Here is a 56555-nt window from a genome sequence, read left to right on the forward strand (position 1 = left end):
AAACCCAAAATCGTCGCCATCGTTGCGACAATGCGCAAGCTTCTCACCATTCTCAATGCCATCATCCGGGACAATAAACCATGGCAAAACGCTTGACGAACAAGACAGTCGCTCTCCCCGCTGGGGAGAAGGGAGCATGCCGCATCTGACAACCATGATGATTTCCAAAGAGTTCTGCCTATGAGCAAGCATATCACCCCGGCTGAGGCAGCCGCTCTGATCCCCGATGGCGCGATCGTTTCGGTGTCGTCGTCGAGCGGACTTGGCTGCCCGGATTTGATGCTGAAGGCGATCGGCGAGCGTTTTGATGCCTCCGGCCATCCGCGTGACCTGACGACGCTGCATCCGATTGCCGCCGGCGACATGAGTGGCATCAAGGGCATCGACCACATCGCCAAGAAGGGGCTTCTGAAAACGATCATTGGCGGTTCCTACCCGTCCGGGCCTTCGACATCCGAGCCGCCGCTGATCTGGCAGATGATCGGCAATAACGAGGTTGCCGCCTACAACATGCCGTCCGGCGTGCTGTTCGACATGCACCGCGAAGCCGCCGCCAAGCGTCCGGGCGTGTTGACCAAGATCGGCCTCGATACATTCGTCGATCCCGAGCGGCAGGGCTGCGCCATGAACGCGTCGGCTGCGGCCGAGCCGGTCGTCAAGAAGTTGGAGTTCGAGGGCGAGGAATGGCTCTATTTCAAGGCCATCGTACCGCAGGTGGCGATCATCCGGGCGACAACCGCTGATGAGCGCGGCAACCTGACCTATGAGCACGAGGGCGCCACTCTTGGTGGTCTCGATCAGGCACTGGCTGCCCGAAACAATGGCGGTATCGTCATTGCGCAGGTCAAGCGCATCACCAAATCCGGCTCGATGAAGCCGCATGATGTGCGCGTTCCCGGCATGCTGGTCGATTATGTTGTCGTCGATCCCGACCAGAAGCAGACTACGCTGACGGATTACGATCCGGCGATCTCCGGCGAAATCTTCCGGCCGCTCGACAGCTTTCGCGTACCCGAATTCAATATCCAGAAGGTCATTGCGCGCCGTGTCGCGCAGGAGCTTCAGGGCGGTTCTTGCGTCAATCTCGGCTTCGGCATATCGGCCAATGTGCCGCGTATCCTGTTGGAAGAAGGCCTGCACGGCTCGGTCACCTGGGTGATCGAACAGGGGGCTGTCGGTGGCGTGCCGCTGCTCGATTTCGCCTTCGGCTGCGCCTCGAATGCCGATGCCTTCATGCCATCGCCCTATCAGTTCACTTACTTTCAAGGCGCCGGTTTCGACGCCTCGCTGCTGTCCTTCCTCGAGATCGACAAGTCCGGCTCGGTCAATGTCTCGAAGCTTTCCTTCCGGCCGCATGTGACGGCGGGAGCGGGTGGGTTCGTCGATATCACCGCGCGGGCAAGGAAGATCGTGTTTTCCGGCATGTTCAATGCCGGGGCCAAGCTCTCGATGGCCGATAGCAAGCTGGTGATCGAGAAAGAGGGCAAGCTGAAGAAACTGGTCAACGAGGTCGAGCACGTCACCTTCTCCGGCCGCCGCGCCGTCGAGCAGGGGCAGGACATTACCTATGTCACCGAGCGCTGCGTAATGAAGCTGACGCCTGATGGCATCATGCTGACCGAGATCGCGCCGGGCGTCGATCTGCAGACGCATATTCTCGACCAGTCGGAATTTCCTCTGATCGTCTCCGATCAGCTGAAGGTCATGGACGCAGCGCTGTTCCATGAAGCGCCGATCGGGCTGACGCTGCCGCAAAAGCCGGTCCGCACGCTGGAGGGAGCGTCGCATGGCTGACGAGCGAATCCGCAACGAAATCGAGGGCCCGGTTGCCATCTTGACGGTTGCGCGGCCGGACAAACTGAATGCTTTCGATATCGACATGCTCAAGGCGCTGTCGGCGGCCTGCGATACGGTGGAAGCGGATGCCGGTATCCGTGTGGTTATCCTGACGGGGGAGGGCAAGGCCTTTTCCGCCGGTGGCGACATCAAAGCCTGGGGGGCGATGAGCCCGAACGAGTTCGGCCATCAATGGGTGCGCTTCGGCCACCGCGTGTTCGAACGGCTGGCGACGTTGCGCATGCCGGTGATTGCAGCGATCAATGGCCACACACTTGGCGGCGGGCTGGAACTGGCGGCAGCAGTGGATATCCGCATTGCAGAAACCCAGGTGAAGATCGGCCTGCCGGAAACGAGCCTTGGCATGGTGCCCGGCTGGTCGGGCACGCAGCGTCTGGTCAAGCGGTTTGGCGCGCAGACCGTGCGCCGGATGGTGCTGGGCGGCGAGATGTTTACGGCCGATGAGGCGCACGCGTTGGGTCTGGTCGATGCGGTTGTGGCGACCGGAACGGTGCTGGACGCGGCAAAAGATTATGCAAATCGCATCGCCAAGCGCGGTCCGGCGGCGCTGGAAATCTGCAAGCTGATGATCGCATCTGCCAATGGCGAAGACAATGGAACCGCCGTCGAGGCGCTGGGTTCGATCCTGGCCGCCAAGACCGGCGACATGAAAGAGGGCGTTGCGGCTTTTGCCGGCAAGCGCCCCGCGGAATTCAAGGGAGAATGGTAATGACGGTTCTGGTGAAGCCCAAGGCTTTGGTCGATGTGAAAGTGCGCGACTTCCAGATGCTGATCGACGGCAAATGGGTAAATGCGGCCGAGGGCAGGACGCTGGAGCGCGTGGCGCCCGGCCATGGCGTCACCGTCTGCCGCTATCAAGCCGCGACGAAGGCCGATGCCGAGCGGGCAATTGCCGCTGCACGCAAGGCTTTTGACGATGGCCCGTGGCCGCGGATGACGGCGTCGGAGCGTTCGCTGGTCCTCTTGAGGGCCGCCGACATGATCGCGGCGCGGGCCGATGAGCTGGCCTATCTTGATTGCATCGAGAGCGGCAAGCCGATCAGCCAGGCCAAGGCCGAACTCGGCGGTGCCGCCGATATCTGGCGCTATGCCGCAGCCCTTGCCCGGGACCTGCACGGCGAAAGCTACAATACTCTGGGTGACGGCACGCTCGGCGTTGTGCTGCGTGAGGCGATCGGCGTCGTCTCGATCATCACGCCGTGGAATTTTCCGTTCCTGATCGTCAGCCAGAAACTGCCGTTTGCGCTAGCCGCCGGCTGCACCACGGTGGTCAAGCCGTCCGAGCTGACCTCCGGTTCGACGCTGGTTCTCGGCGAAATCCTTGAGGCTGCCGGTGTTCCGGCAGGTGTCGTCAACATCATCACCGGTACCGGTCCAGACGTTGGCGCGATCATGACCTCGCATCCTGATGTCGACATGATCTCCTTCACCGGCTCGACCGGTATCGGCAAGCTGACGATGACCAATGCGGCGCAGACGCTGAAGAAAGTCTCGCTGGAACTCGGCGGCAAGAACCCGCAGATCGTCTTTCCGGATGCCAATCTCGATGACTTCATCGATGCGGCAGTGTTCGGCGCCTATTTCAATGCCGGCGAATGCTGCAATGCCGGTTCGCGGCTGATCGTCCACAAGGATATCGCTGAGGACGTGATTGCCCGCATCGCCGCGATGTCGGCGAAGGTCAAGGTCGGCGATCCGCTTGATCCGGAAACCCAGGTCGGCGCGATCATCACGCCGCAGCATCTGGAAAAGATCGTTGGCTACGTCTCGGCCGCCTCCGGCAACGGCGCGACGGTTTCGCATGGCGGCACAGCGCTTGATCTCGGTTCCGGTCAGTTCATGTCGCCGACCATTCTTTCAGCTGTAACACCCGATATGGCCGTGGCCCGCGAGGAGGTTTTCGGGCCGGTCCTGTCCGTGCTGACTTTCGAAACGACGGATGAGGCGATCAAGATCGCCAACTCTATCGATTACGGCCTGTCGGCTGGCGTCTGGAGCCGCGATTTCGATACCTGCCTGACCGTTGGCAGAAAAGTGCGGGCCGGCACGGTCTGGATGAACACCTTCATGGACGGTGCCTCGGAACTGCCGTTTGGCGGCTACCGCCAGTCCGGCCTCGGCCGCGAACTCGGCCGCCATGCGGTTGAAGACTACACCGAAACCAAGACGCTCAACATGCATATCGGCGGCCGCACCGGCTGGTGGATGCCACGTTCGTAAGGGCGAGTTGAACAGAGGCGATGAGAGGAAGGGAGGGCGTGATGCAGAGACTGAGTTTTGTGGAGCAGGGCGTTTCCTCCTCCGTCAGTGACGGCCAAAATCGAACCGAGATCGGGGACACTTGCCCCCCTCTGTCCCTTCGGGACATCTCCCCCACAAGGGGGGAGATTGTTCTTTTTCCTTATGCCGACAGGGCCAGCGGTCAATCTCCCCCCTTGTGGGGGAGATGTCGGCGTCGCCGACAGAGGGGGGTATTCAATACGGGCACCTCAGCCGACCTCTCACACCGCCGGAAAATTAACCGCCGGCTTCAGCAGGACCTGCATGCCAGCCGTATCCTTGCCCGCGATCCTGGCCAAAAGCACGTGGCCCATCTGCTCGCCGGTATCGGTCAGATCTTCGTAGATCGTCTCGACCTTTGGCTGGATGTTGACCAGCAGTTTCGACGTCTGCTTGGCGACGATGTCATACTCAAGCCCGAGCGTCAGGCCGCGGTCGCTCATGCCGGTAATGGTTGCCAGCGCCGAGACTTCGCCGCCGCAGGTGAAGCCATCCGGAGCGCCGGGCTCGCCCGCGCGCCGGCTGATGAAGTCGCGAATATGGTCGATCGGACTGTCGAGATGGATCTCGTCGGGGATTTCGTAGGCGACGCCGGCCTCGCGGACAGCGGTCATGAAGCCGTGCAGCAGGTGCTGGGAAAATGTCATGCGCTTGGGCGGCAGGATGATCATCGGCTTATGGCGCCCACGCACGATCAGCCGCTTGGTTGCCTCGTAGGCGAAGGAAAAGTTGTCGTAGTCGACATAGGGGTGCGGGGTGGAGAGCTCCGTTCTCCCGTGACAGACGAACGGAAAGTCGTTCTCGATCAGGAAGCGCACGCGCGGGTCGAACGGTTCGGTGCGCGAGAAGATCAGCCCGTCGGCCATGCTGTTGCGGACAATGTGGCGCACGGCGTCGAGATTGCTGTCGTTCATGAAATTCGGCGTGACGATGATGTGGTACGGCGTGTCGGTCAGCGCCTTGGCAAGCCCCAGCATCAGCGAGGTTCCGTAGCCGAGGATTTCCTCGTGCGGGTCGAGAAGCACGCTGATGACATTGGTGCGGCCGGTCTTCAGGCGCTGGGCCGCGCGGTCGGGCAGGTAGCCGATCTCGGCCGCCACCTCATGCACGCGCCGGCGGGTCTCGGCCGAGATCTGTGGGGCGTTGCTGAGTGCGCGCGACACGGTGGTGACCGCAAATCCGGTGAGATCGGCGATCGTGCGCAGGGTTGGCCTGACATGCCGGGCAGTGGTTTGGTCCGGCGCTGGGGATTTGGGAGTGTCTGCCAATGACCATCTTTCTCTACGCGGGCAGGAACCGCTTTGTAACGCGGCACAAACGGATGCGCAATGCAGGCTGTGCAAACGTTATAAATGAGTTTCAACGTTCAGATCTTGCTGCGACGCAGCATGAAATTTATGCTTATAAAACAGCAAATTCAATGTGTTCTTCTTCCGTCGTTCAAAACGCATGCGACGGCTTGACTTGAGGGTATTTATAACGTTTTAAATTATCCAGCGGCGTGTGCCGCAGATATATCGCACCCCCGTTTGGGAACGGGTGGGCACTCAACGGCGGGAGGAGATTCCGCCACGATGACTTGCAACCGGGAGGAATACGATGCGCAAGTTTATGACGACGACGGCAATGGCGGCTTTGATGGTGGCAGGCTGCGGGCTTGCTGCCCATGCCGAGGATGTCAAGGAAGTTCAGATGCTTCATTGGTGGACGTCGGGCGGCGAAGCGGCTGCTCTGAACGTTCTCAAGGGTGATCTTGCCAAGGAAGGCTTTGCCTGGAAGGACGTGCCGGTCGCCGGCGGTGGCGGCGATGCTGCGATGACCGCGCTGAAGGCCATGGTTGCCGCTGGCACCTATCCGACAGCCTCGCAGATGCTCGGCTATACCGTGCTCGACTATGCGGCTGCGGGCGTGATGGGCGACCTCACCGCAACGGCCGTCAAGGAAGGCTGGGACAAGTCGGTTCCGGCAGCGCTGCAGAAGTTCTCGGTCTATGACGGCAAGTGGGTTGCCGCTCCGGTCAACGTCCACTCGGTCAACTGGCTGTGGATCAACAAGTCTGTGATGGACAAGATCGGCGGTACCGAGCCGAAGACGTTCGAAGACCTGGTTGCCCTGCTCGACAAGGCCAAGGCTGCCGGCGTCATCCCGCTCGCGCTGGGCGGCCAGAACTGGCAGGAAGCCACGATGTTTGACTCAATCGTGCTCTCCACGGGTGGGCCTGAGTTCTACAAGAAGGCATTCAACGATCTCGACGAAGAATCGCTGAAGTCCGACACGATGAAGAAGTCGTTCGATAACCTCGCAACGATCATCAAATATGTCGATCCGAACTTCTCGGGCCGTGACTGGAACCTGGCAACCGCCATGGTCATCAAGGGCGACGCGCTCGTGCAGGTCATGGGCGACTGGGCAAAGGGCGAATTCGTCGCTGCCAAGAAGACCCCGGATACGGATTTCCTGTGCTACCGCTTCCCCGGCACCGACGGCAGCGTGATCTATAACTCCGACATGTTCGGCATGTTCAACGTTCCGGACGACCAGAAGGCCGCGCAGGTCGCACTGGCGACTGCAACGCTGTCGAAGAGCTTCCAGTCGGCGTTCAACGTCGTCAAGGGCTCGGTTCCAGCCCGGACCGACGTTCCGGACACGGATTTCGACGCTTGCGGCAAGAAGGGCATCGCCGACCTGAAGGCTGCCAATGACGGCGGCACGCTGTTCGGCTCGCTGGCCCAGGGTTACGGTGCACCTCCGGCCATCGCCAATGCCTACAAGGACGTGGTGTCCAAGTTCGTGCACGGCCAGATCAAGACCTCCGACGAAGCCGTGACGGAACTCGTCAAGGCGATCGACGACGCACGCTGATCTCCACCTGAACAGGACCCTTCCCCGCCAAGGCGGGGGAGGTCTCCAGACAAATGCCGATGACGGCCCTGGGAGGGGACGATTTCCATGAGCACTGTGACTACCCCCGAAATCAGCCTGACGCCGGAGCGCTCGACGCGGATCTCCGTGCGCTCGCGCCTGCAGGATGCGCTGCCGAAGATCGTGCTGGCACCGAGCTTCGTCATCACGCTGGTCTTCGTCTATGGCTTCATCATCTGGACGGGCTATCTGTCCTTTACCAATTCCAAGACGTTTCCCTCGTATGCGATCACCGGTGCGCGCGCCTATCAAAGGCTGTGGCGCTGGACCTTCGAGAGCGACCCGCCATCAAGCTGGTACACGTCGATCACCAATATGGGCATTTTCGGTTTTCTTTATATCGGCATCTGCCTCGGCCTCGGCCTGTTTCTGGCCATCCTGCTTGATCAGAAGATCCGCGGCGAGGGCCTGCTGCGGCCGATCTATCTCTATCCGATGGCGCTGTCCTTCATCGTCACCGGCGTCGCCTGGAAATGGTTCCTCGATCCGGGGCTCGGCCTCGAGCAGACCCTGCATCAATGGGGCTGGACCAGCTTTCACTTCGACTGGATCAAGAACAAGGATTTCGTCATCTACACGGTGGTCATCGCCGGTGTCTGGCAGGCTTCCGGCTTCGTCATGGCGATGTTCCTGGCCGGTCTGCGCGGTATCGACGGCGAGATCATGAAGGCAGCCCAGATCGATGGCGCGACGACGGTCCAGCTCTATCGCCGCATCATCATTCCGCTGCTGCGTCCGGTCTTCCTCTCCGCCTTCATCGTGCTCGCCCATATGGCGATCAAGTCTTATGACCTTGTCGTGGCGCTGACATCCGGCGGTCCCGGAGGTTCTGCCTGGCTGCCGTCCAATTTCATGTACGAATACACGTTCAAGCGCAACGAAATGGCCGTCGGCTCGGCCAGCGCCATCATCATGCTGATGACGATCTCGGCGATCATCGTTCCCTATCTCTATTCCGAACTCAGGGAGAAATCACGATGAGCGCGATCGTCTCCTCGGGCACGGCGGCACGCCGCAGCAATGGCGCACGGGTGTTTCACCGCGTCGTCATCTATGGACTGCTGGCCTTCTTCGCCATCGTTTACCTCATGCCGCTGTTCGTCATGCTGGTCACATCCTTCAAGACGATGGACGAGATCCAGAACGGCAACATGCTCGCGCTGCCGAGTGCTCCGACCTTCGAACCATGGGTAAAAGCCTGGGGCGAGACCTGCGTCGGCCTCACCTGCGCCGGCATCAAGGGTTATTTCTGGAATTCGTTGAAAATGGTCATTCCGGCCGTGCTGATCTCGACCATCCTTGGTGCGTTGAACGGTTACGTTCTGACCAAATGGCGGTTTCGCGGCCATACGCTGGTCTTCGGCATGATGCTGTTTGCCTGCTTCATTCCCTTCCAATCCGTGCTTCTGCCGATGGCGACCATTCTCGGCAGCCTCGGGCGCTTCGGCATCACGTTGCAAAACGCCACCGGCTTCCGCTTCGGTTTCGGCAATCCGACGGTCAACCTGGTGCTGGTCCACGTCATCTACGGTCTCGGCTTCACGACGCTGTTCTTCCGTAATTTCTACGAGGCTTTCCCGACCGAACTGGTGAAGGCTGCGCAGGTCGATGGTGCCGGTTTCTTCCAGATCTTCCGGCGGATCATGCTGCCGAATTCGCTGCCGATCATCGTCGTCACGGTGATCTACCAGTTCACCAATATCTGGAACGACTTCCTGTTCGCCTCGGCTTACGCAGGCACCGGTGAATCGATGCCGATGACGGTGGCCCTGAACAACGTCGTCAACACTTCCACCGGGGTGGTCGAATATAACGTCAACATGGCCGCCGCGATGATCGCCGCCATGCCCACGCTTCTCGTTTACATTCTCGCCGGCCGCTATTTCGTACGCGGACTGATGGCGGGCGCCGTCAAAGGATAACACATGGCTTTCCTCGAAATATCCGGTCTCAGAAAGCGTTTCGGCTCTCTGGAAATCCTCAAGGGCATCGATTTTGAGCTCGAGAAGGGCGGCTTCCTGGTTCTCGTCGGTCCGTCCGGCTGCGGCAAGTCCACGCTGCTCAACACGATTGCCGGGCTTGAATCGATCACCGAAGGTTCGATCCGCGTCGATGGACGCGCGATCGACGACCTGCATCCGTCCAAGCGCGATATCGCCATGGTGTTCCAGTCTTACGCGCTCTACCCGAACATGACCGTTGCCGGGAATATTTCCTTCGGCATGGAGATGCGCGGCGTGCCCGTTGAGGAACGCAGACTAGCGATCGACAAGGTCGCCAAGGTTTTGCAGATCACCCATCTGCTCGATCGCAAGCCGAGCCAGCTATCCGGCGGCCAGCGCCAGCGCGTCGCCATGGGCCGGGCGCTGGTGCGCGATCCAAAACTGTTCCTGTTCGACGAACCGCTGTCCAACCTCGATGCCAAGCTGCGCGTCGATATGCGCATCGAAATCAAACGATTGCATCAGGCGACCGGCACGTCGATCGTCTATGTCACCCATGACCAGATCGAGGCGATGACGCTGGCGACCAAGATTGCCGTGATGCGCGATGGCGAGGTGCAGCAGTTTGGCACCCCCGCCGAGATCTACAACAATCCGAAAAACCTTTTCGTCGCCGATTTCATGGGATCACCGGCGATGAACCTTCTGACCGCGACGATCGAAGGCGGCGGCAACGACCTGCATGTTTCGCTGCTTCGCCCCGAGGCCGAACCCTTGCGCGTGCCGGTGCCGCAGATCGGTGGCCTAGCCGCCTATTCGGGCAAACAGGTGATTTTCGGCATCCGTCCGGAAGCCTTGACCGACCCGGACGGTGCGGACCGCAATGCGAAGTCGCTGTTTGAGGGTGAATGCCTGATCGATGTTGTGGAGCCGGCCGGTTCCGACACGTTCGCGGTGACCAAGCTTGGCGGCAAGGAAGTCGTCGCCCGCCTGCGTGCCGATGCGCGCATCGCGCCCGGCGAAACCGCCCGGCTTGCCTTCAATCTGGACAAGGCGGTGTTCTTCGATCCGCAAAGCCAGCAGCGCATCGGCTAAGTTCTGTCATGATGAAGCAACCCGATATCGTCATCATCGGCTCCGGTATTGGCGGAGCAACGGTCGCGTCGGCTCTGGCGGGGTCCGGCGCGGATATTCTCATTCTCGAAGCTGGCGGTCATATCGAAGACCGGCCGGAAAACCGCGACCAGCGGGCGATCTTCCAGCGCGGTCATTTCCGGCCGAAGGAACTTTGGTACGAGACGGACGGCACGGGCTTCAATCCCGGCAACTACTACAATGTCGGCGGCAATTCGAAATTCTTCGGTGCGGTGCTGGTGCGCTACCGCCGGGAGGATTTTGCCGAGATGGCGCATTTGGAAGGTGTCTCGCCAGCCTGGCCGTTTGCCTATGAAGAGCTTGAGCCGTGGTACAGCCGGGCCGAGCAACTCTATCAGGTGCGCGGGGCTCTTGGGCAGGACCCGACGGAGCCTGTGCATTCGCAAGATTATGCTTTCCCGCCTGTGCCCGACGAGCCGCCGATCGCTTCGGTGCGCGGCAAGCTGAAGCGCAACGGGCTCAATCCCTATTCTCTGCCGCTGGGTATCGATATCGAAAAATGGCTCGCCAAGGCAAGGACGCCCTGGGACGCGCATCCCAACAGTTTCGACGGCAAGATGGATGCCGAAACGGCGGCGCTGACGGTGGCGTTGCAGCACTCAAACGTGCGGCTGCAGACAGGATCGCGGGTGACGCGGCTGGAGACGGCGGCGGACGGCAAGCGCATCGAAACGGTGCGCTACATCAAGGACGGCGTCGAGCATACGGTCTCGCCAAAGCTGGTGATCCTGTCGGCCGGTGCCGTGCAGTCGTCCGTCCTGCTGCTGCGCTCCGCCAATGCCCTGCATCCAAATGGGCTGGCCAACAGCTCGGATCAGGTCGGCCGCAATTTCATGAACCACAATTCGAGTGCCGTCCTGGCAATCTCGCCATTCTTCAAGAATACCTCGGTCTACCAGAAAACTTTCGGCTTCAACGACTATTACCTCTCGGACGGCGAGGGCGGACCGCCGCTCGGCAATGTCCAGCTTCTCGGCCGCATCTCCGGGCCGATCCTGAAGGCGAACATTCCCTCCATGCCGGAATGGCTGCTCAACCAAGTGTCGGCGCATGCGATCGATTTCTACGCGATGAGCGAGGATATTCCGCATCCGGAAAGTCGCATCATGGTCGATGGCGAGCGGATCGTCCTGCAGTGGGTTCGCACCAACTGGGATGCACACCTGATGCTGGTGAAGAAGCTGAAGCAGGCGCTGAGGGGCGCAGGTTTTCCGATCGTGCTGTCGCGGCCGTTCGACAAGCGCACGCCGTCGCATCAATGCGGCACGGTGCGCATGGGCAACGATCCGGCGTCGGCGCCGCTGGATGTCTACTGCCGCTCTTTCGATCACCAGAACCTCTTTGTCGTCGATGCCAGCTGCCTGCCGACTTCGGCTGCGGTCAATCCTGCCCTGACGGTTGCGGCGCAGGCGCTGCGGGTTGCCGATCATATCGTCGCGAAGGATTTGGCGGCATGAGCGATCGCAAGCGCCCTGTTGCCATTGTGACAGGCGGCCGTCGCGGAATCGGGCTGGGCATTGCCAGGGCGCTGGCGAAAGACGGGTTCGATATTGCCATCACCGGTATCGGCGATGCCGATCAGGTCTCGGGCGTGCTGGAAAATCTGGCGGCGCTCGGCGCCAAGGCAATCTTCCTGAAAGCGGATCTTTCCGACCTTTCCGGCCATCAGGCAACGGTCGATGCGGTTCTGGCTGAGTTCGGCAGGGTTGATTGCCTCGTCAACAATGCCGGCATGGCATCGGTGGTGCGCGGCGATTTCCTCGATCTTGCGCCTGACAATTTCGATACGATCATCGGTACCAATCTGCGTGGCACGGTGTTTTTCACGCAGGCCGTGGTGAAGTCCATGCTGGCAGGTGGTGCCAGCGGGCCTCGCTCGGTGATCAATATCACCTCTGTTTCGGCGGCGATGAGTTCGCCGGAGCGGCTGGACTACTGCATGAGCAAGGCCGGGCTTGCCGCCTTTTCGCAAGGGCTGGCGCTACGGCTCGCCGACACCGGTATCTCGGTGTTCGAGGTTCGGCCCGGCATCATCCGCTCCGACATGACAGCCGGTGTTTCCGCCAAATACGATGCGCTGATCGGCGGCGGGCTGGTGCCGATGAAGCGCTGGGGCGAGGCTGACGATATTGGCCGGATGGTTGCATCACTGGCAAACGGCAGCTTCGGCTTTGCCACCGGGACAGTGATCAACGCCGATGGTGGGCTGTCGATCGGACGGTTGTGAACTTTACCTCCCCCTTGAGGGGGGAGGTCGCGCGGAACGCGCGGGTGGGGGTGATCCAATGGGACCGCAACAGGTCACCCCACCCCGGAGCGTTGCTCCGACCCTCCCCCTCAAGGGGAGGGTGAAGATAGATTTTTAAAGGACGACGAGATGACCTACGATTACATCATCACAGGTGCCGGACCGGCTGGTTGCGTGCTTGCCAATCGCCTGACCGAAGACGCCGATGTGAAGGTGCTGCTGCTCGAAGCGGGTGGCAGCGACTGGAATCCGCTGTTCCATATGCCGGCCGGTTTTGCCAAGATGACCAAGGGCGTCGCCAGCTGGGGCTGGGAGACCGTTCCGCAGAAGCACATGAAGAACCGGGTGCTGCGCTACACGCAGGCCAAGGTGATCGGCGGCGGCTCGTCGATCAATGCGCAGCTTTACACGCGCGGCAACGCGGCGGATTACGATCTCTGGGCCAGCGAAGACGGCTGCACCGGCTGGGATTACCGCAATGTGCTGCCCTATTTCAAACGATCGGAGGACAACCAGCGTTTCGCCGACGACTACCATTCCTACGGTGGGCCGCTCGGTGTTTCCATGCCGGTGTCAGGCCTGCCGATCTGCGATGCCTATATTCGCGCGGGCCAGGAGCTTGGCATTCCCTACAACCACGATTTCAATGGCAGGCAGCAGGCGGGCGTCGGTTTCTATCAGCTGACCCAGCGCAACCGCCGCCGCTCGTCCGCTTCGCTTGCCTATCTCAATCCGATCAGGGATCGCAAAAACCTGACGGTGCGGCTCGGCGCGCGGGTGACGCGGATCGTTTTGGAGGGAACACGCGCCGTCGGCGTCGAGGTCGCGACCGCAAAGGGACTGGAAATCATCCGGGCGGAGCGTGAGGTTCTGGTCTCGTCCGGCGCCATCGGATCGCCAAAGCTGCTGCAGCAGTCGGGCATTGGCCCCGCCGATCACCTGCGCTCCGTCGGCGTCGATGTGAAACATGACCTGCCGGGTGTCGGCAGCAATCTTCAGGACCATCTCGACCTGTTCGTCATTTCCGAATGCACCGGCGACCACACCTATGACGGCGTCGCAAAGCTTCACCGCACCCTTTGGGCGGGGCTGCAATATGTTCTGTTCCGGTCCGGCCCGGTCGCCTCGTCGCTGTTTGAGACCGGCGGCTTCTGGTATGCCGATCCGAATGCGCGCTCGCCGGATATCCAATTCCATCTGGGGCTGGGCTCCGGCATCGAGGCCGGTGTCGAGAAGCTGAAGAATGCCGGGGTGACGCTGAATTCCGCTTACTTGCATCCGCGCTCGCGCGGCACCGTGCGGCTGTCGTCTGCCGATCCGGCGGCAGCACCGCTGATCGACCCGAACTACTGGAGCGATCCGCATGATCGCAAGATGTCGCTGGAAGGCTTGAAGATCGCCCGCGAAATCTTCCAGCAGCAAGCGCTGAAACCCTATATCATGGCCGAGCGGTTGCCGGGGCCGAAGGTGATGACCGATGACGAGCTGTTCGAGTATGGCTGCGCTAACGCCAAGACCGATCACCATCCGGTCGGCACCTGCAAGATGGGCACCGGCGCCGATGCGGTGGTCGGGCTGGATCTGAGGGTGCACGGACTGGAAGGCCTGCGCGTCTGCGATAGTTCGGTCATGCCGCGTGTTCCCTCTTGCAATACCAACGGGCCGACGATCATGATGGGCGAAAAGGGTTCCGACATCATCCGCGAACGGCAACCGCTGCCGGCCACCATCTTCAGCCATGAGCGCAACGACCAGCGGCCGCGTGCGCGCGCCGATATCCGATAGGAACCTGCCATGATCCGCCATTGTGTTTTCATCCGCTTCCAGACAACCGTCGCCGATACCGAGCGGCAGTCCATCCTGGCCGATATCGCCGCGCTGCAGGGGCTGGTTCCCGGTTTTATGACCTTCACCGCCGGTGCCAATGTCAGCCCGGAGGGTCTTGGCAAGGGCTACAACAGTGGCTTCATCATCGATTTCGCCGATGTGGCGGCGCGCGATGCCTATCTCGCGCACCCCGCGCATGAAAAGGCCGGTGGCCGGATCGTGGCGGCGACCGAAGGCGGCATCGACGGGGTCTTCGTCTATGATTTCGAGATTGCGGGCTGATTTTTGATGGTCGTTGAACCACGCGCCTTTCTGACGAGCCTGTTTGAGGCTGCCGTTGAAGCTGCCGATCCATTGGCGGCGATCCGCGCTCATTTGCCGGAGCGGCCCAAAGGCCGGACGATCGTCGTCGGCGCGGGCAAGGCGGCTAGCCAGATGGCGGCGGCGTTCGAAAGCCTGTGGGATGGGCCTTTGGAAGGCGCCGTGGTGGCGCGGCATGGCCCGATCGCGGCCTGCAAACGCATCCGCGTTCTGCAGTCTGCCCATCCGGTGCCGGACGAGGCAGGGCTTGCAGGATCGGCGGAATTGCTGCGGCTGGTGGAGGGGCTGACGCCGGACGATCTGGTGATGGCGTTGATATCCGGTGGCGGGTCGTCGCTATTGCCGGCGCCGCCCGACGGCCTGACATTGGCTGACGAAATCGCCGTCAACAAGGCGCTGCTTGCCTCCGGCGCGCCGATCTCGGCGATGAACGTGGTGCGCAAGCATGTCTCGCGGATCAAGGGTGGCCGGCTTGCCTTTGCGGCTGCACCGGCGCGGGTCGTCAGCCTGATCGTTTCCGATGTGCCCGGCGACAATCCAGCCTTCGTTGCCTCCGGCCCGACAATTGCCGATCTCTCCACGCCTGCGGATGCTCTGGCGATCGTCAGCCGTTACGGAATGACATTGCCGGAAGCGGTGATGCGGCATCTGGGATCGAAGCATTCGGCAGCACCAAAGCCGGATCATCCTGCGTTCGCCAATCAGCAGCACCACATTATTGCATCGGCCAGCGTTTCGCTGGAGGCTGCGGCGGCCAAAGCGCGGGCACTTGGCGTCGAAGCGGTGATCCTATCGGATGCGATCGAAGGGGAGGCCCGCGATATCGGCAGGATGCACGCGGCGATCGCCCGGGAAACGGCGCTGCGCAATCGTCCATTCGTAAAGCCCGTCATCATTCTCTCGGGTGGCGAGACGACGGTGACGATTTCGGGCGATACCTATGGCAAGGGCGGCCGCAACAGCGAGTTCCTGCTCTCGTTCGCGCTGGATATCGATGGTGTCGAGGGCATTCACGCGCTGGCTGCCGATACCGACGGCATCGATGGGTCAGAGGACAATGCCGGTGCCTTTGCCGATGGTTCCACCGCAAGCCGCATGCGGGCGGCCGGCGCCGATCCACGCGATCATCTCGTCCGCCACGATGCCTGGAGCGCGTTTAATGCCAGCGGCGATTTGTTCGCACCGGGTCCGACGGGCACCAATGTCAACGATCTGCGGGCGATACTGGTTTTTTAGCGCATCGCTAAAACGGTTTCCCCGGCGATCCGGCCAATCTGCCGCCCGGTTACGCGGTAAACTGTGGATATTGCAAATATTACGCATATGGACTGGAACAATCGGGGCAGGGGGGCGTTGGCTGGCTTCGAAGGGTTGATATTCCTGACTTCGGCGGATGCCGCGAGTTCAGGACTATTTGTCATACACGACGATCATGGGGCTGGTTGGTTGACGAAAATGTCCCATATTTCTTCGACTGTCCGGCCCGCCGGACAAGCCGCGCGGACCAAGGGCCATAGCAGATGACATTCCCTACTCCGCAGAACGCACATAATGGACGAGAGTGTTGGAATGAGCTGTAAAATCCTGGTGGTCGAAGACGAAATCTTCGTTGCGACTGAAATCGAATATCTGGTCGCCGAGCTTGGGCATAGCCCGATCGGTATCGCGGCAGACAAGGCGTCGGCGTTTAATCTTGCGCATTTTGCCGATATCGCCCTGGTCGACCTCAATCTTCGCGATGGACCGACGGGTACGGAAATCGGCCGCACGCTGGCCGAACAGCATGGCGTCACGGTTCTGTTCATGACTGCAAATCCGTCGCAGCTGGCCGATGGCGTGCCGGGAACTGTCGGTGTGATTTCAAAACCCGTCGGTGAAGATGAGCTTCGTCAGGTCGTCAGCTATGCCGTCGCAAAGCGCAATTCGCTGGCTGCCGACGTGCCGCCGCGTTTGCGGGTCTTTCAGTAATCACCCATGAAGCGTGGCATTACGGCCGCGCCGCCAGCTTGCTGCTGCGCAAAATCGAAGCCAGCGGCACCGATACACGCACGCGGACTCCGTCCTCGTCCCACGTCCGCTGGAATTGCCCGCCGAGCTGGCCTTCCACACTGATCTTCATCAGCCGCGACCCGAACCCTTCCTGCTCTGGCTGGTGGACGATGGCCGGGTTGCCACTTTCCTTCCATTCGAGCACGTAGTTTTCCTGATCGTGATGACCGGCAATGGTCAGGCGGCCGTTGGGGTGCGAAAACGCGCCATATTTGGCCGAATTCGTCGCCAGCTCATGCAGTAGCAGCGCCAGTGGCGTCGCGGCGCTGTCGCCGATGACGGTATCGTCGCCGGCAAAGACGATGCGATTGTCCATCTCCTCCAGGCCAAAGGGTTCGAGCAGCCGCTGCGAGAGGCCGAAAATGCTGGTTTCGAGATCGACCGGTCTTGAGGTCCTGCTGTGCGGACGCACGAAATCATGGGCGCGTCCCATCGCTTCAATGCGCTTGCGCAGCAGATCGGCAAAATTTCGCGATTCGGGCGCCGAGCGGGCGGACAGACTGATGATGCCGCTGAGCACGGAGAATATATTCTTGATCCGGTGGCTGAGTTCATGGGCAACGATCTCGCGCTCGGCCTGAACCATCTTGGCATCGTGGATGTCGGTGCAGGTACCATACCAGCGGATGATGTCGCCGTTGTCATCGCGAATGGGCAGCGCACGTCCGAGCACCCAGCGATAGACGCCGCTATGGTGGCGGAGGCGATACTCAACCTGATAGGCGTCTCCCGTCTGCAGCGAATGGCGCCATACCGCCCAAGCGCGTTCCCGATCCTCCTCGTGGAACATGCCATTCCAACCCTCGCCGTCCGTCGATCCCTCCGGAACACCGGTGAATTCGTACCAGCGGGCATTGTAATAGTCGTGGAATCCATCCGGTAGGGTCGACCAAACCATTTGCGGCATGGCGTTGGCGAGTGTGCGGAAGCCTATTTCCGAGCGGGCATGTGCCTCGACGGCGTCCTTTTGCGCGGTGATATCGACCGATATGCCGGGGAACCGGATGCACTGTCGATTTTGATCAATCAACGGCTGCCCTTCGGCAAGGACCCAATTGATGCTGCCATCCTCCTGAACGAGGCGGTACTCCTTGGAAAAACGGCTGCCGGTTTGCATCGCGCTCTGCATGGCGCTGCCAACCGATTGGACATCGTCGGGATGGATCGCCCTGATGAAATCAGCGATGGGCGCGCCGTGGCTGGCAACCTGCGGATCGACACCGTAAAGGCGTGCGAATTTCTCGTCGGAATAAACCCGGTCCTCCGGCACATGCCAGTCCCAGGTGCCGACGATGGCGGAGCTGCCCAATGCCAGCGAGAGTTGTTCGCGGCTTTGGGCCAGCTCCTGTTCGGCCATCACCCGCTTGGTGGTCTCGACCACGAGGGCGAGGACCGCGACGGTGCTGCCGTCATCGCCAAGGATGGGGCTATAATCGAGATCGAGCCAGACGTTTTCGGCAACGCCGTTGCGGTGGAAGGTGAAGTTCTGGTCCTTGAAGGAAAGACTGTCCCCCTCGAAGATGCGGCCGATAATATCGGTATTGAACTCTGCAACCTCCGGCCATGCGGACAGGACGGACGCGCCGAAACATTGCGGATGCCGCCCGCCCGCGATGGCGATATAACCGTCATTGTAGAGCATGATGCCTTCGCGCCCGGCCAGCAACGCCATAGGGATGGGCGATGTCAAAATCATCCGGCAGGCAGCCTTCAGCGCATCGGGCCAGCTTTCGGCCGCGCCAAGCCCCGTCGTCTTCCAGTTGGTACCATTGAAACGGCCCAGCATTTCGCTGGCGGCGAGTTTGGCCGGGATACGTCCCACACGGGAAAACAAAGGCGAGTAACTATCCATACGCTCTCAGATGCTATGACATGCGGCTCAACAGGAAGGCAGAATATAGGGAGGGGCTGCCGGAAGTCATCCAGCCTCTTGTTATTTTATTTTACCGGCGGCCAGCCAACAACAGACGCATATGGTGTTCATCCCCCTGCGGAGATGTTGCTGGATGTGGCAATTTCGCCTAGTATATTGATGTTGCGCGCATGCCCGAACAGCGTGACGCCAAGGCCCTGGTTAGGCCCCCCGTACCCTTTCGCCGTTGCATCCGCCCGTTGAATTGACTGCTCTCTTATACGTCCTGCCTGACGGAAATACCCCTATGGCCGGGGTTCGTCGGGCTGTGTTTTCCAGAACTGGAAACTGGAACAAATCCGCAGGATGTCCGTTCCTGCCGAGTAATGGAGGTGGCACATGTTCATTCGGTTGGGTTACGAAATAGGCATCAACTGCGGTCAGCCGACCCCGATGATGACGTTTCTTTCCGTTGATCGTGCCAGGCGCCACGATATCGTCAGCGAGCACGGTCCAATTTCAGATCCGGTGGTGAAAATGGGCGAAGTGACCGATCCCTTCGGCAATGTCTGCATGCGGATGGTTGTGCCTGCCGGCGGCCTGCGCCTCACCTACGATGCCGTCATCAAGGACAGTGGACGCCCGGATACGGTAAGCTGCAGCGCTCAGGCGGTGCCTGTCGAAAAACTGCCGCCCGAATGCCTGCCATATCTTTCCGCCAGCCGTTACTGCGAAACCGACCGCTTCGGCGCTCTTGCGTGGCGTCTGTTCGGCGAGATCGAGCCGGGCTGGGCTCGTGTGCAGGCGATCTGCGATTATGTCCATCAGCGCCTGACCTTCAGCTATGGTTACACGGCGACCCTGCGCACCGCGATGGAGGCGCATGAGGAGAGATCGGGGGTATGCCGGGACTATGCGCACCTTGCCGTGACGCTCTGCCGCTGCATGAATATGCCGGCGCGATATGTCAACGGCTACATGGGCGATCTCAGCGAGGCGGACAATCCGGCACCGATGGATTTCAACGCCTGGTTCGAAGTTTTTCTGGATGACCGCTGGTACACGTTCGACGCGCGCCACAACATGCCGCGTATCGGTCGCATTGCAGTTGCGCGGGGCCGCGACGCTGCCGATATCCCGTTGATCCAGACATTCGGAAAGCATGACCTGACGACATTCAAGGTGTGGACTTCGATCGGGACGGACAGTGGTTTGCCCAAGCGGCATAGCCAGGCGGATGTCTCTCTTTTGACGCCGTGGTTCAGCGAGCGCTGGTCCCGGCTGGTCCAGCAGAGGGAACTCGAGCGGTAACGTTGAGGGGTTGAGGATGTTTCGTCGAGTGGAAATGAGTCCCCAGGTTGGTTTTTCCACGCAGGCCGGCAAAAGCAGAAAATAATATCTATAAACTTGGTGTAAAATAGCGGAGAAAAGGACAAGGGACTGCAGCCATAACGGTGGCAGGCCATCTGCAGCAACTCAAGTGGAGGACAGAATGCAAAGTTCGAAGCCAGTCATGCAGAAAAGCCCGGTGAACTACGGCACGCATTCGGTGCCGCATTTTTCCTGGACCATGGCCACACAGGCCACAGCGTTGGCGGCCGCCTTCCTGTTCGTCACAGCGCTGGTTTGCGGCGCAATCTGAGCTTTCTGGTCACCACATTGCCAATGGTTTTATAAAGCCTTTGTATCCCTGCGGATGCAGGGGCTTTATTTTTCAGGAGGCGCGGGAAAGATGCTCGTGAACGGCGAACCAGTTGCCATCCTGCTGCTTTTCAAACACGATGGTCTCCCGCTCCTGGCTTGTGACGGCCTCGCCGCCGAATTCCGCCTGTGTTTCAACGCTGTGCGTGAAGATCGCCACATTGCCGAGCAGTTGAAGATGGCGATCGCTGGAGCGGCAGGCAAGCACCTTGAAACCGTCGCGTGTCTCCCACAGTGACCATTCCGCTTCATAGGCCGTGCGGCTTCTCAGCGGGCGATCGAGATTATGGAAAATGAAGGTTGCATCCTTCGAAAACGCCGCGAAATAGCGCTCACGGTCATGTTTGGAAAAGGCATCAACGAGGCTGTCGGCGGCCGCAAGGACCGCAGTGTGTGTGTGTTCCATCCCAAAATATCCTGCTTGTTATTGTATCTTCGGACCGCTGATCAGCGTTGCCAACGGCCGGTTCTGCCGGCCGACGATTTCCTTCAGCCGATCCAGCGTCATCGTCTCGTCCTTGACGAATTCAATGAACATCATGTTGAGATTGTTGAAGAACATCTGCCCCGCACCGACAGCGTCGATGCCGGGCATCACACCGCCGCGGAGCTGCAGCTTGGCGATCAGGGTCGAGACCTGATCGCAGAGGCGGCCGTCGAGTTCGGTATAGCGCCGGCTGAACGGGCTTTCGGGCTGCTGGATCGAGATCGCCATGGCGGTGCGCCACATTTCCTTGCTGAGATAGACGAGGGAATGGTCGTAATACTGGCCGATCAGCACCTTCAGCGCTTCGCCGACTGTATCGGGCGGATTGTCGACGATGGTCTTGCCGGCGGCGAGCACTTCCTCGACTTCCATCGACACGGCGGCGACGAGAATGTCGCCCTTGTTCTCATAGTAATTGTAGAAGGTGCCGACGGAAACTTCCGCCCGCTCGGCAATGTCCTCGATACGGGCACTGTCATAGCCGACTTCGCGGAAAAGGTCCGTGGCGGCCTGCAGGATGCGCCGGTTCCGGTCGGCTTTCTGTTTCGCGCGAAGCCCTGCCATTCCGCATCTTCCTTTTTTTGAATGCCCTCGAAATTGACATTGACTTAAAAATTGAACTCATTCAATCTTTTTGTGAAGGCGCCGCAATGAGCGCTGTAAACCAGAGGGCAACGCGATGATCACTTCCGTGAATGGCGCTTTCGCGCGTCGATTTTTCTCTTCCGTGGCGGCGATCTCGCTCGCTGCCGTCTCCACCGTCAGTGCGCCGGCGCCGGCTTTTGCGACCGAGGAACTGAACGCGCTGGTCTGGTGCGATCATACAGACCCGGCGCTGGTCGAGCCGTTCGAAAAGGCCAATGACGTCAAGGTCAACCTCAAGGACTACGAGGGCACCGGCGCGGCATTGTCGATCCTTGAACAATCGCAGCCGGGCGATTGGGACGTGCTTGTCATCGACGGCGTCGATGTTCAGCGCGCCGTCGGCCTTGACCTGCTGGCCGAAATTCCAGCGGACAAGCTGCCGACCGCCGATATCTTTCCGGAAGTGCGGATGGAAGCCAACAATATGAAGGACGGCAAGACCTATGCCGTCACCGAAAAGTTCGGCTACAACACGATTTCCTATGACAAGACCAAGGTCGATCCGGCCGACATGAAGGATCTGTCGATCATCTGGTCGGACAAATACAAGGGCCGCATCGCGCTCTACGATTACTATCTGCCGATGATTGGTCTCGTCGCTCTCGGTCTTGGCAAGAAGACCGCCGAGCTTTCCGAAGCGGACATGCCGGCCATTGCCGAGAAATTGTCGGAAATGAAGAAAGTCTCCAAGCAGGTGAGCGACGTCGTTTCCTCGCAGACGGCGCTGGCGACCGGGGAGGCCGATATTCTGGTCGGCGGCGGCGAGTGGATCACGGCGGCACTGTCGGGCGAAAAACCGAACCTCGACTGGATCGTGCCGGATCAGGGTGCCGTGCGCTGGGCGCAATCGATCGGCGTCATGAAGGCCTCGAAGAAGCAGGACCTGGCGCTGAAATTCGTTCAGTATATCGTTAGCCCGGAAGGGCAGGCGCGGCTTGCGACCTCGTCGTGCTACTGGGCGATGCCTGCCAATATGAAGGCCGGCGAACACCTGACGGATGCGCAGAAGGCAGCACTGCGCTGGAACGATCAGGCGGAATATCTGAAGAAGACCCAGCTCTATCCGATCCCGAGCGCAGAGCTTGACCAGAAGATGCAGGACGCCTGGACGGACATGATGCAGCAATAGGCTCTGGTTTTACCCTCCCCCTTGTGGGGAGGGTCGGAGCGAAGCGGAGGGGAGGAGTTCTTTATTTTTTGGAAGAAGAACCCCTCCCCAACCCTCCCCACAAGGGGGAGGGAGCCCGACCGAGCAAGCAGGACGCACCCTCATCCGCCCTTCAGGCACCGTCTCCCCGTTTTGACGGGCAGACGCACCAAGCGGCAACCTCGGTCGTTCCCTTTCCCTGTTTGCGGAGACAGGGCCAAGGGTGAGGGGCAATTTCGGAGCAGTTTATGTCCATCCTGACCCTCGAAGACACCGAACGCCGCAAGGCCTGGGGTTTTGTTGCTCCTGCGCTGCTGTGGACGATTGCCTTCTTCGTCGTGCCGTTCCTGTTCATGGCGGCGATGAGCCTGTGGTCGCGGCAGAGCGGCCAGATCGTCCGGGCCTGGAATCTCGACAATTACATTGCCTTCTTTGCCAAGGATTCGCTGTTCAAGGGACTGGTGAACTCGCTGGAAATCACCCTGATCGTCACGGTGCTGTCGGTGCTTCTCGCCTATCCGCTCGCCTGGATCATCGCCGAGCGGGTACCGAAGCGTTTTCAGCGGCTGGCGTTGATCATGGCGGTGCTGCCGTTCTGGACGTCCTATGTGGTGCGCTCCTATTCCTGGCTGCTGGTGCTGTCGCGAAACGGCGTCATCAACCAGACGCTGATGACGCTTGGCGTGATCAGCGAGCCGCTGGAAATCGCCAGCAACCGCACGGCGACCGTCATCGGCTTCGTGCATTTCTTCGTCATGCTGTTGACGCTGACGATCTACGCCAACCTGATCCAGCTGTCGCCGAACTACCGCCGTGCTGCCGCCGATCTCGGCGCGAATGCGCTGCAGACCTTCTGGCATGTCATCCTGCCTTTGACGCTGCCCGGCATCATGACGGGCGCGTTTCTGACCTTCGTTCTCTGCATCGGCGATTACGTCACGCCGCAGATCCTGGGTGGCAACAACGAACTGGTCTTGCCGCAGATCATCATGCTGCAGCTTGGGCGGCGGGCGGATTTCCCGATGGCGGCGGCATTGTCGATCATCCTGATGCTGGCGGTGACGGTTGCCTATGTACTCTTCGCCCGCTGGCTGAAGATCGAGAGGGCATGAGATGCGCGAGACGCTGACGAAGATTGCCGCTTTCGCCTATGCCGGGCTGATCTACGGCTTCATTTTTTTACCGGTCGCGGTGCTGGTGCTGTTCTCGTTCCAGGACGGCCGCCTGCCGGTGCCGCCGTTCAACGGCTTTTCACTACAATGGTACGAGGCGGTCTTTGCCGACCGCAAGCTGATGGCGGCGCTCGGCAATTCCTTTTTGGTGGCGATCGTCTCGTCGCTCATTGCCTGCCTGCTCGGCTTTCTCGCAGCCTACGCACTGGCCCGCTACAAGCTGCCGGGCTCGGCGCTGCAGCGCGGCCTGCTGATTGCGCCGATGACGGTGAGCTATCTGATCATCGCGCTTGGGCTTTTGACCGTGCTCAATACGTTCGGCATCAAACTGTCGCTTTGGACCGTCGGTATCGGCCATGTGGTGATTAACCTGCCTTTGTGTTTTGCCATCATCTATTCCTCGATGGGCGATCACCACATCAATATCGAGCGCGCCGCGCGTGATCTTGGTGCCAATGATTTCAAGGTGATGGTGCTGGTGACCGCGCCAATGCTGCTGCCGTCGATCCTGGCGGCCTTCTTCCTGTCGGTCACCTTCAGCTGGGACGAGTTCATCATCGCATTCCTGTTGTCGCGCTTCGACGTGACGCTGCCGGTTGAAATCTGGAGCCTTTTGCGCTCCGGCCTTAACCCGAAAACCAATGCCATCGGCTCGCTGGTCTTCCTCGTTTCCGTCGCGGTGCTGGCGGTTCTGGAACTGACCCTGTTCGGAAGGACGAAAAAATCATGACCGCTGCGGTTTCGGTTCACAACGCCACCAAGACTTTCGGTTCGTTTACAGCGCTCGACGATGTCTCGCTCGATATCAGGGCCGGCGAGTTCATCGTGCTGCTTGGGCCATCCGGCTGCGGCAAGACCACGTTGCTCTCCATCCTCGGCGGCTTTCAGTCACCGACCAAGGGTAAGGTGACGATCGCAGGCAAAGACATGACCGGTGTACCGCCGGCAAAACGCCCGACGACGACGATGTTTCAGGATTACGCGCTGTTTCCGCATATGAAGCTGCGCGACAATGTCGGCTTTGGGCTCAGGATGCGCGGCATGGCAAAGGCGGAGCGCGACGAAAAGGCGGTCGGATTCCTCGATCTCGTCGGGCTGAAAACGTCCGCCGACAAGAAACCGCATGAGCTTTCCGGCGGCCAGCGCCAGCGCGTCGCTCTTGCCCGGGCGCTGGCCGTCGATCCCGACGTGCTGTTACTCGACGAGCCGCTGGGCGCGCTCGATCTCAAACTGCGCCGCCAGATGCAGGACGAGTTGAAGGCGATCCAGAAGCGGGTCGGTACCACCTTCGTGCATGTCACCCACGACCAGGAAGAGGCGATGGCGATCGCCGACCGGATCGTGGTGATGAACCAGGGCCGGATCGAGGATTTCGGTCCGCCTGCCGATATCTACATGCGGCCGCGCTCGGTCTTTTCCGCCGGGTTCATGGGCGAGGTCAATTTCATTCCCGGAACGGTGAAAAGTGTAGATGCCTCTTCAGCGCTGGTCGAAACGGCAGTGGGGGCGATGACGCTGCCGATCGCAAGCTTTACGGCGTCGGCACCAGCGCCCGGGCGGGCCGTGACGCTCTGCATCCGCCCGGAACATTTCCGCCAGGCAGGCGAGGCCGAAGGTCCGGTCGTGCCGCTCGGCGAGGCCAAGATCACCGGCAGCGCCTTTTTCGGCACGCATTACCGCTGCCATCTGAAACCTTCGACAGCGGCGGATCTGACCGTGGTGGCGCATATGCCGCAATCGGCTGATGTGGCTGACGGCCAGATCGTCCCCCTTGCCGTCAGTCTTGCCGATATCGTAGCCTTGCCCGAGGGTACTTAACCCTCCCCCTTGTGGGGAGGGTCGGAGCGAAGCGACGGGGAGGGGTTCTTTCTTTTTTAAAGGAAATCCCCTCTCCAACCCTCCCGACAAGGGGGAGGGAGTTGACTGCGACCGCAGCAATGGCTGCGGCGTCTCAAACGGATTTTGGCAATGCAACGGATCAGCGCGGACAAATGGTATCAGGTGCGGCGTCTCGACGACGACGTCACGGCCATTTCCGAACCCTTCATCCAGGAATTCTACCGCTGCAACATCTGGCATGTGCGCGGCCGGGATCGCGACATGCTGGTCGATAGCGGCATGGGCGTCGTGTCGCTCAGGGCCTATGTGCCGCTGGTCACCGAGCGGGATCTGATCGCCGTCGCCAGCCATACGCATTTCGATCATATCGGCTGTCACCATGAGTTCGAGTGCCGCGCCGTGCATTCGGCCGAGGCGGACCTGCTGGCCAATCCGACGCGGGAAAACACGCTTGCCGATCCCTATGTCACCGACGATATCTTCAACGCTCTGCCGCCAGAACCCTATTGCTCGAAATGCTATGCGGTGAAGAAGGCTCCGGCGACGCGCATTCTCGAAGACGGCGACATGGTCGATCTCGGAGACCGGGTGTTCGAGGTCATCCATACGCCCGGCCACTCGCCGGGCGGTATTGCGCTTTACGAGAAGGCGACCGAAATTCTGTTCTCCGGCGATATCCTCTATGACGGCCCACTGATCGAGGATACCTATCATTCCAACGCCGGTGACTACCTCTCCTCCATGGAACGCCTGTTGAAAATCCCCGCCCGCATCGTGTATGGCGGTCATTTTCCAAGCTTCAGCGGTGAACGCTACCGCCAATTGATCACCGATTGGCTCAACGAAAAACAGAAGACGATCTGACGGGAAGGACAAGAAGCATGCTCGACAAACGCAAATTCTACATCAACGGCGAATGGGTCGCCCCGCTCGTTGCCAACGATCTCGAGGTCCTGAACCCGGCAACGGAAAAGCCGGTTGCGGTGATTTCCATGGGAAGTGCCGGCGATATCGACCGCGCCGTTGCCGCTGCCAAAAAGGCATTCGCTACCTACGGCCGGACCACGACGGAAGAGCGTCTGGCGCTTCTGGAAAAGCTGCTTGAGATTTACAAGCGCCGCTACGAGGAAATGGCGCAGACCATCACGCTCGAGCTTGGTGCACCCCTGTCGATGAGCCGCGAACAGCAGGCCGATGTCGGCGTTGGCCATCTCCAGGGTTTCATCGATGCGCTGAAGCGCCTGCACACCCGCGAAGTGCTGCCGAATGGCGACGTCATGCTGCGCGAACCGGTCGGCGTCTGCGGCCTCATCACACCCTGGAACTGGCCGATCAACCAGATCGCGCTGAAGGTTGTTCCCGCACTTGCAACCGGCTCTACCTGTGTGCTGAAGCCCTCCGAATTCACGCCTCTGAACGCGATGCTTTATGCGGAAATGGTGCACGAGGCTGGCTTCCCGCCAGGTGCGTTCAACCTCGTCAATGGCGACGGCCTGAATGTCGGTGCGGCACTCTCCAAACATAAGGATGTCGACATGATGTCGTTCACGGGCTCGACCCGCGCCGGCATCGCCGTCAGCAAGGATGCGGCCGAAACGGTCAAGCGGGTGACGCTGGAACTGGGCGGCAAGTCGCCGAATATCGTCTTCGAAGATGCCGACCTTGAAGACCGCGTTGCCGGCAGCGTGCTGGAATGCTTCAACAATTCCGGCCAGTCCTGCGATGCGCCGACACGTCTGCTGGTGCAGAAGTCGGTCTATGACAAGGCCGTCGAGATAGCCACGCGCGTCGGCAAGGAGGCGAAGGTCGGCAATCCGGCCGAGGAAGGCAGCCATATCGGGCCGTTGGTCAGCGACGTGCAGTTCGGCCGGGTGCAGGCGCTGATCGAGGCGGGTATTGCCGAGGGCGCACGCGTTCTCGTCGGTGGTGCCGGCAAGCCGGAAGGTTTTGAGACCGGTTATTTCGTCAAGCCGACGATCTTTGCCGATGTCAACAATACCATGCGCATCGCCCGCGAAGAGGTTTTTGGCCCGGTGCTCGCCATCATGCCGTTCGAGACCGAAGAGGAAGCGATCGAGATTGCCAACGACACCAATTACGGTCTCGCCGCTTACGTCCAGACCGGCGATCCGAAGCGAGCCGAACGCGTGGCCTCGCGTCTTCGCGCCGGCATGGTCCACATCAATGGTGGTCCACATCGCTACGGCAGCCCGTTCGGCGGCTACAAGCAATCCGGCAACGGCCGCGAAGGCGGCATGTTCGGGCTCGAGGATTTCCTCGAGGTGAAGACGGTTCACCGGCCGGATGCTGCCTGAAATAGGCTTAACTGAGTACGCCAGATAAATCGAAATTCTTGCCGCCGGATGTTTGACGGCGGCAAGAAAATTCAACGGATATTTCTCACATCGGTAGCGTTGTCTCTCAACCGTTGAGCTAGCCTAAAAACGCTCGACCGATCGCACCGGAATGTTGCTTCACGGGCGAGACGAGGGCTTGGCGAGGCCGTGATTGAAGGGCATCGAACGGCCGCATCTCTGGGCCTCAGTTCACCGTTTCTGATCGTTCCATGCACGGAAGTTGATGTTTCCCCGCAAATCGTTCTGATACCTTCGATGCGTTATCGCGGCATACAAATGTTGCGCCCGTTTGTATTGGATAGCATTCGTGTCAGATACCGCGCTCCCCTCAACGTCATCGGGGTCCTCCTCCGCCAATCGTCTTGCGCTGATTGCGCTGCTGATCGGTGGTGCTGCGATCGGTGGGTCTCCCATCTTCGTGCGGTTGTCGGAAGTCGGGCCGATGGCGACGGCGTTCTGGCGCGTAGCACTGGCGCTTTTGCCGCTGCTCATCTGGTCGAGGGCGACGGCGAATACCGTCACCGATCAGCGGCCGGCCGGATGGGCCGATTACGGTCTGCTGGTGCTGCCGGGTGTCTTTCTTGCCGTCGATCTCGCGGCGTGGCATCTGGCGCTGCACATGACCTCGGTTGCCAACGCGACGCTGCTTGCCAACCTGGCGCCGATCTTCGTGACGCTCGGCTCATGGCTCTTGTTCCGCGCCCGTGTTAGCGGCGTGTTCATCGCGGGTCTGGCGACAGCGCTGGGGGGCGTGGTGATCCTCAAGGGTGGGCCGATGGCGCTTGGTGACGGCCAACTGGCCGGTGACGCGACTGCAGCACTGGCTGCGGTGTTTTATGCCGGCTATATCCTGTCGATCGGCCGGTTGCGCAGCCGCTTTTCCACCAACCGCATCATGATCTGGAGCACGGGATCGGCAGCGATCTGCATGTTGCCGATCGCCTTCTTCTTCGAGGCCAGCTTCATGCCGGCCGCTTTGTTCGGCTGGGCGATGCTTTTCGGGCTTGCCTTCATCAGCCATGCCGGCGGGCAGGGGCTGATCATCTATGCGCTGGCCTTCCTGCCGCCAGCGTTTTCGTCGCTGACGCTGCTGTTGCAGCCGGTCGTGGCGGCGATCCTCGCCTGGCTGCTGCTCAGCGAGCCGGTCGGGCTGATGCAGGCCATCGGCGGGGCGATCGTGCTTGCCGGTATCCTGATCGCCCGCCGAGGCTGATTTTTCAGCTGCTCAGATACCCGGCAGATTGAAGCCGGACAGCCGTTCCTCGAGCTTCAGGATCGTCGGTGCATCGGCATTGGCGAAGGCGAAGCGCAAATAACCTTCCTGTCCCTCGCCGAAATAATCGCCAGGCAGGCAGACGATACCGGCGATCTTCGCCAGCTTTTCGGCGACGAATTCCGAGCGGATATCCGGATAGGGGTGACGGATATAGGCAAAATAGGCGCCGATGGCCTGCAGTTTCCAGCCCTTCAGGTTACCCATCACCTGCCTCAGTGCATCGGCGCGGGTGGCGATTTCGGCGCGGTTGCCGGCTCTCCATTCACCGAGCGCCGGAATGGCCTTGGCGACGGCGGCCTGGGCCGAACGCGGGGCGCAGATCTGCAGGTTGTCCATGATCTTGGCAACCTGCTCGACCACGGCCGCTCCCGCCGTGATGGCGCCAAGCCGATGGCCGGGAATGCAGAAGGATTTGGAGAAGCTGTAGAGGCAGATAAGACTGTCCTGCCACCCTTCGATGGACAGGAGGTCGTGCGGCGCGCCGCTGCCTTCGGGCAGGAAGTCGCGATAGGTCTCGTCGAGAATCAGCCAGGTGCCGTTGGCGCGGCAGAGATCGTAGATCCGGCGCAGCAGCGCGGGCGGATAGACGGAGCCGGTCGGATTGTTGGGCGTGACCAGCGCCAAAGCGCGGATGCCGGGCTTCAGCGCTGCGGCAATCGCATCGACATCCGGCAAAAAACCGCTGCCTGCATCGCAGGGCACCAGCTCGATGCCGATGCCGAGCATCGCGAGCGTCGTCTGCTGGTTGAAATAGAACGGATTGGTCATCAGCACCGTATCGCCTGCACCGGCAATCGCCATGATCGTGCAGATGAAGGCCTGGTTGCAGCCGGACGTGACGTGGATGTTGCCGGCGTTGACCGAGGCGCTGTAGAGGCCGGAGACATGCTCCGCATAGGCGGTGCGCAACACCTCTTCACCTTCGATCGCGCCATAGCCGGTGAAGGCGGAGGAGGCGGCTGCCTCGCCCAGCCATTGCAGCATATCCGGATGGGCGGGATAGCCGGGCACGGCCTGGCTGAGATCGATCAGCGGTCCGCGCGATCCGTCATAGGCCTTGGCCCAGGCGAGGACTGAAGGCACTGGCGGCGGCGAGAGCTTGGCGATCAGCGGATTGAAATGCGGCATCGGCTTGTCCTGTGGTTCTAAGGCTTTGGCGGTTCTTACGATTTGGTTCGGCGTTTCGGCGCCGGCTCCGGACGCCTGGTGCGGGCGGGAGAGGAGACGGGCTGGAAGCCGTCCTTGGCGGGTAGGCGTTCAGGCGCGCTGACCTTGTGGGTACGGGCGCGGATGATGGTGCGTGCCGAGGTCTGTAGCTCCGGCATGGGGTCGTTTTCAAGGGCTGAAAACAGCCAGTCGATGAAGACCTTGACGATCGGTGCCGCACGGACCTCGTTGCGGCAGGCGACGTAGAAGGCATCGTTGGCCGGAACTGTCAGGTCGAACGGCGCAATCAGTTCGCCTTTGGCGATCAGGCTGCCGGCGGTGATCGTATCGCCGAGCGCCACACCCTGATTGTGCAGGGCTGCCTCCGTCGACAGCCGGGCGTCACTCATGAAATGCTGGCGGCCGCGCTGGATGCCGATGCCGTCGGCGGCGGCAAGCCAGGTGTTCCATTCGCGCCCGTCATCGCCATGCAGGATGACGTGGTCGCGCAGGTCGCGCAGCGAACGTAGCGGCCGCATGTTGAGCAGCGTCGGGCTAACGACCGGAAACAGTTCAAGCCGGCTCCACAAACGCGCCCAGCAGTCCGGCCAGTTGCCGTCGCCATAGAGCAGGCAGATATCGACATCGGCGGAAAACAGGTTGGCCGCATCGTTGGAGGCGATCAGCGTCAGCTGAACGTCCGGAAATTGCTCAGTGAACTGGTGCAGGCGCGGGATCATCCAGAAGGACAGAAGGGCTGGCACGCAGACGATGCGCAACTCGCCGCTGGTGGTCGGCCGTGTCATCGCAGCGGTGGCGGCGGCAATGCCTTCGAAGGCGTGGGTGACGGCGGGCAAAAGCAGGGCGCCCTGCGAGGTCAGCTTCAACCGCTTGCCGCCACGCTCGAACAGGGCGGCGTTGAAGGAGAGTTCCAGCGCTCTTATCTGATGGCTGATCGCCCCATGGGTGACGTTGAGTTCGCGGGCGGCGGCCGAAACCGAACCACGCCGTGCGGTCGCCTCGAAGGCGCGCAAGGGGTTCAGCGGGGGCAGGCGGCTGGACAAGCAATGCGCTCCATGACGTCAACAGCGATGTTAGTTTTTCTCACATCAAACGCTATAACAATGTCAATTGATTTTCCAATCAATTTGTTTGCTAATAGGATCAACAAAGGCAAAAGCCTGGGGAACATGCATCCGGTACCCATCTCTGGCAAACAGCGGCGGTTTTCCGGCTTTTGGCGGCAAGAGCATCTCACTTTACGCTCGACAACCATCCCAAATCGCACGTCTTCCCGGGCCAACATGAGGTCAAGCGGATATGGCGTGGGATGACAGCAAGCTCAACGAACTGAAGGCGAAGTACGGCGAAGCCCATGGCGGCGAGATGTTCGACCCGACCTTCCGCAAGGTTGCCGACAAGATCTTCTCCAAGAACGGCACGCGCCTGGCCCCTTATTCCGGCATTCCAACATTCCTGATGGCGCCGTATGTGCCCGTCGATGCCAACGAGCCGGATTTCGGCAATCTGCAGGTCGCCATCGTCGGCATACCGATGGATCTGGGTGTCACCAACCGTCCGGGCTCGCGTTTCGGGCCACGCGCCATGCGCACCATCGAGCGGATCGGTCCGTACAATCACGTGCTGGGTTGCGCTCCGGTCCATGATCTGCGCGTCGCCGATATCGGCGATGTGCCGTTCCAGAGCCGCTACCGGCTGGAACTCAGCCATGACGATATCGAAAAGCGCATCAACCAGATCGTCGATGCTGGCGTGGTTCCGTTGTCGGTCGGCGGCGATCATTCGATCAGCCATCCGATCCTCAAGGCCGTCGGCAAGAACCGGCCGGTCGGCATGATCCATATCGACGCCCATTGCGATACCGGCGGCGCCTACGATCTGACCAAGTTCCACCATGGCGGCCCGTTCCGCAACGCCGTGCTCGACGGCGTGCTCGATCCGACCCGCACGATCCAGATCGGCATTCGCGGCTCCTCGGAATATCTCTGGGAGTTCTCCTACGAGTCCGGCATGACCGTCATTCATGCCGAGGAAGTCACCGGCATGGGCATTCCAGCCATCATCGAGAAGGCCAAGAAGATCGTCGGCGACGGCCCGACCTATCTCTCCTTCGATATCGACAGCGTCGATCCGAGCTTTGCGCCGGGCACCGGCACGCCGGAAATCGGTGGTCTCACCACCCGCGAAGTGCTGGAGCTGATCCGTGGCTTGAAGGGCCTGAACCTGGTCGGCGGCGATGTCGTCGAAGTCGCGCCACAATACGATTCGACCACCAACACGGCACATGTCGGCTCGCAGGTCCTGTTCGAAATCCTCAGCCTCATGGTGTTCAGCCCGTTCGTCAACGGTACAAGGGACTAGGGGGCGGTTACTTCCCTTCTCCCCGCCGGGGAGAAGGTGGCCCGAAGGGCCGGATGAGGGGGCGGGCGGCTCGATACTCGATGCGCGGCCCCCTCATCGCCTCGCATGCGCTCGGCACTTCTCCCCGCCGGGGAGAAGAGGCAACAACCAATATTTTCTTCGTCCCGCTTATGGGGTGAGGAGCAAAAGCCACATACTCCGCCGTGCCTATCGCAAACACCAAAATCAACAAGGGGAATACAATGGCCAAACTCTCAAGCTTCAAATCCGGTCTTACCGCCGCCCTCATGCTCAGCGGCGCCGTTCTCGGCTTCGCATCGGCCGCCAATGCCGATGCCATCGACGACATCGCCAAGGCTGGCGTGCTCAATGTCGGCGTCTTTGCCGATTTCCCGCCCTTCTCCTCGGCCAGCGCCGACATGAGCCTCAAGGGCTATGATATCGACGTCGCGCAGTACATTGCCGACGCCCTCAAGGTGAAGCTGGTCCCGGTTCCGGTCACCGGTCAGAACCGCATCCCGTATCTCACGGAAAAGCGCGTCGATATGCTGGTCAGCGTCGGCTTCAGCAAGGAACGGGCCGAAGTGATCGATTTCGCCGCTGCCTACGCGCCCTACTACATTGCGGTGATCGGCCCGGCCGCCATGGAAGTGAAGGGCAAGGAAGACCTTGCCGGCAAGAGCATCGCCGTCAATCGCGGCACACTGGAAGACACGTCGCTGACGGAAGCAGCCCCCAAGGATGCCGATATCAAGCGTTTCGACAACTACAACTCGGTGATCCAGGCCTTCATCTCCGGCCAGACCGAACTGATGGTCGTCGGCAACGACGTGGGCGCACAGGTTCTCGCCCGTCAGGAAGCCCTGAAGCCGGAACAGAAGTTCCAGCTCTTGACGTCGCCGTCGCATCTGGCGCTCAACAAGGGCGAAGACCGGCTGAAGGCGGCGATCAACGACGCGGTTGCCAAGATGCTGGCCGATGGCAAGCTGAACGCAAGTTCGGAAGCGTGGCTGAAAGTCCCGCTCAATCCTGAAAACCTGAAGGATTGATCCTTTGGGCTATGTGCTCGAGTTCGGCTGGCTGAGCGACGCGGTCTCGCTGATCGCCAGCGGTGCAGCCATGACGGTGTTCCTGATCGCGGTGTCGGCTGTTGCCGGCATCGTGCTCAGCGTTTTAGGCGCCGCCGGGCGGCGTAGCCGCCATGCGTGGCTGCGCCGTGCCATCGCCGGCTATGTTGAGCTCATCCGCAACACGCCGTTTCTGGTGCAGTTGTTCTTCATCTATTTCGGATTGCCAAGCCTTGGCATCCGTCTCGACCCGGTCGTCGCCGCCATCCTGGCGATGACCCTGAACATGACCGCCTATACGACGGAAATCGTCGGTGCCGGTCTCGATGCAGTGCCGAAGGGACAGAAAGAGGCAGCGCTTGCCCTCGGCTTGCGGCCGCGCCAGGTGTTCATCAAGATCGTGCTGCCGCAGGCGCTGAAGGTGATCTTCCCGGCGCTCACCAGCCAGATCGTCATCATGATGCTGGAATCGGCCGTCGTCTCGCAGATCGCCGTGCGCGAACTGACCTATGAGGCCGATCTCCTGCAGGCCCGGACGTTCCGCGCCTTCGAGACCTATTTCATCGTCACGCTGGTCTATCTCGCCATGAGCATCGGCCTGCGCCGTCTGCTTGTCGCCAGTGGCAACCGTTTCCTTTCCGGAGGCGTGTCGTGATCGAATTCACCCTCTGGGACATCATCCGCAATCTGCTTCTGGCGGCGCGCTGGACTATCCTTCTGTCGGCCGTCGCGTTTGTTGGCGGCACCATCGTCGGCCTGCTGATCCTGTTCATGCGCATTTCCAAGCGGCGCTGGGTACAGCGGTTCGCCGAATATTACATCGGCCTGTTTCAGGGCACGCCGCTTTTGATGCAGCTGTTCCTGCTGTTTTTCGGCCTGCCGCTGCTCGGTCTGCGCATCGAACCCTGGACGGCTGCCGTGCTGGGCTTGACGCTTTGCGCCAGCGCCTTTCTGGCGGAAATCTGGCGTGGCGGCGTACAGGCCGTGCCGCTTGGGCAATGGGATGCCGGCAGCAGTCTGGGCTTGCATTATCTCAAGCAATTGCGGCTGATCATCCTGCCGCAGGCCTTTGCGATGACGCGGGCGCCGACGGTCGGGTTTCTGGTGCAACTGATCAAGAGCACAGCCTTGACATCGATCATCGGATTTGAGGAACTGGTCCGGACTTCGAATGCGATCAACAATGCAACCTTCGAACCGTTCAAGGTCTATGGCTTCGTTGCGCTGATCTATTTCGCACTGTGTTTTCCGCTGACGCGTTACGCCAAGATGCTGGAGCTTCGCGCGCTAAAACACTGATCAATCCGTAGTCCGGGGCTTGCAAGCCGGACTAAAAATTGGGAACAGACCGGGAGCCATAAACGCGGCACCGGCATAAACAGGAGAACCACGATGACAGACTTTCTGAAGCATAATATCGGCCGCCGCGCCGTGCTTGGTGCTGGCCTTGCCGGCGCATCGATGCTGGCCATGCCGTCGATCCTGCGCGCGCAGGAAAAGTCGCTGAAGGTCGGCGTCTATGGCGGTTATTTCAAGGATTCGTTCGATAAGAACATCTTTCCTGATTTCACCAAGGCGACCGGCATTGCCATCGAAGCGATTGCCGAGCCGACCGGCGAGGCGTGGCTGGTGCAGCTCGATCAGGCCGCCAAGGCAGGCCAGGCTCCGGCCGACGTCTCGATGATGTCGCAGGTGGCGATGCTGAAGGGGCAGGCAACCGACCTCTGGGCGCCGCTCGACATGTCCAAGATCCCGAACGGCTCCAACCTCATCGACCGTTTCGTCAACAAGTATCCGGACGGCCGCGTTGCCGGTATCGGCGCTGTGTCCTGGTACATCACGCTGGTCACCAATACCGACGTCTACAAGGAAGCGCCGACCTCCTGGCAGGCATTCTGGGATCCGGCAAATGCCGACAAGCTCGGTCTGCTGGCGCTGGTCTCCAACTCCTTCCTGCTTGAAGTGACGGCAAAGACTTTCTTCGGCGGCACCAATGCGCTGGACACGGAAGAGGGCGTCCAGAAGGCGTTCGACAAGCTGGCCGAAGTCAAGCCGAACGTTCGCCTGTGGTATCGCGACGAGGCCCAGTTCGAGCAGGCGCTGAAGTCGGGCGAAATCCCGATGGGCCAGTATTATCACGACGTCACCGGCCTTGCCGCTGCCGACGGCAACCCCGTCCGCTCGACCTTCCCGAAGGAAGGCGGCATTCAGGATAGTGGTTGCTGGGCGTTGTCGCGCGCTTCGACCAAGGTCGCTGAGGCCCATGAGTTCATCAACTATATGAGCCAGCCGTCGATCCAGGCGATCCTGTCGCGCAAGGTCGGCACCTCGCCGACGGTCAAGCGCGAGCTGACGGACCTGACGGATGCGGAATTCGCCGCCGTTTCGTCCGACATCGAGCCGATCATTCCGCGCTACGATCTCTACCAGACGAAGTCGGATTGGCTGAATCAGAAATGGACCGAACTGATCGTCGGTTGATCTGGTCTCAGAGGGTGGACTACCCCCTCTGTCGGCGACGCCGACATCTCCCCCTCAAGGGGGGAGATTGGCCGCTTGCACTGTGCTTCCCTTACTCAATGGCAACAAGGGAAAAGAATGATCTCCCCCCTTGAGGGGGAGATGTCACGAAGTGACAGAGGGGGGTTGGTCCCCACTCAGTGGGCTTTTTGAGACGCAATAAGGGAAACTCATGTCAGGCCTCGTCCTCAACAACGTCACGAAGGAATTCGGGACTTTCACCGCGGTCAACAATGTCGAATTGACGGTGCCGCATGGCACGTTCGTCTGCATGCTGGGACCATCCGGGTGCGGCAAGACCACGCTTTTGCGGATGATCGCCGGCCTCGACCTGCCGACCGGTGGCACGATCCAGCTTGACGGCGAAGACATCACCCATGTTCCGACCCACAAGCGCAATCTCGGCATGGTTTTCCAGTCGCTGGCGCTGTTTCCGCATCTGACAGTCGGCGAAAACATCGCCTACCCCTTGCGCATTCGAGGCGCCCCTAAGGAAGACCAGAAGAAGCGGGTCGACGAGCTTCTGTCGATAATCCATCTTGGCGGTTATACCGACCGGCCTGTCTCGAAACTGTCCGGCGGCCAGCGCCAGCGTGTGGCGATCGCCCGGGCATTGGCGATCTCGCCAAAGCTGTTCCTGCTCGACGAGCCGCTCTCGGCGCTCGATGCCAAGCTGCGCGAGGCGATGCAGGTGGAATTGCGCCAGTTGCAGCAGCAGCTCGGCATCACCACCATCGTCGTCACCCATGACCAGCGCGAGGCGATGACCATGGCCGATACGGTCGTGGTCATGAAAGGCGGCGAAATTCGCCAGGCAGCGTCACCGATCGAGATTTACCGCCGCCCGGCCGATACGTTCGTTGCCGACTTCATCGGTTCTACCAATCTGCTTGAGGCCGAAGCCGACAGCACCGGCCACGTTACGGTGCTCGGCCAGCCGGTTTCCGGTGTGTCCCTTGGCGCCGGTACCCGCAAGGCGACGCTGTCGATCCGGCCGGAAGACGTGCATCTGACGGCGCCCGGCAATGGCGCGCTGTCCGGTACCGTCACCTTCGTGCGCGATCTCGGCGGCACGATCGAAACCTTTGTCGATATTGCCGGCCGCCAGATCGTCGCGGTTTCGACACCGCGCGCCCGGCCCGACGTCACCGTCGGCCAGCCGGTCGGCGTGGTGCTTTTGCCAGACGTCTGCGTGGTGCTGGCCAAATGAGACGCGAAGCCCCGCAAAAACTGGGCGATTACGGCCCGCTGTTCTTCCCGGCGATGATGCTGATCGTCTTCTTCGTCGTGCCGTTCGCGACGATGATCGCCGTCTCGTTCTTCCAGCGCCAGCAAGGCGGTTTCTACGTGCCGGCCTTCGAGCTTGCCAACTACCAGCGGTTCCTCAGCCTGTTCTTCGCCAACGTGCTCGGCTTCTCGCTGATGCTCGCGGTGACGGTGGCGATCTGCTGCATCGTGCTCGCCGTCCCCTTCACCTATCTGCTGACGCGGATGACGCGGAAGGTGCAGATCGTCTGGCTGGTGGCGCTGCTGTCGGTTCTGTCGCTGTCGGAAGTCATCATCGGCTTTGCCTGGTCGACGCTGTTTTCGCGCACGGCCGGTATTACCAATCTTCTGGTGATGGCGGGCATCATGAGCGAGGCCAAGGCGCTGTTGCCGAGTTTTGGCGCGGTGCTGACGGGCATGGTCTATCAGGCCTTTCCCTATACGGTTCTGGTGTTGTATCCCGCGCTGGTCCGGCTTGATCCGACGCTGACGGAGGCGGCCCGCACGCTCGGCGCTTCGCCGATCAAGGCGTTCTTCACGGTCGTCATTCCGGCCCTTCGCAACACCATTACGGCAACGCTGATCATGGTGTTCATCTTCGCGCTCGGTTCCTATCTGTTGCCGCAGCTGCTCGGCCGGCCGCAGCACTGGACGCTGTCGGTGCTGATCACCGATCAGGCGATCTACCAGTCGAACATGCCGTTTGCAGCGGCGATGGCGGTATTCCTGGTGCTGGTGACGCTTGGGCTGGTGGCTTTGACCGTCCTTGCCGGACGCAAGGGAGAAACGGCATGACCGGCGCGCTCAGCAAAGTCTATTTCTTCCTGATCGGCCTGTTCCTGGCAGCACCGATGATCGTCGTTGCCGGCGTCTCGGTGAATGCCAAGCAGACGCTGGCTTTTCCGCCGAAGGGTTTTTCGCTCTCCTGGTACGGCGAGATCTTCCTCAATCCGGAATGGCGCAACGCGTTGTTTGCCTCGCTGACACTGGCCATCCTGTCTGCCGCATTGGCCGTTGCCATTGCCTTGCCGCTCGCCTGGTTTCTGTGGCGGCGGATTGCGCCATGGGCCAATATCTTCCAGCTTCTCGGCATTGCGCCGTTCACGCTGCCACCCGTTATCACCGCCCTTGGTTTGCTGACCTTCTGGGCAACGACCGGTTTTTACGGCCAGCCGTGGACCGCCGTCGTCAGCCACGCGATCTTCTTCGTGACCCTGCCGCTGGTCACCCTGTCGCTCGGCTTTACCGCGATCGACCGTTCGCTGGTCGAGGCGGCGGCAACGATGGGCGCCGATGACCGGACGATCTTTCGCACCGTCGTCCTGCCGCTGATCCTGCCCTATATCGTCTCGGGTTACGCATTTGCCTTCGTGCTGTCGCTCAACGAGTATATCGTTGCCTACATGACCGTCGGCTTCACCATGGAAACGCTGCCGATCAAGATCTTCAACGCGCTGCGCTACGGCTACACGCCGACGATGGCGTCGGTGACCATTCTGTTCGTCGCAACGGCGGCGGTCATCTTTTCCCTTGTCGCGCGGTTCGGTGATCTGCCGAAACTGCTCGGCGCCATGTCATCGGACGACACATGATCACGCTCGCCGCTTTGCAGATGAAATCGGAAAGCGGCGATACCGCCGCCAATCTCGCCCGCATCGAACAGGCGGCGCGGGAGGCGCAATCCAAGGGTGCCACCCTGCTGATCACGCCGGAACTCGGGCTGACCGGCTATGGCGCAGGTAACATCATCCGCAAACTGGCGGAGCCTGCGGATGGTCCGCTGGTCAAGCAGTTACAGCGTATTTCGACTGAAACCGGCATTGCGATTATCGCGGGCTTTGCCGAAAAGGCCGAAGGCACCATTTTCAACAGCGCCGTTTATGTGGATGGTTCGGCTGCGCCCGTAATTTACCGCAAGTCCAATCTTTACGGTGATTACGAGCGGGGGCTGTTTTCGGCTCCTGAACCGGGCACCGTCTTGTTCGATCACCGTGGTGTAAAATGCGGCATGCTGATCTGCTACGATGTCGAGTTCCCGGAAAACGTCCGGCGCCTGGCGCTTGCCGGTGCCGATGCCGTGCTGGTGCCGACGGCGCTGCCGGCCGGCTATTCCGGAACCTTCATTGCCGATCACATGATCCAGACGCGTGCATTTGAAAACCAGGTTTTCGTCGCCTATATCAATCATTGCGGCGCAGACGAGCGGTTTACCTTTGCCGGGTCGTCGCGGATTGCAGCGCCCGACGGCAGCCTTCTGGCCAATGCGCTTCCCCACGGCGAAACTTTGATGGTCGTTACCATCGATCCGATCGACTTCAAGGTTTCCAGAAGCGAGAACACCTATCTGACGGACATGCACGTTCCAGCGTGAGCGCCATCACGATACGGTGTGCAGTTCGCTTTTTGGAGGGCTGAGGAAACCATCCGGCCTGCGAAATCGTATCTCTCCAAACACAAGGAGAGAATGATGAAACGGTTTCTGGCAGTGCTTGTTGTTCCGTTGGCTCTGTTTTCGGCCATGCCGGCATTCGGGCAGGACACGATGATGGAGCGGTTCTTTCGCGGCAAGACCACGGCGACGGGATCGTTTTCCGCCATCAACGGTGTCAAACGGCAGTTCGACGTGGTTTTGACCGGCCGGGTGCGGGGCGATACCCTGACCGTGCGCGAGGATTTCGTCTATTCCGACGGCGAGCGTGACCGCAAGACCTGGCGTTTCGTGCGCACCGGTCCTGCCACATATTCGGGAACGCGCGAAGATGTCGTCGGCACGACGACGCTGCGGGTCGATGGCAATACGGCGCGGTTCACCTATCTCGTCGATCTGGAGCCCGGCCCAGGCAAAAACATAGTCCGTTTCTTCGACAGGATGGTTCTTGCCGAAGATGGCCGCAGCATCACCAATACGGCGACGGTGTGGAAATATATCTTCCCGGTGGCGCGGGTGAAGGTCGATTTCAAGCGTTGACGCTCACTGCGAAAAGCGCCAGAGCGGCGGTTCGGTGATATGCCGGGCAAGGTGATCGACAAAGGCTCGTACCTTCGGCGAGATGTGCCGTGTCGGTGGATAGACCGCCTGGATCGTATAGGGCACGGGGCTGGCGTCCAGCGGCACGGCGATCAGCAGACCCTTGCGAAGGCTATCGGCAACGATGAACATCGGCAACAGCACGAGGCCGAGACCGGCGATCGCCATGTCGCGCATCGCCTCGCCATTGTTGGCGACGATGCGGCTGCGGATCGATATCGAGACGGGCGCGCCGCCTTTTTGGCCGTTCTGGAACTGCCAGAGACGGGCCGCGTGAACATTGGCGTAGTCGAGGCAATCGTAATCGGACAGTTCCGCCACGGTCTGGGGCAGTCCCTTGGTTGCGGCGAAATGCGGGCTGCAGCAGACAATGCGCGGGTCGGAGCAGAGCTTGCGGGCAATCAGGCTCGAATCCGCCAGCGTGCCGATGCGCAGGCCGACATCGAAGCCGCTGCCGGCAATATCGCTCATCTGGTCGTCAAACTCGATGGCCACCTGCAGGTTGGGATGGGCAAGGGCGAAATCGGCGATGATACGGCTGAGATACATCGTGCCGAAGCTCATCGGAGCGGCAATCCGCAATCGGCCCCTCAACCCTGCTTGCCTTTCCGAGACACCATCCGTGACATCGATGATCTCTCGGACAAGCGGCTGGATACGTTCGGCAAAGCTGCCGGCGCTTTCCGTCGGCGTCAGCTTGCGCGGCGCACGCTGGAAAAGTTCAACGTCAAGCGCTTGTTCCAGATCGGTAATCCGTTTGCTGACGACGGACTTGGACAAGTTCAGCCGGGCCGCCGTCGTGGTGATGCCGCCGCTATCCATCACGTCAAGGAAGGTCATCAGATCGTCGAAACGCCAGTCCATACTGGGACACCCATCAGTTTTGCGTGGTCATGGTTCCAAATTATCGAACTCGGCGTTCGTTTGATGCCGTCTTTATAGAACCATGCAGATGAACGATATTCCGGTCAACAGAGACATTCACCTCAAGGAGGCATCTATGAGCTTGCAACTGACAGGAATTCACCACCTCACCGCCATCACCGCCAATGCCAAGGAGAACCTGCGTTTCTATACGCAGGTGCTCGGCATGCGGCTGGTCAAGAAAACTGTGAATCAGGACGATACCACCGCCTATCACCTGTTCTACGCCGACGGCGAGGCGACACCGGGCACGGACCTGACCTTCTTCGACTGGCCCGTCAACCGGGAGAGCCGTGGAACCCACAGCGTTTCGCGCACCGGCCTTCGCGTCGGCAGCCCGGAAAGCATCGAATGGTGGAAGGCCCGGTTTGGCGAGTTGAGCATTGCGTCCGGCGATGTCATCGAGATCGATGGCCGCCTGTCGCTCGATTTCGAGGATGGCGAAGGCCAGCGGTTCCGGCTGATCGACGATGGCGGGCTTGCGCCGTCGCATCCATGGGGCCGCAGCCCGGTTCCCGTCGAACACCAGATCAAGGGGCTTGGCCCGATCACGATGAGCGTTCCGGACATCACCAATACGCAATTGGTGCTGGAGCAGGTGATGAACATGACCAAGCAGCGCCAGTACCCGTCGCCGGATGGCAATGGCGAGGTGCATGTGTTCTCGATGGGTGAGGGTGGCCCGGCCGCCGAACTGCATGTTGCGGTTCAGCCCGGCCTGCCGGCAGCCCGCCAGGGTGCCGGGGCCGTTCATCACGTTGCGTTCCGCGCTCCGGATGAGGCTGCGTTGCACGCATGGACCGAACGGCTGGAGGGTTTCCGGCTGCCTTCGAGCGGCGAGGTCGAGCGGTTTTACTTCCGCTCGCTCTATTTCCGCGAGCCGAACGGCATCCTGTTCGAAATCGCCACCGACGGTCCCGGCTTTGCCGTAGACGAGCCGATGGAAACCTTAGGCGAAGGCCTGTCGCTGCCGCCGTTCCTGGAGCACAAGCGCGTCCAGATCGAGGCACGGCTGAAGCCGCTGATCTGACCATTGAAATCAAGCCGGGAGCACAACTCCCGGCTTTTTGTCTGTACTTTTCCGTATTTCGCACCATTCTTCCGGCAAAGCAAAAGGAACACTTGCGGATGACAAAACTGATCGGAATTTCCGGAAGCCTGCGAAAGGCATCGTTCAACACCGCTCTTTTGAAAACAGCTATGACGCTTGCGCCTGATGGTGTGACGTTTACATCCGGCACCATCGAAGGCATTCCGCTCTATAACGCGGATGTCGAGCGCGAAGGCGTGCCGGAGGCCGTGCAACTGCTGAAGGACCAGATCGCCGCTGCCGATGGGGTCATCCTGTTCACCCCGGAGTACAACAATTCGATGCCAGGCGTTTTCAAGAACGCTGTCGATTGGGTGAGCTCGTCGATGACCGGTGCGCCGAATGTGTTTGCCGGACGCGCCTTCGCCATTGCCGGGACATCGCCGGGCCCATTCGGTACGCTTCTCAGCCAGAACGCCTGGCTGTCCGTTTTGCGCACGCTCGGTGCCGACCTCTGGTCCGGAAAGAGGCTGATCCTGCCGAAAGCGGGCTCGCTGTTCGACAAGGACGGTCGTCTGATCGACGACGAGGCCAAGGCGAGGCTGAAGGCCTTTGTCGATGCTTTTGCAAGTTATGTTGCGGAAAGATCCAAGTAAGGTTTTGCGGGGGGGCGTCAGTCTTCGCTGAAGGCTGGCAAACCGCAATCTCTGCAGATTCACTCTCTGCTTATTATTTTTGGCACCCAATTTCCTCCGTCATGCTCGCCCTTGTGGCGGGCATCCAGCCAGTTCAAGTCCTTGAACTGAAATGGTCGTTTGACCCGACGGACGTCGGGTCGCTGGATCCCCGCCACAAGGGCGAGGATGACGGAGAGTGGGGTGTCGCTCTCGCCAGATAATCGTTTCAGGGTTCGTCACCGGTCTTTACGGGGACGTCAGTCGGCGATTGTTCTCAGCCATTCCCGCACAGCGTCGGCATCCATGGGGCCGATCTCGTGTCCGGCATTCAGGGTGACGGTCGAAAGTGTTGCGCCCGCTTCGCGCAACACGCCTTCCAGCGGCGCTGCATAGCGGGAATAGCCGTCGGTCTTTCCCGTTACCAACAGGATGTCGGTGCCGGAAAGATCTGCTTCCGGCACGGTGTCCAGCGGGTTCATCATCCGCAACAACGCCGCCTGGCGGATCAGCCCAGGATGCAGCAGCATGGTGGCGATCAGCATGTTGGCGCCGTTGGAATAGCCGACGAAAACCATCTTGTCGCGGTTAAGGCCATAGGCCGAAACAGCCTCGTCGATCATCGCAACGAAGGCTTCCACTTCCGACGCAATATCCTTCTGGTCGAAGGTAACGGGCGTGAGCCTGCGGAAGAACCGCGGGTGACCTTCCTCGGTACTGCGGCCTCTGAGGCTGAGCAGCAAGGCATTCGGCGCGATCTGGCGGCCGAGCGGCAACAGGCTGGTTTCGTTGGCGCCGCTGCCGTGCAGCAGGACCAGCGTGGTGCCGTCTGGGTTATCCGCCTGGTGCAGGCGGTGGATGAACGGCAGGTCGCGCTCGGTGAAGCGCTCCTCGCCGGGCAGTCCGAATTGCGGCAGCATGACGAGATTGTCTTGCAAGTTGCCGCCGAAATGCTCGGGCACGAACAGGTTCGTTCCCAGCGTCTGCGGGCTTTCGTCGACCGTCATGCCGGGCGCATCGGTGGCGAATTCGAACAGTGTTCCGCCCGGCTCGCGGACGTAGAGCGAATAGAAATATTTGCGGTCATGAGCGTTGATCTCGCCTGCATCTTCCGCCTCGAGTTGCGTGCGCAGATCCTTGACCGCTGCCTCGCTGGTGGCGCGGAAAGCGATATGATCGATGGTGCCGGTACCGGGCGCCGCCGTCCAGAAACCGCCGGCATCGCGCACGTCGATGATATCGCCGGACTGCGAGACAAGGCGCCGGATCGCATCCGCCCTGTCCGCCTCGGCATAGCCGAAATGCCGGGTGACGAAAGCGGCCGTGCCGTCGGGCGTCGCCGTCAGGATCGTGGCACCGCGCAGCCGCCGGATCGCATCTTTCTGCGGAATGTCGCTGGTCGCATGGAGGGCAGGGGTGGCCACGGCGTCGCTGCCGACAAGCTTGACGATGACGCCGTCCGGATCCTTCAGCCGGATGACGGGCTCGCCGAATTCATGCGTCGGGCCGGTCGCCGTGACATTGTAGCGCAGCGCCCGGGTGAGCCAGAAGCCGATGCTTTCAGGCGCAATGGCAAAGGCGACCTCGCTCGGCTGGCCATGACCGACGCGGCCGGGCGCTCCATCTTCCCAGACCAGGAACGATATCAGCGATCCCGGTGAGCCTGCGTCATCGCCGTAGAAGAGATGCAGCTGTGCCGCATCCTCGAAACCCGCCGTCCGCTTGACGAGCCGCAGACCGAGAAAGCCGGCATAGAAATCGACATTCGGCTGCACTTTGCGGGTGATCAGGGTGATGTGGTGGATGCCGCTTGTCATGTCTTCAAATCCATTGCTTTGACTGCACAAAAGCAGCAAACAGAGTGCTGCGCCAGCGCTTCTGCGTGAACAGATTGTCCACCGTATAAATGCTCCAACGGTCACCCGTCGCAGCCGCTCTCAGCTGATGTCCGGTCTATCCTTTGCAAGGAATGCCTTGAATGCATCGGCGTAGTCCGGATGCCAGCGCGATAGTGGCGGACGGTTTTCGATGATATCACCGGCGGCCCAGAGGATGCGCTTTTCGTCAATCGCACGCGCAACGTCATTGTCCGGGCAAAGAATGTAGAAATCGCCGTCTTCAAGGCTTCGCATCATGAAATCGACCGTCTCCTGCGCGGTCCAGGCGGCATCCGGCTTTTTGGTGCGGCCGTTTGCGGTCAGCCCGGTATAGACGAAGCCGGGGATCAGCAGATGGGTGGTGATGTTGCCGTCGGGCGTATTGCGCAACTCGTGCTGCAGCGCTTCGGTAAAGGCTTTGACGCCGGCTTTTGCGACATTGTAGGCGGGATCGCCGGGCGGGGTGGTGATGCCCTGCTTGGAGCCGGTGTTGATGATCAGACCGGTCTGGCCGTGGGCAATCATCGCGGGTGCAAAGATGCGCGAGCCGTTGATGACACCCCAGAGATTGACCGCGAATACTTTTTCCCACGCATCCTGCGCGCCGAAAACCGCACTGCCGGGTTGGATGCCGGCATTGTTCATCAGCACATGCACAGGGCCGAAGCGCGCGGTTGCCGCAGCTTCCAAAGCCTTGAGAGAATCGGTGCTCGATACATCCGTCGCGATCGCAACAACGCTGCCGGGGCCATGCGGTGAGATGGCTGCCGTTTCCCGGGCGGCTTTGTCCAGACGCTCACCCGGCAGGTCAGCGAGAACGACGTTCATGCCCAGTCCGGCAAAGCGCCTGGCGGCGGCAAGTCCTATCCCGGATGCTGCTCCGGTCACGACGGCGACATGGTAATTGGCGAAGGCTGGATGATTCATTTGCTCTTCCGTCTCGTTCATGCGCTGATGATCGGGCTTGTCGGCCCGAGCTTGAGCGGAAAACTAGGCGCGCGATGCGGATAAGTCTACCGCTGCCTTGAAAACGCCCCTTGCTGGAACCCGACGAGGCTGTAATTTTCGCGAGAAATCAACGCTCTGATTTCCTGCCCCGAATCATGCACAGAGGACCCGAATGGCCGCGCCTAAAACCCGGAACAACCGACAAACGCCATGCGAACAGTGTCCTTTGCGTGCCCTCCCACATTTCCGCGAGTTCAAGCCGGATGAACTGGAGTTCGTTTCCAACTTCAAGACCGGCGAACTGGCCGTCGATGCGGGGACAACGATCCTGGTGGAGGGATCGCACAGCGCTCATCTTTTCACGGTTCTGTCCGGTTGGGGCTTTCGCTATAAAATGCTCGATGACGGCCGCCGGCAGATCCTCAACTACATGATGCCGGGAGACCTGATCGGGCTGCAGGGCAGCCTGATGGGCGAGATGCAGCATTCGGTCGAGGCACTTTCGCCGGTGACATTGTGCGTTTTCGAACGCGACAAGCTCGGTACGCTTTACCGGAACTATCCCGACCTTGGCTACGATCTCACCTGGATTGCCGCCCAGGAAGAACGCATTCTCGATGAAAATCTCCTCAGCATTGGGCGGCGCTCTGCGCTCGAACGCGCAGCTTATCTGCTGGCCTTTCTCTATCAACGTGCCAGGGCATGCAACCTCTTCAAGGGCGAACGCGTCTCCATTCCGATCACGCAGCAACATGTGGCCGATACGCTCGGGCTTTCCATCGTTCACACCAACAAGACTCTGAAGAAACTCGGTGAGCGCAAGCTGATTCGCTGGGCCGACCGGGGGTGCGATATCCTGGATGACGAGGGGCTGATGAAAATATCGGGCTGGGAGGGATATCGCGAAAAGCTCCGCCCCTTCATATGAGGTTCGGGCGGCATATGAGGTTCGGGCGGCATATGAGGTTCGGGCGGCGCGGATCACTATCGTCGCGGGACGTGTCTTATTTAAATGCCCTCTCCGCCTTCTTGTCATACTTGTCGCTCTCAAGGCCTGCGCTCGAACCGTGCAGGGCGATTTTCGGACAGGAGCCATACCGGTGACGCCCAAGGAAATCCCAGTGTCGATCAAACGTGTGCTGGTGCTGGAAGACAATTTCATCATCGCCATGGAAGCCGAGGATATTCTGAAATCGATCGGCATCGACCATGTCGAGATTGCCGTCAATATTGCCGAGGCGCAGGCTCTGATCGAGAAACAGTCTTTCGATTTTGCCTTTCTGGATGTCAATCTGGGTTCGCAAACGAGCTTCGACTTCGCTGGAAGGCTGATCGAACATGGCGTAGCCTTCGGTTTTGTCAGCGGCTATGGCGACGACTTCACTTTTCCCGCAACCTTGCGCGACATATCCCGCATCACCAAGCCTTTCAACGAAAGCTCGATGGCCGGTCTGCTTGCCACGGCGAGCGCCAGCCGGCTTTAAGCCTCTTTCCCCCCAACTTCCAGCACGGCCGTTCGGTTGAGCCTTCTATCGCTCAACCTGCGGTTTTCGCTATGCTTATGGGAGAAATCCGCATAGCTTCCTTTTGCCGCCAATGCGGTGAGGGGCACATTTGCTCATCTTGTAACGAATGATTTCCGTCAAACCCAACCGCTTGTCATCGGTGCGGGGCGCGTATATTGAGGGGCCACAATAAATGGTTCAGCTTGAATATCGGAATGAGCGGACTGAGATGGATAAAAAACTGAAGCCCCGTTGGTCCGGCTGGTGGCTGGTTTCGTTCGCAGCCCTGGCCCTCACTTCTTGCGAGGGCGAGACCAAGCCCGCGGAAACGGTCAAAACGACTGTCCGGGCGCAGAACGCCGAATTTGTCGATCACCGGCAGACGGTGACGCTGACCGGAGAGATCGTTGCGCATGTCCAGACCAATCTCTCCTTTCGCGTCAGCGGCCAGATAACGGAATGGCTGGCCGATGTCGGTTCGCATGTGACAGCCGGGGAGGTTTTGGCCCGGATCGATCCCAGCGAACAGAAAGCCGATGTCGAGGCAGCCGAGGCGGCGGTACGGGCTGCAGAAGCACAGGTCACGCAGGCTTCCGCGTCATTCGAGCGGCAGAAGTCGCTGCTGGCGAAGAATTCGACAACACAAGAAGCCTTCGATCAGGCGCAGACGGCTTTTCAGACGGCCCAGGGATCGCTCGAATCGTCGAAGGCATTGCTGGGTACCGCCCGCGATGCGCTCTCCTATACGGAACTGAAGGCCGATGCCGATGGCATCGTCACCGTGCGCAACGCCGAAACGGGCCAGGTGGTTCAGGCAGCGCAAACCATGTTTTCCGTCGCACGGGACGGGCCTCGCGATGCGATCTTCGATGTTTACGAATCGCTGCTGTTCGAAAAGCCGGCCGAGCCGAAAATTCAGCTGGCGCTGGTCAGCGATCCCTCGGTCAAGACAGAAGGAGTGATCAGCGAGGTCTCGCCGACGATCGATACGACGACCGGAACCGTGCGCGTCAAGATCGCCATGGATACGACGCCCGATCGCATGACGCTCGGCGCCCCGGTAACCGGATTTGCCAGCTCCCAGCCGGCCAAGTTGATCATCTTGCCCTGGACCTCGCTGTCTGCACTGGATGGCCGGCCAGCGGTCTGGGTCGTAGACGGCAAGGATGGCACGGTCAGCCGCAAACCCGTGAAAGTGGCCTCCTACGAGACGGGCCGCGTGCTTATTTCCGAAGGGATTGCCAAGGGTGAAACCGTCGTGATCGAGGGCGCCAAGATGCTGCGCCCCGGCCAGTCAGTCGATGTCATCAAGGAGCAGGCGCAATGAACCGGATCTTGCTGGGGCTGCTGTCCGTACCAGTCATGCTTCTGATCCTTGCGGGGTGCCAGAAAAAGGAAGAGAAGGGCGAACCGGTCATCCGCCCGGTTCTGTCGCAAATCGTGGTTCCCCAGCGCCTGCCCGCGCCCAGTTTTGCCGGAACGGTACAACCGAAGGTCCAGACAAATTTCGGGCCGCGTGTGACGGGCCTCCTGGTCGCTCGCGATGTCGATATCGGAGATACCGTCACCCGCGGCCAGCTTCTGGCAGCACTCGATCCGACAGCGCTGGAATTGGCCGTCGGATCGGCGCGGGCTGATCTGGCCAATGCGGAAGCGACGCTTGCCAATGCCGTTTCGGTCGAGCGGCGCACGAAGGCGCTGTTCAAGATCGGCACGGAAACGCAGGCATCGGTGGAAAGTACCGAACAGGCGAGCGCTGCGGCAGAAGCGTCGGTCGTCCAGTCGCGCGCGGCTTTGTCGAAGGCCGAAGAGCAGCTTTCCTACGCCCAGGTCAAGGCCGCCTTCGACGGTGTGGTTACACAGACAGGGGCGGAAGTTGGCCAGGTGGTCGCAGCCGGCGCCACTGTCGTAGCTGTTGCCCGGCCGGATGCAAGGGACGCGGTGGTGGATGTTCCGGATGGCAATGCGCTTTTGCCGGTGGGTACGCCGTTTCTGGTGTCCCTGCAGATCGACCCGGCCATCACGGTCGACGGCGTGGTGCGCGAGGTCGCACCGGCAGCGGATCCTGCAACGCGAACGCGCCGCGTCAAGATCGCGCTGGAAAACCCACCAGCCGCTTTCCGGCTCGGAACAACGATCACCGCCACTCTCAAGCAGACCATCGTCGAGCAGCTGGTTCTGCCGTCAACCGCGATCCTGGTGCGCGACGGCAAATCCTATGTGTGGGTGGTCGATGAGGGGGGCGCGACGGTCAAGACGCGCGAAGTGGTCACCGGGCCGCAGGCCGGCAACGGGATCGTCATCACGTCCGGCATCGAGGCCGGTATTCGGGTTGTGACGGCCGGTGTTCATAGCCTCGAGGACGGCCAGAAGATCAAAGTCGAAGACGAGGCGCAGTCATGAAGAAATTCAACCTGTCGGACTGGGCGCTCGATCACGCATCGATGGTCTGGTATTTCATGATCGTCTTCGGCCTGCTCGGCTTTTTCTCCTACCTGAGCCTTGGCCGCGAGGAGGATCCGTCCTTTACCATCAAGACCATGACGATCTCGGCGCAGTGGCCGGGCGCCTCGGTCGAGGAAACCACCCTTCAGGTGACTGAGCGGATCGAGCGAAAGCTTGAGGAACTGGAATCGCTCGATTACACGCGCAGTATCACCACGCCGGGCCAGACGCTCGTCTTCGTCAATCTGAAGGATACGACGAAGGCGCGGGATGTCGCCTCGATCTGGCTGACAGTGCGCAACATGATCGGCGATATTCGCGGAGAGTTTCCGTCCGGTGTCGTCGGGCCATCCTTCAACGACCGCTTCGGTGACGTATTCGGCAATATCTATGCGTTTACCGCCGATGGTCTGACCCAGCGGCAATTACGCGATTACGTCGAGACTGCGCGCCGCGAAATCCTGACGGTCCCGAATATCGGCAAGGTCGATATCGTCGGCGCGCAGGACGAGGTGATCTATCTCGAATTCTCGACCCGCCAATTGGCGGCTCTGGGCATCAACCAGAACGACGTGGTTGCCACGCTGCAGGCCCAGAACGCGATCGCGCCTTCGGGCGTCGTGCAGGCTGAGGGCGAGCGTGTTAGCGTTCGCGTCAATGGCCAGTTCTCGTCGGAGGACAGCCTGAGGGCCGTCAATCTGCAGGTCAACAACCGCTTTTTCCGCCTTACCGATATCGCCACCATCAGCCGAGGCTATACCGATCCGCCGTCGGCTTTGTTCCGGTACAATGGCCAGGCGGCAATAGCCCTTGCCATCGGCATGAAGCAGGGCGCCAATCTTCTGGATTTCGGCGATCACGTCGAGGCCAAGATAAGCCAGGTGGAAGCCGAACTGCCCGTCGGTGTCGGTGTGCATCTGGTCTCCGACCAGCCGGTGATCGTCGAGGAAGCGGTATCCGGCTTTACCCGTGGCCTCGCTGAGGCGGTCGTCATCGTCCTTCTCGTCAGCTTCGTCAGTCTCGGCGTGCGGGCGGGCCTCGTGGTTGCCCTGTCGATCCCGCTGACACTGGCCATAACCTTCGTCGTCATGTCCTATTTCGGCATATCGCTGCAGCGGATTTCGCTCGGGGCGCTGATCATCGCGCTCGGGCTTCTCGTCGATGATGCGATGATCGCCGTTGAGATGATGGTGGCGCGGCTGGAAGCGGGCGATTCGCTGCGCAAGGCGGCGACTTATGTCTACACGTCAACGGCGTTTCCGATGCTGACGGGTACTTTGGTCACCGTTGCCAGCTTCATTCCCGTCGGCCTCAACAACAGCGCCGCCGGCGAATTCACCTTCACGCTCTTTGTCGTCATCGCCGTCTCGCTGGTGGTCTCCTGGATCGTCGCGGTGGTGTTTGCGCCGCTGCTCGGCGTGACCATCCTGCCCAAGACCATGAAGCAGCACCATGACCAGAAAGGCCGAGTTGCGCGGATGTTTTCCCGTGTGCTCGGCTGGTGCATGCGTTGGAAATGGACGACGATCGCTTTGACGGTGGTGGTCTTTGCCATCTCGCTGTTCGGCATGACCCGCGTCCAGCAGCAGTTCTTCCCGTCGTCGGACCGCCTCGAGCTGATCGTCGACTGGTCTCTGCCGCAAAACGCCTCGATTACCGACACCAATGCTCAGATGGCGAAGTTCGAGCAGGACAAGCTTGTCGGCAATCCCGATGTCGAGCGCTTTTCGACCTATGTAGGGCAGGGTGCGGTACGCTTCGTTCTCTCGTTCGATGTCCAGCCGCCGGATACCTCATTCGGCCAGACGATCATCGTCACCAAGAGCTTGGAAGTCCGCGACAGGCTGCGGGCCGATCTGCAGAAATATCTGAAGGAAACCTTCGTCGGCACCGATGCCTATGTGAAGCTGCTCGACATCGGCCCGCCGGTTGGACGGCCGGTGCAGTACCGGGTCAGCGGACCGGATATCGGCAAGGTGCGCGAGCTGGCGCTGGAATTCGGCAGCGTGCTTGGCCGCAACCCGCTGCTCGGCGATGTCGTCTACGACTGGAACGAGCCGGCCCGTGTGATCAAGGTCGATGTCTTGCAGGACAAGGCCCGCCAGCTGGGCGTCACCTCGCAGGATATCGCTTCGGCCCTCAACGGCATCGTCGGTGGAACGACGGTGACGCAGGTTCGCGACGATATCTATCTGATCGACGTCGTTGCCCGAGCCAAGGCGTCCGAGCGGCAGTCGATCGAGCTGCTGCGGGACTTGCAGCTGCCCGGAACCAATGGCAATTCCGTGCCTTTGGCAGCTGTTGCAAGCTTTCGCTACGAAATGGAACAGCCGGTCGTCTGGCGCCGGTCGCGATTGCCGACGCTGACCGTCAAGGCCGGTATTGTCGATGCGACGCAGCCGGCGACGATCGTCGCGCAGCTGTCCAAGGACGTGAACGCCTTTGCGGAAAAACTGCCGCCCGGATACAAGATCGATGTCGGCGGCAGCGTCGAGGAAAGCGGCAAGAGCCAGGCGCCGATCGCCGCCGTCGTGCCGCTGATGCTGTTCGTGATGGCAACGATCCTGATGATCCAGCTGCAGAGTTTTTCGCGACTGTTCCTGGTCTTTGCCGTGGCGCCGCTGGCGCTGATCGGGGTGGTGGCGGCACTGTTGTTCAGCAATTCGCCGATGGGCTTCGTCGCCATTCTCGGCATTCTGGCGCTGATCGGCATTCTCATTCGAAACTCGGTGATCCTGGTGGTGCAGATCGAACATCTGCGCACCGAGGGTATAGCGCCCTGGCAAGCGGTGCAGGAGGCGACCGAGCACCGGATGCGGCCGATCATGCTGACGGCAGCGGCCGCCAGCCTGGCGCTTATCCCGATCGCCCGGGAAATCTTCTGGGGGCCGATGGCCTATGCCATGATGGGCGGCATCATTGTCGGTACCGTCCTGACACTGCTCTTCCTGCCGGCGCTGTACCTCGCCTGGTTCCGCATCAAGCCGCCGGGAAAAACGGAGGAAGTCACGCTCGAAGGATCGGCGGTCGCGACCAAGGATGATGCCGTGCCGGTCTGACACGGCGTTTCTGCTTTACCTAAAGCATCACCACCGTCAGTTCCGTCTTGTCATAGGCGAAATCGAGCGGTGTGGTTCCGGTGTGTTCCAGCACCAGCCAGTCGTTGGCATTGAGGATCGCCATGCCGATGGCGCAATTGCCGTAGGAGGCGGATGCCGCGTCGTTGTCGTTGATGCTGGCAACGATCGTCGTGCCGTTGACCTTGACGGTGACGGAAAAGGCGCCGGTTGGATTGGCTTCAATGCCAAGGCAGATCAGATAGGGGCCTGTGACCGGGACGATCAGGCGGCTGCCGCCACCCGCCACGGCATCACCCAGCGCGAAACTACCCTGGTTGATGCTCAAGGTGGAAAAGCCGGTCTGCGAGCCGGAGGCTGGCGTCAGCACGCCGCCGCCGCGCGTGGCGCGTACCAATGGCCGCTGCGGCATGCGGACATGGCCCTGCGCGGTGATGCTCAACGCCGATTTCCAGGACGCACCGTCAGCACTGACCTTGACACCGAACTCGTCCGAGCCGGTGAGGCCCATTTCCGCGCGGCCGGACCAGCCCGTCTGGAACAAAAGGCTTGCCGTATCGCCTGCCGCCGCCTTGTTGACCTTGATCTGATGCCCGCTCCCGTCATGGCTCAGCAGCGTGGCGGCGGCTGCGACAGCGAGCCGGTTGGTGCTGTCGGCGGTGGTGTTGATACCGAGAAACGCCGGCGTGCCGATCGCATCGAAGACGGCCCAGTCGCTGCCGTTGTGAACTTTCAAGCGGTCCTCGGCCGCAAACCAGCCGCGCCAGCCGTCCTTGGGCGTGATGAAGATCCAGTCACCGTCCTGGCGGAAGGCAAGCTTGCCGCTCTTTCCCACCCAGGCGGCGACCGGCGACGCCGTGACATTGAAACACGTTCCTTCCTGCGGATCGGATGGCGGGGTCGAGAACGAGGCGGTGATCGTCAACTGGGTCAGCGCATCGAGCCGCTGCAGGGCCTCATTGTGGGTGACGTGCTTCTGCGCCTGTGACGGCAGGATATAGGGCAGTTCCAGGTTGACGGTTGTTTCGCTCATCGGGTCCGTTCTCCTTTGCGGGTGAGGAGAAGGGTAGACGCTGGCGGAGCAGAGGGGACGGCCGGTTCGCTTGGCCGTTGTTTTTCAAGGGGGAATGACGCTGCTCTTGCCCGTCAATCCCCGGCTGCCATCGAGATTTTCCATCGGCAACGGACGCTGACGGTCAGTCCTTGCCGCGCGAGACGAAAAAGGGATTGGCGAAATCGACGTCGGATGTCTGGTTACGCTTGCCGTAGATGAGTGGATTGCCATCCATCGTCAGGGTTTCGCCGCCGGCCGCGCGCAAGACGGCATCGCCGGCTGCGGTATCCCATTCCATCGTCCGGCTCAGCCGCGGATAGATATCGGCCAGTCCCTCGGCGAGCAGACAGAATTTCAGCGACGAGCCGATCGATTCGTAATCGGTGATGCCATGCTCGGCGAGATAGGTCATGGTTTCCCGGCTGTTGTGCGAGCGGCTAGCCAGTGCCACCAGCCTGTCGCCCCGGCTGCGGCAGCCGATGATGGTCGGTGGGCCGATAGCGCGCTGGCCGGAAACGACGGATTTTTTCGCCTTGTTGCGGGTGGCGGCATAGAGAATGCCGATTGCCGGTGCGTAGACGACGCCGACGACGGGCTCGCCCTTTTCGATCAGCGCGATATTGACGGTGAAGTCGTCGTTGCGGCCGACGAATTCCTTGGTGCCGTCGAGCGGATCGACAAGGAAGAACGACTGGCCTTCGATATCGGGGATATGGCCGGCTGCCACTGCTTCTTCAGCAACCACGGGGATATCGGGAAATGCGGAGGCCAGAATGTCGAGAATGATCTTTTCGGCGCTCTCGTCGGCATCGGTGACGGGGGAACAGTCGGCCTTGTAGCTGACTTCCGGTCCGGCATGATAGACGTCGAGGATCGCTTTCCCCGCAGCCACCGCCGCCTGTTCCAGAATGTCGAGCATCTGTGCTTCCTGTGCCTTCCTGCCGTCCACGGCCATAATCTCCCATGTCCCGCAGATGTTGAATTCCAACTTCCGGAACGCGCATCATACATCCGCATTCCTTACCGGTCTTTTCAAGATTCGCGCGTGAAATTTTCTCGACTGTGCTGCATTTGGCACTGCGTCCTGGGTCCCGTTCGGATAGAGCTGCGACAGCGCGGCGCATCTGGCCGGTCTTTGCCAAGGTAGGCTTTGCGCTCGCCCCGGCATATGCAAATGTGCGTTGCAACATGGTTAGGTGAGTTGGGACTGGCATGCGGTATTCGGCATTTTCCATCGTCAGACAAGCGCTGACGGGCAACGTCAACTGGAAACCGGCCTGGCGCCAGCCGGAACCGAAACCATTTTACGACGTGATCATCGTCGGCGGCGGTGGGCATGGGCTGGCGACGGCCTATTATCTCGCCAAGGAATTCGGCCTCAAGAACATCGCGGTGCTGGAAAAGGGCTATCTCGGCTCCGGCAATGTCGGCCGCAACACCACCATCGTTCGCTCCAACTACATGCTGCCGGGCAACGAGCCGTTCTACGAGTTTTCGATGAAACTCTGGGAGGGCATGGAGCGGGAGCTCAACTACAACGCCATGCTGTCGCAGCGCGGTATCATCAACCTCTTCCATAATGACGGCCAGCGCGACGCCTATATCCGCCGCGGCAATGCCATGTGGATGGAGGGTGTTCCGGCCGAGTTGCTCGACCGCGCTGCCTTGCGGAAGATGCTGCCCTTCCTGAATTTCGATCATGCCCGGTTTCCGATCATGGGCGGCCTGTTGCAGAAGCGCGGCGGTACGGCGCGTCACGATGCGGTTGCCTGGGGCTATGCCCGCGCCGCCGACCGTCTTGGCGTCGATCTCATTCAGAACTGCGAAGTCACCGGCATTCGCCGCGACAATGGCGTTGTGACCGGTGTCGAGACATCGAGGGGTTTTATCGGCTGCGGCAAGCTTGGGCTTGCGGCTGCAGGCAACACCTCGCGCGTCGGGCAGATGGCGGACCTGAAGCTGCCGATCGAAAGCCATGTGCTGCAGGCCTTCGTCACAGAGGGGCTGAAGCCTGCCATCGATCATGTCATCACCTATGGCGCCGGGCATTTTTACATCTCCCAGTCGGACAAGGGCGGCCTGGTGTTCGGGGCCGAGATCGACGGCTATAATTCCTATGCCCAGCGCGGCAATCTGGCGACGGTCGAGCATGTCATGGAAGAGGGTGTCACGATGATCCCCGGCCTGTCGCGCGTGCGCGTGCTGCGTTCCTGGGGCGGGGTGATGGACATGAGCATGGACGGCTCGCCGATCATCAGCCACACACCGGTCGACAATCTCTACCTGAACTGCGGCTGGTGCTACGGCGGCTTCAAGGCAACGCCGGCCTCCGGCTTTTGTTTTGCGCATCTGATCGCCAAGAACGAAACCCACCCGGTCGCCCGGTTCCTGCGCCTCGATCGCTTCGAGCGCGGCTATCCCATCGACGAACACGGCGCTGGCCCCCAGCCCAACCTGCATTGAGACCTCAAAAGTATGGCGAGCCTCATTCACTGCCCGCATTGCGGCATCCGGCCGAAGGAAGAGTTTTCGAT

53 protein-coding genes and 1 pseudogene (1 of these 54 running past the window's edge) are annotated in these 56555 nt (G+C 60.7%); 43 read left to right on the forward strand and 11 right to left on the reverse strand.

The annotated features are described in order from the left end of the window. The 4 genes and pseudogenes from ACP7E6_RS00005 to ACP7E6_RS00020 form a co-directional block, all read left to right on the forward strand. Positions 1–96, forward strand: a pseudogene (locus ACP7E6_RS00005) (IS110 family transposase); the annotation flags it as partial. A gap of 84 nt (positions 97–180) precedes the next feature. Then, positions 181–1794: an acyl CoA:acetate/3-ketoacid CoA transferase gene (locus tag ACP7E6_RS00010; RefSeq protein WP_426226766.1), complete on the forward strand. Its 1614-nt coding sequence runs from the start codon at positions 181–183 to the stop codon at positions 1792–1794. Beyond that, the gene (locus ACP7E6_RS00015; RefSeq protein ID WP_426226768.1) at positions 1787–2566 is read left to right on the forward strand and encodes an enoyl-CoA hydratase/isomerase family protein; all 780 of its coding nucleotides are present in this window, start codon (positions 1787–1789) and stop codon (positions 2564–2566) included. The genes ACP7E6_RS00010 and ACP7E6_RS00015 overlap by 8 nt, the downstream gene beginning before the upstream one ends. Next, positions 2566–4077: an aldehyde dehydrogenase family protein gene (locus tag ACP7E6_RS00020; protein ID WP_426226770.1), complete on the forward strand. Its 1512-nt coding sequence runs from the start codon at positions 2566–2568 to the stop codon at positions 4075–4077. Before ACP7E6_RS00015 ends, ACP7E6_RS00020 begins: the two co-directional genes overlap by 1 nt. Before the next feature lie 281 nt (positions 4078–4358). Here ACP7E6_RS00020 and ACP7E6_RS00025 read toward each other — a convergent pair whose 3' ends face one another. Beyond that, positions 4359–5405 (reverse strand): LacI family transcriptional regulator, encoded by a 1047-nt coding sequence (locus ACP7E6_RS00025; protein ID WP_426226772.1) that lies wholly within the window; start codon positions 5403–5405, stop codon positions 4359–4361. On the opposite strand from ACP7E6_RS00025, the gene ACP7E6_RS00030 reads away from it, so the two are divergent. The 11 genes from ACP7E6_RS00030 to ACP7E6_RS00080 all read left to right on the forward strand — a co-directional run bounded on the left by ACP7E6_RS00030 (position 5405) and on the right by ACP7E6_RS00080 (position 16521). Further along, entirely contained in the window at positions 5405–5605 is a 201-nt protein-coding gene (locus tag ACP7E6_RS00030; protein WP_426226774.1) for a hypothetical protein, read from the forward strand. The genes ACP7E6_RS00025 and ACP7E6_RS00030 overlap by 1 nt on opposite strands. 131 nt (positions 5606–5736) lie before the next feature. Continuing rightward, positions 5737–6999 (forward strand): ABC transporter substrate-binding protein, encoded by a 1263-nt coding sequence (locus ACP7E6_RS00035; protein WP_426226776.1) that lies wholly within the window; start codon positions 5737–5739, stop codon positions 6997–6999. A gap of 87 nt (positions 7000–7086) precedes the next feature. Next, on the forward strand, positions 7087–8040 hold the full coding sequence (locus ACP7E6_RS00040; protein ID WP_426226777.1) for a carbohydrate ABC transporter permease: 954 nt from the start codon (positions 7087–7089) through the stop codon (positions 8038–8040). After that, positions 8037–8981 carry a carbohydrate ABC transporter permease gene (locus ACP7E6_RS00045; protein ID WP_426226779.1) on the forward strand — a complete coding sequence of 315 codons (945 nt, stop codon included), beginning with the start codon at positions 8037–8039 and terminating at the stop codon, positions 8979–8981. Before ACP7E6_RS00040 ends, ACP7E6_RS00045 begins: the two co-directional genes overlap by 4 nt. A gap of 3 nt (positions 8982–8984) precedes the next feature. Beyond that, entirely contained in the window at positions 8985–10097 is a 1113-nt protein-coding gene (locus ACP7E6_RS00050) for an ABC transporter ATP-binding protein (protein ID WP_426226780.1), read from the forward strand. Positions 10098–10105: 8 nt separating this feature from the next. Beyond that, positions 10106–11614, forward strand: coding sequence for a GMC oxidoreductase (locus ACP7E6_RS00055; protein WP_426226782.1), 1509 nt, complete (start codon positions 10106–10108; stop codon positions 11612–11614). Further along, a complete protein-coding gene (locus ACP7E6_RS00060) occupies positions 11611–12384 on the forward strand; it encodes a 3-ketoacyl-ACP reductase (RefSeq protein ID WP_426226784.1) in 774 nt (257 codons plus the stop codon). The genes ACP7E6_RS00055 and ACP7E6_RS00060 overlap by 4 nt, the downstream gene beginning before the upstream one ends. A gap of 150 nt (positions 12385–12534) precedes the next feature. Further along, positions 12535–14190 (forward strand): GMC family oxidoreductase, encoded by a 1656-nt coding sequence (locus ACP7E6_RS00065; protein ID WP_426226786.1) that lies wholly within the window; start codon positions 12535–12537, stop codon positions 14188–14190. Between the two features lie 9 nt (positions 14191–14199). After that, positions 14200–14514, forward strand: coding sequence for a Dabb family protein (locus ACP7E6_RS00070; protein WP_426226788.1), 315 nt, complete (start codon positions 14200–14202; stop codon positions 14512–14514). Between the two features lie 6 nt (positions 14515–14520). Continuing rightward, the gene (locus tag ACP7E6_RS00075; RefSeq protein ID WP_426226790.1) at positions 14521–15789 is read left to right on the forward strand and encodes a glycerate kinase type-2 family protein; all 1269 of its coding nucleotides are present in this window, start codon (positions 14521–14523) and stop codon (positions 15787–15789) included. A 333-nt stretch (positions 15790–16122) separates the two neighbouring features. After that, a complete protein-coding gene (locus tag ACP7E6_RS00080; RefSeq protein WP_426226791.1) occupies positions 16123–16521 on the forward strand; it encodes a response regulator in 399 nt (132 codons plus the stop codon). A 19-nt stretch (positions 16522–16540) separates the two neighbouring features. Here ACP7E6_RS00080 and ACP7E6_RS00085 read toward each other — a convergent pair whose 3' ends face one another. Continuing rightward, positions 16541–18454 (reverse strand): sensor histidine kinase, encoded by a 1914-nt coding sequence (locus tag ACP7E6_RS00085; RefSeq protein ID WP_426226793.1) that lies wholly within the window; start codon positions 18452–18454, stop codon positions 16541–16543. A gap of 399 nt (positions 18455–18853) precedes the next feature. Between ACP7E6_RS00085 and ACP7E6_RS00090 the strand changes: the two genes are divergently transcribed. Together ACP7E6_RS00090 and ACP7E6_RS00095 are read left to right on the forward strand one after the other, a co-directional pair. After that, positions 18854–19765 carry a transglutaminase-like domain-containing protein gene (locus ACP7E6_RS00090; protein WP_426226795.1) on the forward strand — a complete coding sequence of 304 codons (912 nt, stop codon included), beginning with the start codon at positions 18854–18856 and terminating at the stop codon, positions 19763–19765. 181 nt (positions 19766–19946) lie between these two features. After that, positions 19947–20096 (forward strand): hypothetical protein, encoded by a 150-nt coding sequence (locus ACP7E6_RS00095; RefSeq protein WP_426226797.1) that lies wholly within the window; start codon positions 19947–19949, stop codon positions 20094–20096. Between the two features lie 72 nt (positions 20097–20168). On the opposite strand, the gene ACP7E6_RS00100 is transcribed toward ACP7E6_RS00095, so the two are convergent. Together ACP7E6_RS00100 and ACP7E6_RS00105 are read right to left on the reverse strand one after the other, a co-directional pair. After that, positions 20169–20561, reverse strand: a complete 393-nt coding sequence (locus tag ACP7E6_RS00100) for a YybH family protein (RefSeq protein ID WP_426226799.1) — start codon at positions 20559–20561, stop codon at positions 20169–20171. A gap of 18 nt (positions 20562–20579) precedes the next feature. Continuing rightward, on the reverse strand, positions 20580–21206 hold the full coding sequence (locus tag ACP7E6_RS00105) for a TetR/AcrR family transcriptional regulator (RefSeq protein ID WP_426226801.1): 627 nt from the start codon (positions 21204–21206) through the stop codon (positions 20580–20582). A 115-nt stretch (positions 21207–21321) separates the two neighbouring features. Between ACP7E6_RS00105 and ACP7E6_RS00110 the strand changes: the two genes are divergently transcribed. The 7 genes from ACP7E6_RS00110 (at position 21322) to ACP7E6_RS00140 (ending at position 29015) form a co-directional block, all read left to right on the forward strand. Next, positions 21322–22416 (forward strand): ABC transporter substrate-binding protein, encoded by a 1095-nt coding sequence (locus ACP7E6_RS00110; RefSeq protein ID WP_426226803.1) that lies wholly within the window; start codon positions 21322–21324, stop codon positions 22414–22416. A gap of 266 nt (positions 22417–22682) precedes the next feature. Continuing rightward, positions 22683–23546 (forward strand): ABC transporter permease, encoded by an 864-nt coding sequence (locus tag ACP7E6_RS00115; protein ID WP_426226804.1) that lies wholly within the window; start codon positions 22683–22685, stop codon positions 23544–23546. 1 nt (position 23547) lies between these two features. Beyond that, a complete protein-coding gene (locus ACP7E6_RS00120; protein ID WP_426226806.1) occupies positions 23548–24336 on the forward strand; it encodes an ABC transporter permease in 789 nt (262 codons plus the stop codon). Further along, the gene (locus ACP7E6_RS00125) at positions 24333–25424 is read left to right on the forward strand and encodes an ABC transporter ATP-binding protein (RefSeq protein WP_426226808.1); all 1092 of its coding nucleotides are present in this window, start codon (positions 24333–24335) and stop codon (positions 25422–25424) included. Before ACP7E6_RS00120 ends, ACP7E6_RS00125 begins: the two co-directional genes overlap by 4 nt. A 150-nt stretch (positions 25425–25574) precedes the next feature. Beyond that, the gene (locus ACP7E6_RS00130; protein WP_426226810.1) at positions 25575–26309 is read left to right on the forward strand and encodes an MBL fold metallo-hydrolase; all 735 of its coding nucleotides are present in this window, start codon (positions 25575–25577) and stop codon (positions 26307–26309) included. Positions 26310–26326: 17 nt separating this feature from the next. Then, on the forward strand, positions 26327–27760 hold the full coding sequence (locus tag ACP7E6_RS00135) for an aldehyde dehydrogenase family protein (protein WP_426226812.1): 1434 nt from the start codon (positions 26327–26329) through the stop codon (positions 27758–27760). 349 nt (positions 27761–28109) lie between these two features. Further along, a complete protein-coding gene (locus ACP7E6_RS00140; RefSeq protein ID WP_426226814.1) occupies positions 28110–29015 on the forward strand; it encodes a DMT family transporter in 906 nt (301 codons plus the stop codon). Between the two features lie 12 nt (positions 29016–29027). On the opposite strand, the gene ACP7E6_RS00145 is transcribed toward ACP7E6_RS00140, so the two are convergent. After that, positions 29028–30206, reverse strand: coding sequence for an aminotransferase (locus ACP7E6_RS00145; RefSeq protein ID WP_426226815.1), 1179 nt, complete (start codon positions 30204–30206; stop codon positions 29028–29030). 35 nt (positions 30207–30241) lie between these two features. Continuing rightward, positions 30242–31288, reverse strand: coding sequence for a LysR substrate-binding domain-containing protein (locus ACP7E6_RS00150; RefSeq protein WP_426226817.1), 1047 nt, complete (start codon positions 31286–31288; stop codon positions 30242–30244). Positions 31289–31544: 256 nt separating this feature from the next. Between ACP7E6_RS00150 and speB the strand changes: the two genes are divergently transcribed. From speB to ACP7E6_RS00200, 10 genes are all read left to right on the forward strand, one after another. Beyond that, on the forward strand, positions 31545–32606 hold the full coding sequence (speB, locus tag ACP7E6_RS00155; RefSeq protein ID WP_426226818.1) for an agmatinase: 1062 nt from the start codon (positions 31545–31547) through the stop codon (positions 32604–32606). Positions 32607–32848: 242 nt separating this feature from the next. Further along, entirely contained in the window at positions 32849–33655 is an 807-nt protein-coding gene (locus ACP7E6_RS00160; RefSeq protein WP_426226820.1) for a transporter substrate-binding domain-containing protein, read from the forward strand. Positions 33656–33659: 4 nt separating this feature from the next. Then, on the forward strand, positions 33660–34328 hold the full coding sequence (locus ACP7E6_RS00165) for an amino acid ABC transporter permease (protein WP_426226822.1): 669 nt from the start codon (positions 33660–33662) through the stop codon (positions 34326–34328). Then, positions 34325–34972, forward strand: coding sequence for an amino acid ABC transporter permease (locus ACP7E6_RS00170; RefSeq protein ID WP_426226824.1), 648 nt, complete (start codon positions 34325–34327; stop codon positions 34970–34972). Before ACP7E6_RS00165 ends, ACP7E6_RS00170 begins: the two co-directional genes overlap by 4 nt. A 93-nt stretch (positions 34973–35065) precedes the next feature. Next, positions 35066–36154, forward strand: coding sequence for an ABC transporter substrate-binding protein (locus tag ACP7E6_RS00175; protein ID WP_426226826.1), 1089 nt, complete (start codon positions 35066–35068; stop codon positions 36152–36154). A 211-nt stretch (positions 36155–36365) separates the two neighbouring features. After that, positions 36366–37403, forward strand: coding sequence for an ABC transporter ATP-binding protein (locus tag ACP7E6_RS00180; RefSeq protein WP_426226828.1), 1038 nt, complete (start codon positions 36366–36368; stop codon positions 37401–37403). Beyond that, on the forward strand, positions 37400–38254 hold the full coding sequence (locus tag ACP7E6_RS00185; RefSeq protein WP_426226829.1) for an ABC transporter permease: 855 nt from the start codon (positions 37400–37402) through the stop codon (positions 38252–38254). Before ACP7E6_RS00180 ends, ACP7E6_RS00185 begins: the two co-directional genes overlap by 4 nt. Next, positions 38251–39051: an ABC transporter permease gene (locus ACP7E6_RS00190; RefSeq protein WP_113312632.1), complete on the forward strand. Its 801-nt coding sequence runs from the start codon at positions 38251–38253 to the stop codon at positions 39049–39051. Before ACP7E6_RS00185 ends, ACP7E6_RS00190 begins: the two co-directional genes overlap by 4 nt. Continuing rightward, on the forward strand, positions 39048–39830 hold the full coding sequence (locus ACP7E6_RS00195; RefSeq protein ID WP_426226832.1) for a carbon-nitrogen hydrolase family protein: 783 nt from the start codon (positions 39048–39050) through the stop codon (positions 39828–39830). Before ACP7E6_RS00190 ends, ACP7E6_RS00195 begins: the two co-directional genes overlap by 4 nt. Before the next feature lie 96 nt (positions 39831–39926). Next, on the forward strand, positions 39927–40427 hold the full coding sequence (locus ACP7E6_RS00200; RefSeq protein WP_426226834.1) for a DUF3833 family protein: 501 nt from the start codon (positions 39927–39929) through the stop codon (positions 40425–40427). A 3-nt stretch (positions 40428–40430) separates the two neighbouring features. On the opposite strand, the gene ACP7E6_RS00205 is transcribed toward ACP7E6_RS00200, so the two are convergent. Continuing rightward, a complete protein-coding gene (locus tag ACP7E6_RS00205) occupies positions 40431–41351 on the reverse strand; it encodes a LysR family transcriptional regulator (protein WP_426226836.1) in 921 nt (306 codons plus the stop codon). 136 nt (positions 41352–41487) lie between these two features. Here ACP7E6_RS00205 and ACP7E6_RS00210 point away from each other — a divergent pair, with 136 nt between their 5' ends. Beyond that, positions 41488–42441 (forward strand): ring-cleaving dioxygenase, encoded by a 954-nt coding sequence (locus ACP7E6_RS00210; RefSeq protein WP_426226838.1) that lies wholly within the window; start codon positions 41488–41490, stop codon positions 42439–42441. 98 nt (positions 42442–42539) lie between these two features. After that, positions 42540–43097 (forward strand): NADPH-dependent FMN reductase, encoded by a 558-nt coding sequence (locus ACP7E6_RS00215; RefSeq protein ID WP_426226840.1) that lies wholly within the window; start codon positions 42540–42542, stop codon positions 43095–43097. Positions 43098–43375: 278 nt separating this feature from the next. On the opposite strand, the gene ACP7E6_RS00220 is transcribed toward ACP7E6_RS00215, so the two are convergent. Continuing rightward, the gene (locus ACP7E6_RS00220; protein WP_426226842.1) at positions 43376–44932 is read right to left on the reverse strand and encodes a VOC family protein; all 1557 of its coding nucleotides are present in this window, start codon (positions 44930–44932) and stop codon (positions 43376–43378) included. A 120-nt stretch (positions 44933–45052) separates the two neighbouring features. Next, positions 45053–45919 carry an SDR family NAD(P)-dependent oxidoreductase gene (locus tag ACP7E6_RS00225; protein ID WP_426226844.1) on the reverse strand — a complete coding sequence of 289 codons (867 nt, stop codon included), beginning with the start codon at positions 45917–45919 and terminating at the stop codon, positions 45053–45055. A 193-nt stretch (positions 45920–46112) separates the two neighbouring features. Here ACP7E6_RS00225 and ACP7E6_RS00230 point away from each other — a divergent pair, with 193 nt between their 5' ends. The 5 genes from ACP7E6_RS00230 (at position 46113) to ACP7E6_RS00250 (ending at position 52949) form a co-directional block, all read left to right on the forward strand. Further along, on the forward strand, positions 46113–46868 hold the full coding sequence (locus ACP7E6_RS00230; protein WP_426226846.1) for a Crp/Fnr family transcriptional regulator: 756 nt from the start codon (positions 46113–46115) through the stop codon (positions 46866–46868). Positions 46869–47061: 193 nt separating this feature from the next. Beyond that, positions 47062–47424 (forward strand): response regulator, encoded by a 363-nt coding sequence (locus tag ACP7E6_RS00235; RefSeq protein ID WP_426226847.1) that lies wholly within the window; start codon positions 47062–47064, stop codon positions 47422–47424. A 250-nt stretch (positions 47425–47674) separates the two neighbouring features. After that, the gene (locus ACP7E6_RS00240) at positions 47675–48772 is read left to right on the forward strand and encodes an efflux RND transporter periplasmic adaptor subunit (RefSeq protein WP_426226849.1); all 1098 of its coding nucleotides are present in this window, start codon (positions 47675–47677) and stop codon (positions 48770–48772) included. Continuing rightward, entirely contained in the window at positions 48769–49848 is a 1080-nt protein-coding gene (locus ACP7E6_RS00245) for an efflux RND transporter periplasmic adaptor subunit (protein ID WP_426226851.1), read from the forward strand. Before ACP7E6_RS00240 ends, ACP7E6_RS00245 begins: the two co-directional genes overlap by 4 nt. Then, positions 49845–52949: an efflux RND transporter permease subunit gene (locus ACP7E6_RS00250; RefSeq protein WP_426226853.1), complete on the forward strand. Its 3105-nt coding sequence runs from the start codon at positions 49845–49847 to the stop codon at positions 52947–52949. The genes ACP7E6_RS00245 and ACP7E6_RS00250 overlap by 4 nt, the downstream gene beginning before the upstream one ends. A gap of 19 nt (positions 52950–52968) precedes the next feature. On the opposite strand, the gene ACP7E6_RS00255 is transcribed toward ACP7E6_RS00250, so the two are convergent. Both ACP7E6_RS00255 and cysQ read right to left on the reverse strand, forming a co-directional pair. Continuing rightward, positions 52969–54000, reverse strand: a complete 1032-nt coding sequence (locus ACP7E6_RS00255) for a DUF2793 domain-containing protein (protein WP_426226855.1) — start codon at positions 53998–54000, stop codon at positions 52969–52971. A 163-nt stretch (positions 54001–54163) separates the two neighbouring features. Further along, positions 54164–54940, reverse strand: a complete 777-nt coding sequence (gene cysQ, locus ACP7E6_RS00260; protein ID WP_426226857.1) for a 3'(2'),5'-bisphosphate nucleotidase CysQ — start codon at positions 54938–54940, stop codon at positions 54164–54166. A 293-nt stretch (positions 54941–55233) separates the two neighbouring features. On the opposite strand from cysQ, the gene ACP7E6_RS00265 reads away from it, so the two are divergent. Both ACP7E6_RS00265 and ACP7E6_RS00270 read left to right on the forward strand, forming a co-directional pair. Continuing rightward, positions 55234–56484: a sarcosine oxidase subunit beta family protein gene (locus ACP7E6_RS00265; RefSeq protein WP_426226859.1), complete on the forward strand. Its 1251-nt coding sequence runs from the start codon at positions 55234–55236 to the stop codon at positions 56482–56484. A gap of 12 nt (positions 56485–56496) precedes the next feature. Next, on the forward strand, positions 56497–56555 hold the 5' portion of the coding sequence (locus ACP7E6_RS00270; protein WP_426226861.1) for a sarcosine oxidase subunit delta. Its footprint extends 220 nt past the window's final position; 59 of the gene's 279 nt are visible here — the first part of the coding sequence; it begins with the start codon at positions 56497–56499; its stop codon lies beyond the right edge, outside the window.

It is taken from the genome of Pararhizobium sp. DWP3-4, from assembly GCF_049898205.1.
Classification (GTDB): Bacteria; Pseudomonadota; Alphaproteobacteria; order Rhizobiales; family Rhizobiaceae; genus Pararhizobium.

Coding starts and splice junctions, on each gene's coding strand:
- ACP7E6_RS00010 (WP_426226766.1), top strand. CDS start 181: ATGAGCAAGCATATCACCCCGGCTGAGGCAGCCGCTCTGATCCCCGAT.
- ACP7E6_RS00015 (WP_426226768.1), top strand. CDS start 1,787: ATGGCTGACGAGCGAATCCGCAACGAAATCGAGGGCCCGGTTGCCATC.
- ACP7E6_RS00020 (WP_426226770.1), top strand. CDS start 2,566: ATGACGGTTCTGGTGAAGCCCAAGGCTTTGGTCGATGTGAAAGTGCGC.
- ACP7E6_RS00030 (WP_426226774.1), top strand. CDS start 5,405: ATGACCATCTTTCTCTACGCGGGCAGGAACCGCTTTGTAACGCGGCAC.
- ACP7E6_RS00035 (WP_426226776.1), top strand. CDS start 5,737: ATGCGCAAGTTTATGACGACGACGGCAATGGCGGCTTTGATGGTGGCA.
- ACP7E6_RS00040 (WP_426226777.1), top strand. CDS start 7,087: ATGAGCACTGTGACTACCCCCGAAATCAGCCTGACGCCGGAGCGCTCG.
- ACP7E6_RS00045 (WP_426226779.1), top strand. CDS start 8,037: ATGAGCGCGATCGTCTCCTCGGGCACGGCGGCACGCCGCAGCAATGGC.
- ACP7E6_RS00050 (WP_426226780.1), top strand. CDS start 8,985: ATGGCTTTCCTCGAAATATCCGGTCTCAGAAAGCGTTTCGGCTCTCTG.
- ACP7E6_RS00055 (WP_426226782.1), top strand. CDS start 10,106: ATGATGAAGCAACCCGATATCGTCATCATCGGCTCCGGTATTGGCGGA.
- ACP7E6_RS00060 (WP_426226784.1), top strand. CDS start 11,611: ATGAGCGATCGCAAGCGCCCTGTTGCCATTGTGACAGGCGGCCGTCGC.
- ACP7E6_RS00065 (WP_426226786.1), top strand. CDS start 12,535: ATGACCTACGATTACATCATCACAGGTGCCGGACCGGCTGGTTGCGTG.
- ACP7E6_RS00070 (WP_426226788.1), top strand. CDS start 14,200: ATGATCCGCCATTGTGTTTTCATCCGCTTCCAGACAACCGTCGCCGAT.
- ACP7E6_RS00075 (WP_426226790.1), top strand. CDS start 14,521: ATGGTCGTTGAACCACGCGCCTTTCTGACGAGCCTGTTTGAGGCTGCC.
- ACP7E6_RS00080 (WP_426226791.1), top strand. CDS start 16,123: ATGAGCTGTAAAATCCTGGTGGTCGAAGACGAAATCTTCGTTGCGACT.
- ACP7E6_RS00085 (WP_426226793.1), bottom strand. CDS start 18,454: ATGGATAGTTACTCGCCTTTGTTTTCCCGTGTGGGACGTATCCCGGCC.
- ACP7E6_RS00090 (WP_426226795.1), top strand. CDS start 18,854: ATGTTCATTCGGTTGGGTTACGAAATAGGCATCAACTGCGGTCAGCCG.
- ACP7E6_RS00095 (WP_426226797.1), top strand. CDS start 19,947: ATGCAAAGTTCGAAGCCAGTCATGCAGAAAAGCCCGGTGAACTACGGC.
- ACP7E6_RS00100 (WP_426226799.1), bottom strand. CDS start 20,561: ATGGAACACACACACACTGCGGTCCTTGCGGCCGCCGACAGCCTCGTT.
- ACP7E6_RS00105 (WP_426226801.1), bottom strand. CDS start 21,206: ATGGCAGGGCTTCGCGCGAAACAGAAAGCCGACCGGAACCGGCGCATC.
- ACP7E6_RS00110 (WP_426226803.1), top strand. CDS start 21,322: ATGATCACTTCCGTGAATGGCGCTTTCGCGCGTCGATTTTTCTCTTCC.
- ACP7E6_RS00115 (WP_426226804.1), top strand. CDS start 22,683: ATGTCCATCCTGACCCTCGAAGACACCGAACGCCGCAAGGCCTGGGGT.
- ACP7E6_RS00120 (WP_426226806.1), top strand. CDS start 23,548: ATGCGCGAGACGCTGACGAAGATTGCCGCTTTCGCCTATGCCGGGCTG.
- ACP7E6_RS00125 (WP_426226808.1), top strand. CDS start 24,333: ATGACCGCTGCGGTTTCGGTTCACAACGCCACCAAGACTTTCGGTTCG.
- ACP7E6_RS00130 (WP_426226810.1), top strand. CDS start 25,575: ATGCAACGGATCAGCGCGGACAAATGGTATCAGGTGCGGCGTCTCGAC.
- ACP7E6_RS00135 (WP_426226812.1), top strand. CDS start 26,327: ATGCTCGACAAACGCAAATTCTACATCAACGGCGAATGGGTCGCCCCG.
- ACP7E6_RS00145 (WP_426226815.1), bottom strand. CDS start 30,206: ATGCCGCATTTCAATCCGCTGATCGCCAAGCTCTCGCCGCCGCCAGTG.
- speB (WP_426226818.1), top strand. CDS start 31,545: ATGGCGTGGGATGACAGCAAGCTCAACGAACTGAAGGCGAAGTACGGC.
- ACP7E6_RS00160 (WP_426226820.1), top strand. CDS start 32,849: ATGGCCAAACTCTCAAGCTTCAAATCCGGTCTTACCGCCGCCCTCATG.
- ACP7E6_RS00175 (WP_426226826.1), top strand. CDS start 35,066: ATGACAGACTTTCTGAAGCATAATATCGGCCGCCGCGCCGTGCTTGGT.
- ACP7E6_RS00180 (WP_426226828.1), top strand. CDS start 36,366: ATGTCAGGCCTCGTCCTCAACAACGTCACGAAGGAATTCGGGACTTTC.
- ACP7E6_RS00185 (WP_426226829.1), top strand. CDS start 37,400: ATGAGACGCGAAGCCCCGCAAAAACTGGGCGATTACGGCCCGCTGTTC.
- ACP7E6_RS00190 (WP_113312632.1), top strand. CDS start 38,251: ATGACCGGCGCGCTCAGCAAAGTCTATTTCTTCCTGATCGGCCTGTTC.
- ACP7E6_RS00195 (WP_426226832.1), top strand. CDS start 39,048: ATGATCACGCTCGCCGCTTTGCAGATGAAATCGGAAAGCGGCGATACC.
- ACP7E6_RS00200 (WP_426226834.1), top strand. CDS start 39,927: ATGAAACGGTTTCTGGCAGTGCTTGTTGTTCCGTTGGCTCTGTTTTCG.
- ACP7E6_RS00205 (WP_426226836.1), bottom strand. CDS start 41,351: ATGGACTGGCGTTTCGACGATCTGATGACCTTCCTTGACGTGATGGAT.
- ACP7E6_RS00210 (WP_426226838.1), top strand. CDS start 41,488: ATGAGCTTGCAACTGACAGGAATTCACCACCTCACCGCCATCACCGCC.
- ACP7E6_RS00215 (WP_426226840.1), top strand. CDS start 42,540: ATGACAAAACTGATCGGAATTTCCGGAAGCCTGCGAAAGGCATCGTTC.
- ACP7E6_RS00220 (WP_426226842.1), bottom strand. CDS start 44,932: ATGACAAGCGGCATCCACCACATCACCCTGATCACCCGCAAAGTGCAG.
- ACP7E6_RS00225 (WP_426226844.1), bottom strand. CDS start 45,919: ATGAATCATCCAGCCTTCGCCAATTACCATGTCGCCGTCGTGACCGGA.
- ACP7E6_RS00230 (WP_426226846.1), top strand. CDS start 46,113: ATGGCCGCGCCTAAAACCCGGAACAACCGACAAACGCCATGCGAACAG.
- ACP7E6_RS00240 (WP_426226849.1), top strand. CDS start 47,675: ATGGATAAAAAACTGAAGCCCCGTTGGTCCGGCTGGTGGCTGGTTTCG.
- ACP7E6_RS00245 (WP_426226851.1), top strand. CDS start 48,769: ATGAACCGGATCTTGCTGGGGCTGCTGTCCGTACCAGTCATGCTTCTG.
- ACP7E6_RS00250 (WP_426226853.1), top strand. CDS start 49,845: ATGAAGAAATTCAACCTGTCGGACTGGGCGCTCGATCACGCATCGATG.
- ACP7E6_RS00255 (WP_426226855.1), bottom strand. CDS start 54,000: ATGAGCGAAACAACCGTCAACCTGGAACTGCCCTATATCCTGCCGTCA.
- cysQ (WP_426226857.1), bottom strand. CDS start 54,940: ATGCTCGACATTCTGGAACAGGCGGCGGTGGCTGCGGGGAAAGCGATC.
- ACP7E6_RS00265 (WP_426226859.1), top strand. CDS start 55,234: ATGCGGTATTCGGCATTTTCCATCGTCAGACAAGCGCTGACGGGCAAC.